The organism is Enterobacter sp. 198, from assembly GCF_009025585.1.
Taxonomy (GTDB): Bacteria; Pseudomonadota; Gammaproteobacteria; order Enterobacterales; family Enterobacteriaceae; genus Enterobacter; species Enterobacter ludwigii.
Map to the genome: position 1 here is coordinate 171,790 of NZ_WCIM01000022.1, position 57,671 is coordinate 229,460.

The following is a 57,671-nucleotide window of genomic DNA, read 5'->3' on the forward strand; positions in this document are numbered from 1 at the left end:
AGGTTCGCCAGCTGCAGCAGAAGACCCGCACGGTCTTTCACCGTTTCGCCCAGTCCCACAATCCCGCCTGAACAGACTTTGATGCCGGCGTCACGCACTTTATCCAGCGTATCGAGACGCTCCTGATAGGTCCGCGTGGTGATGATATTGCCGTAAAATTCAGGGGAGGTGTCGAGGTTGTGGTTGTAGTAATCCAGCCCTGCCGCGGAAAGGCGTTGCGCCTGCTCTTCGTTCAGCGTGCCAAGGGTCATGCAGGCTTCCAGCCCCATCTCTTTCACCCCTTTCACCATCTGCTCCAGATACGGCATGTCGCGATCGTGCGGGTTTTTCCATGCCGCGCCCATACAGAATCGGGTTGAGCCTGCATTTTTCGCCTTACGGGCGGAGTCGAGCACCTGCTCCACTTCCATCAGACGTTCAGATTCAAGCCCGGTTTTATAGCGCGCACTCTGCGGGCAGTATTTGCAATCTTCTGGGCATGCGCCGGTCTTGATCGACAGCAGCGTACTGACCTGCACATGGCGTGGATCGAAGTGCTGACGATGCACCTGTTGGGCTTCAAACATCAGCTCAAGGAAAGGTTTATTGAATAATTCAGTAACTTGCGACATCGTCCAGCGTGCGTGGTGAGCCATGGGGCTTCTCCAAAGGGTTTTGTTAATTTTCAGATCGGTTTATACTCGTAAACCTAAAACTTTTCAAAATGGTTTACAAGTCGATTATGACCCAGGACGATCTCGCCTTCGACAAGCAGCATATCTGGCACCCTTACACTTCCACTACCCGCCCCCTCCCCGTTTACCCGGTCGCCTCGGCTCACGGGTGCGAACTGACCCTGAGCAGCGGTGAGTCGCTTGTGGACGGCATGTCATCCTGGTGGGCGGCTATTCACGGGTATAACCACCCGCGTCTGAATGCGGCGATGAAAGCGCAGATTGACCAGATGTCGCACGTGATGTTTGGCGGTATCACCCATCAGCCTGCGGTTGACCTGTGCCGGCGTCTGGTCGCGATGACCCCGGCCCCGCTGGAGTGCGTTTTCCTTGCAGATTCCGGCTCTGTTGCCGTGGAAGTGGCGATGAAAATGGCGCTGCAGTACTGGCACGCCAGAGGTGAGACCCGCCAGCGGTTCCTCACCTTCCGCAACGGCTATCACGGCGACACGTTCGGCGCGATGTCGGTGTGCGATCCGGATAACTCCATGCACAGCCTGTGGAAGGGCTATCTGCCAGAGAACCTCTTTGCCCCGGCACCGCAAAGCCGTTTTGACGGGGAGTGGGATGAAATGGACATGGTCGGTTTTGCGCGGCTGATGGCTGCCCACCGCCATGAGATTGCCGCCGTTATTCTTGAGCCGGTTGTGCAGGGTGCAGGCGGAATGCGGATGTACCACCCGGCGTGGCTGACACGCATTCGTAAGATGTGCGATCGCGAAGGCATTCTGCTGATTGCCGATGAGATCGCCACCGGCTTTGGCCGCACCGGCAAGCTGTTCGCCTGCGAGCATGCGGGGATCGCACCGGATATTCTGTGTCTGGGTAAAGCGCTGACCGGCGGCACCATGACGTTGTCCGCCACGCTGACAACGCGCCACGTTGCCGACACCATCAGCGACGGCGACGCGGGCTGCTTTATGCACGGCCCAACGTTTATGGGCAACCCGCTGGCCTGCGCGGTGGCGAGCGAAAGTCTGGCCATTCTCGAGAGCGGCGAGTGGCAAACGCAGGTCGCGACGATTGAAGCGCAGCTTCGCCAGGAGCTGAGCGCAGCGTCAGCGGCTGAATTCGTGGCGGATGTGCGCGTGCTGGGTGCCATCGGCGTGATTGAGACCACCCATCCGGTTAACATGGCGGCGCTGCAGCGTTTCTTCGTGGAACGGGGAGTGTGGGTGCGTCCTTTCGGCAAGCTTATCTATCTGATGCCGCCTTATGTTATCTCGCCGGCTCAGCTACGTCAGTTAACGGCTGCGGTAGTTGACGCCGTTAACATTCCCGCACATTTTGCGATTTAACCCTGAGCGTTAACGTCGGTACTCTGTTTATGCATTACACTTTTTGCATAATCGGGTACCGAGGTAAATCGTATGAAAATCATCAGTAAAGATCTGCGCGACGGGGAAAAACTGCCTGAACGCCACGTTTTTAACGGCATGGGTTATCAGGGGGATAATATCTCTCCGCATCTGGCGTGGGACGATGTTCCGGCGGGAACCAAAAGCTTTGTTGTCACCTGCTATGACCCGGATGCCCCTACAGGCTCAGGGTGGTGGCACTGGATAGTGGCGAACCTGCCTGCGGATACGCGCGTTCTGCCGCAAGGTTCCGGCTCTGACCTGGTGGCGCTGCCTGAAGGCGCTATCCAGACCCGAACCGATTTTGGCAAAGCGGGTTACGGTGGCGCCGCGCCGCCAAAAGGGGAAACGCACCGCTATATCTTCACGGTTCACGCGCTGGATGTGGACAAGATTGAGGTGGATGAGGGTGCGAGTGGCGCAATGGTCGGCTTTAACGTCCATTTTCATTCGCTGGGTAGCGCATCGATCACGGCAATGTATTCGTAAAAAAACCGGTGGCCTGAACGTGTCCGGGCCACCGGGCAAATCTTAGAGCACCGAAGGCAGTAAGCCCACCAGGCTTCCCTTCTCCAGCAGCGCGATCGCTTTATCAATATCCGGCGCAAAGAAACGGTCATCATCGTAATGCGCGACCTGTTGACGCAGCAGATGACGCGCCTGTTCCAGCAGCGGGCTGGATGTCAGACCTTCACGCAGATCAACGCCCTGACATGCGGCCAGCCATTCCACCGCCAGCACGCCGCGGGTGTTGGCGGCCATCTCCCACAGACGACGCCCAGCGGCCGGGGCCATAGAAACATGATCTTCCTGGTTCGCTGACGTTGGCAGACTGTCCACGCTGTGCGGATGCGACAGGGCCTTGTTCTCGCTCGCCAGCGCTGCGGCCGTCACCTGGGCAATCATAAAACCGGAGTTAACCCCGCCGTTGCGGACCAGGAACGGCGGCAGCTGGGACATATGTTTATCCATCATCAGCGCGATGCGACGTTCGGATAAGGCCCCCACTTCCGCAATCGCCAGCGCGATATTATCCGCCACCATCGCCACAGGCTCGGCGTGGAAATTCCCCCCGGAGACCACTTCGTTTTCCTGAGCGAACACCAGCGGGTTATCAGACACCGCATTCGCCTCCACCAGCAGCACTTCTGCCGCGTGGCGCAGCTGCGTCAGACAGGCTCCCATCACCTGGGGCTGACAGCGAAGCGAATAGGGATCCTGTACCTTGTCACAGTTATGGTGAGAGTCTGCAATATCGCTGGTCTCGGTCAGCAGGTGACGGTACATCGCCGCGGCGTCAATCTGCCCGCGCTGGCCGCGCACCTCGTGGATACGGGCGTCAAACGGACGACGTGAGCCAAGCACCGCCTCGGTGGTCAGCGCACCGCACACGACCGCGGAGGCGAAAAGATCCTCGGCTTCAAACAGACCACGCAACGCAAACGCCGTCGAGGCCTGGGTTCCGTTAAGCAGCGCCAGCCCCTCTTTCGCCGCCAGCGTTATCGGGGTTAATCCGGCTTTTTTCAGCGCCTCTTTCGCGGGGAGCCACTCGCCCTTCCAGCGAGCCTGACCTTCACCGAGCAGCAGCAGCGACATATGGGCCAGCGGCGCAAGATCGCCGGATGCACCGACGGAACCTTTTGCCGGGATCCACGGATAGACTTCCGCATTCACCAGCGCCATCAGCGCCTCGATCACGCTGAGGCGAATTCCGGAGAACCCACGCGCCAGACTGTTGATTTTGAGCACCATCATCAGGCGGACAATGTCATCATCCAGCGGTTGACCGACACCCGCCGCATGCGAAAGCACCAGCGAGCGCTGTAAATTTTCCAGATCGTGCGTGGCGATACGCGTCTGCGCCAGCAGACCAAATCCGGTGTTGATGCCGTAGGCGGTACGTCCTTCGGCAATAATGGCTTCAACGCAGGCAACGCTGTCGTTAATCGCGGCGTGGGCGCTTTCATCAAGTGAGAGCGTAACCGGTTGACGCCAGATGTTACGCAGCTGTTTGAGCGTCAGTGAACCGGGAGTGAGGGTTAAGGCGTTCATTAATGCTTTCCTTGTGTGGCAGGGATCATCGGCAGGTTCAGGCCCTGCTCTTTGGCACATTCAATCGCAATCTCGTAACCGGCATCCGCGTGGCGCATTACGCCGGTTGCCGGGTCGTTATGCAGCACGCGAGCGATACGCGCTGCCGCTTCATCCGTACCATCACACACGATGACCATTCCCGAGTGCTGGGAGAAGCCCATTCCTACGCCACCGCCGTGATGCAGCGACACCCAGGTCGCCCCGCTGGCGGTATTCAGTAAGGCATTCAGCAGTGGCCAGTCGGACACGGCATCGGAGCCGTCGCGCATGGCTTCGGTTTCACGGTTCGGGCTGGCAACAGAGCCCGAGTCGAGATGGTCGCGTCCGATAACAATCGGCGCGGAGACTTCACCGCTGCGCACCATTTCGTTAAAGGCCAGACCCAGTTTTTGTCGCCACTCCAGCCCGACCCAGCAGATCCGCGCCGGCAAGCCCTGGAAGTTAATGCGCTCGCGAGCCATATCCAGCCAGTGGTGCAGATGTTCGTCGTCGGCGACGATCTCCTTCACTTTGGCGTCGGTTTTGTAGATATCTTCCGGGTCGCCGGACAGGGCCACCCAGCGGAACGGACCAATACCGCGACAGAACAGCGGGCGAATATAGGCAGGCACAAACCCCGGGAAGTCGAAGGCGTTACTCACGCCCATCTCTTTCGCCATCTGGCGAATATTGTTGCCGTAATCAAATGTCGGAATGCCCATCTGGCTAAAGGCCAGCATGGCGTTCACGTGCTCCGCCATGGAACGTTTAGCGGCGAGCACCGTGCCTTCCGGGTCACTTTCGGCGTTTTGCTGATACGCTTCCCACGTCCAGCCCGATGGCAGATAGCCGTGAAGGGGGTCGTGCGCGCTGGTCTGGTCGGTGACGAGATCCGGGCGTACACCACGGGCCACCAGTTCAGGGAGAATGTCAGCCGCGTTGCCGCAGAGCGCAATCGACATCGCTTTGCCTTCTGACGTGTATTTTTTGATGCGTGCCAGCGCGTCATCCAGGTTTTCAGCCTGTTCATCGACGTAACGGGTACGCAGACGGAAATCAATGCGGCTCTGCTGACATTCGATGTTCAGGGAGCAGGCACCGGCAAGGGTCGCGGCCAGCGGCTGTGCGCCCCCCATTCCCCCCAGACCGGCAGTCAGTACCCAGCGACCTTTCAGCGAACCGTTATAGTGCTGACGACCGGCTTCCACGAAGGTTTCGTAGGTGCCCTGCACAATCCCCTGACTGCCGATGTAGATCCAGCTTCCCGCCGTCATCTGGCCATACATCGCCAGCCCTTTGGCGTCCAGCTCGTTAAAGTGTTCCCAGGTCGCCCAGTGCGGGACAAGGTTAGAGTTGGCGATCAGCACGCGCGGTGCATTCTTGTGGGTTTTGAACACGCCGACCGGTTTGCCGGATTGCACCAGCAGGGTTTCGTCATGTTCCAGATGAGTCAGGGATTCAACAATCGCGTCATAGCACTCCCAGTTGCGCGCGGCGCGGCCTATGCCGCCATACACCACCAGCTCGTGTGGGTTCTCCGCGACCTCAGGATCGAGGTTATTCATCAACATGCGCAGCGGGGCTTCGGTGAGCCAGCTTTTGGCGGTAAGTGTGGTGCCGCGCGCGGCGCGGACATCCTGCTGGCGGTATTTACCTGACGACATTGTGTGCTCCTCATACGGGACAGATGATGTATTCAGATATACTTGTATAGACAAGCACACACAAGGTTGGATTTAACAAAAAAGATACAATTTTGTTATATTGCGTTAGCTATCACGCTTTTAAAACGTATGACCCTTACGACATGAAATGGCCCTGCAGCCGGTATCGATTTCCCGGGAACAGCAGTCTGGCATGCGACACAATATGCGACGAAGACCAGGTACGGCGACGAATGAGCAGGCAAGGATCGTGCTCTTTGATCCGCAACAGTTCGCACTCCTGCGGCGTAGCGCGAACCGCTTCCACGATGTGCTCCCCTTCCGTCAGCGGCGCGATGAGCGAAAGATAGGCATGCGGCGTGGTCTGGGTGTAATCCTGATCCAGGTACTCGGGCACCCGACCGGCGTTCACGCAGCGATCTTCAATCTGCACCGGGATGTCGTTTTCATAATGCACCATCACGGAATGAAAGATGCGGCTTCCCTCTTTGACATTCAGCTCCACGGCCTGCTCGGCGCTGGCCTGTGTCTCTTCGAGCACCAGCACTTCACAGTGGTGCTGATGGTTTCGCGAGGCTATCTCATCGGCAATACTTCTGATCTCAAACAGTGCCGATTGCCCTTTCGGCTCCGCGACGAAGGTCCCGACGCCTTGCAGACGCACCAGAAGGCCCTCATCGGTCAGCTCGCGCAGCGCCCGGTTGATGGTCATTCGGCTAAAACCAAACTGTGCGACCAGTTCGGCCTCGGACGGAATGCGATCGTGCGGCCGCCAGACGCCGGTTGCGATTTTTTCGCTGATAGCCTGCTTTACCTTTTCGTAGAAAGGCGCGGGAGGGCTGGACTGCGGCAGCGGTGAGCGTGAAAACATCCTGACTCCTTAAACGTTGTTATGCCCACCAGTGAGCAATTTGCCAGGCCAGACGAGCGGCAAGCTTTGCCCCCTGTCCGTCCCGATCGTACTGCGGGTTAAATTCTACCAGATCGGCAGCCTGCAGTTTTCCACTGCGGCAGATATGTTCAATCACCGGCAGAAGATCCAGTGCGGGTACCCCTAACGCCGCGGGCGCTGAGACGGCTGGCATTTCGCCAGCAGGCAAAACATCGAGGTCAATGGTGAGGTAAACGCGGTCGGCCTGGGCCAGGACCTTGTCCAGAGCCGATAACGCATCTCGCCTGAAATGAAGGTCTTCCACCAGCGTGACGTTTAATCGCTCAGCTTCATCCCACAGCGCCTGCGTATTCGCCGCCCGGCTGACGCCCAGGCAGGCATACTGAAAACCGCGCGCCTGATCCGCACAGTAGTGTGCCAGCTGACGAAACGGCGTGCCGGAGGTCGCGTGGTCCGCCTTGCGCAGGTCAAGGTGTGCATCCAGATTTATCACCACCACGCGCGCGTTCGGGAAAGCATCCAGAACCCCGCGGCCATGCGCCCAGGCGGTCTCGTGTCCCCCGCCAAAAACCAGCGTACGCATGCCGGACTGCTGGCAGGCCTGCACGGCATCGCTTAACCCCCGCTGAGCCGCTTCCAGATTATCGCCCTCGACATACACCGACCCCATATCCACCAGCCGGTCATGTCCATGATGACTTGCCATGTTCGCCAGCGCTTTGCGAAGCACCTCCGGGGCCTGTACGGCGCCGGGCCTGCCCTGATTGCGTTTTACCCCTTCATCACATTCAAACCCTATCAAAGCGATGCCGGATGACTGAGGGGTAAATACCGGCATCTGTCGTAGGGTCTGAAAAATACGTTTTGCATTGCTGGCCTCGGCGCTGTCGTCGCGCCCCTGCCAGACGGTCTCGGCAACCGGCCGCCAAAGTCTCATACGCTCTCCCCACGGAAAATACGTTGATACAACGGATTGCGTCCCGGCTCATAGACCATTTCGACCGGGTGATGTGCATCCCAGACGACAAAGTCAGCCACGAATCCAGACTGCAGCTGCCCGTGCGTGGCCCCGCGTCCCAGCGCCTGGGCAGCATGTCGCGTCACGCCAGCCCAGGCCTCTTCAGGCGTCAGGCCAAACTGCACGCAGGCCATATTCATCGCGAGATGAATACTCGCGAACGGGCTGGTGCCGGGGTTATAGTCGGTGGCGACAGCCATGGGAACGCCCTCTTTCCTGAGCTGTTCAACCGGCGGACGCTGGCGCTCCTGAAGAAAATAGAACGCCCCCGGCAGTAATACCGCAACCGTGCCGTTGTGCGCCATCGCCTGAACACCGGCGTCGTCGAGATATTCAATATGATCGGCGGAAAGCCCCTTAAAGCGGCTGACCAGCGCCGCGCCGCCAAGATTTGAAAGCTGTTCCACGTGTCCTTTGACCGGAATCCCCAGGGCAGTGGCAGCGCGGAAAAGCCGCTCGGTTTGCGCTGGCGTGAAGCCGACGTTTTCGCAAAACACATCCACGGCTTCGAATAAGCCTTTTTGCCACAGCGTGGGCATCATCTGCTCGCACACCCTGGTGAGATACGCGTCCGCGTCGTGGCGGTATTCCGCCGGAACCGCATGCGCAGCCAGAAGCGTTGGGCTGATCTCTACCGGATTGTTCTGGCCCAGCTGGCGGGCGACCTGCAGCATCTTCTCTTCCGCTTCGGCGTTGAGACCATATCCCGACTTGATTTCAACCGTGGTCACCCCTTCATCGATCAGCCGCTGCAGACGCTGTTGCGCCAGCCTGAGCAGGGTCTCGGGCGAACTGCTCCGCGTCGCCGTCACGGTCGCGTTAATCCCGCCGCCCTGCGCGCTGATGGTTTGATAAGAGACGCCGTTCAGACGCTGCTCCCACTCTGCCGCACGATCGCCACCGAACACCAGGTGGGTATGGCAGTCAATCAGCCCGGGGGTGACCAGACGACCGTGCAGATCGACACAGTGACGGTGGCCGGAAGGGATGTCAGATTCGGGAATAACGGCCAGAATCGTCTGGCCGCGCACCACCAGGGCGTGCTGCGCTTTCAGGCCATAAGGCGTGCTGTCGTCCGGGATCATTGTCGCCAGTCGCGCATTGCGCCATATTACATCGTCGGGATGAAGCTGCTGCATGGGCATTCCACTTGTCATGGGTTGTATAGACATTTATTTTCATCTGCCCCCTGCTGTCAACCGCTCTGGCGGAAAATGTTATTTATTTGTGATGACTTTCCCGCCTCCCGCGGGTAAAAAATGCATCTTTTACCCTTTTTATCTTCCCGTTTCGCTCAACTTAGTATAAAAAAGCAGGCTATTTCGTCTATCCCGTTAAGACTTGCATACCCAGGAGCTTTACCTTGAACATTTCCAGGATTTCCCGTCTGGCGTTAGCGCTCGCCTTTGGCGTGACATTATCCGCATGCAGTTCTACCCCACCGGACCAGCAGCCTTCTGAGCAGGTTGCACCGGGTACCGCCTCTCGCCCGATTTTGTCCGCTGATGAAGCGAAGAACTTTGACCGTGCACACTACTTCTCGGCGATGGACCCTAACGCTGCGCCGTGGACACCGTCTTCTATTAACCTGCCGAAACAACCTGACTTCGTTGTCGGTCCGGCAGGTACGCAGGGCGTGACGCACACGACGATTCAGGCTGCGGTTGACGCGGCTATCACCAAACACAGCGCCTCTCGCCAGTACATCGCGATCCTGCCTGGGGAATATGAAGGCACCGTTTACGTTCCGGCAGCACCGGGCAGCATCACCCTTTACGGGACGGGCGAGAAAGCGGTCGACGTGAAAATTGGTCTGGCGATTGATTCTGAAATCGACAGCAACACCTGGCGTCACCTGGTCAACCCGGCGGGTAAATACATGCCAGGTAAACCGGCGTGGTACATGTTTGACAACTGCCAGAGCAAGCGTGCTGCCACCATCGGCGTGATGTGTTCGGCGGTCGTCTGGTCGCAGAATAATGGCCTGCAGCTGCAGAACCTGACCATTCAGAATACCCTGGGCGATAGCGTTGATGCGGGTAACCACCAGGCCGTTGCACTGCGTAGCGATGGCGATAAAGTGCAGATCAACAACGTGAATATTCTCGGCCGTCAGAACACCTTCTTCGTGACGAACAGCGGTGTTCAGAACACGCTGCAGAATAACCGTCTGACCCGTACGCTGGTCACTAACAGCTACGTTGAAGGTGACGTGGATCTGGTCTCCGGTCGCGGCGCGGTGGTGTTTGAGAACACCGATTTCCGCGTGGTGAATTCACGCACTCAGCAGGAAGGTTATGTGTTTGCCCCTGCCACGCAATCTAACCTGTTCTACGGCTTCCTGGCCGTTAACAGCCGCTTTAACGCGTCCGGTGACGGCGTCGCGCAGCTGGGCCGCTCGCTGGATGTGGACTCTGCCACCAACGGTCAGGTTGTTATTCGTGACAGCGTGATCAACGAAGGTTTCAACATTGCTAAGCCATGGGCCGATGCCGCTATCTCCAAACGTCCTTTCTCCGGCAATACCGGTAGCGTGGATGATAAAGGTAACGTGCAGCGCAACCTGAATGACGCTAACTTCAACCGCATGTGGGAATACAACAACCGCGGTCTGGGTAGCAAAGTGGTTGCTGAGCCTAAGCAATAAAAGAATGCGTTGATGTCTTTTGCTGTACTCGCCCGGCGCCCACCGGGCATAAAAAAACCTCGCATTTGCGAGGTTTTTTGTTTTAAGTCTTTTAGTGTGCGTTTACCACCACCCACATTGGCCCCTGGCCGACGGCGTAACGCCCTTTCTCTTCCAGCAGCCCCTGCGCACCTTTGATTTCGTACAGCGCGATGTGGTGGGATTTTTGCCCCGCCGCAATCAGGTATTTACCGCTGTGATCGATATTAAACCCGCGTGGCTGGGTTTCGGTAGGCTGGAAACCTTCAATCGCCAGCACGCTACCGTCTTCAGAAACGCTGAATACCGTAATCAGGCTGGAGGTACGGTCGCAGGCATACAGATGACGCCCATCCGGTGTGATGTGAATATCAGCCGCCCAGCGGGTGTCAGAGAAGTCAGACGGCATCATATCCAGCGTCTGCACGCACTCAATCTTGCCGTTAGGATCTTTCAGTTCCCATACGTCCACAGAACTGTTCAGCTCGTTCACCACATAGGCGTACTGCTGGTTCGGGTGGAACACCAGATGGCGCGGGCCCGCGCCCTCAACGGTGGTCACTTCTGCAGGATTCTGCGCCACCAGGTGACCGTCATCGCTCAGGGTAAACAGGCAGATACGATCCTGTTTCAGCGCAGGGACCCACAGCGTACGGTTATCCGGAGAAATATTCGCCGAGTGGCAACCTTCCAGCCCGTCAACCACCTCCACGGTTTCAACCGGTAGGCCCGCTTCCAGGCGCGTTACGCTGACACAGCCCGCATTGTAAGAGCCGCTGAAGATGAAGTTGCCTTTGCGATCGGTGGAGATATGCGTTGGGCTGCCCGGCAAAGGTGCTTCCGCAGTGTAAGTCAGCGCGCCGTCGTCCGGCGAGATGCGGTAGGCCAGCACGCGAAACTCCGGGCGCACACCCACGTACAAGAAACGTTTATCCGGGCTGATAACCATCGGCTGCACCTGACCTGGCACATCAACAACCTGAACCAGCGTGAGGGTACCCTCGGTATTTAAACGCCAGACGTGGATCTGCTGGCTTTCAGGACTGGCGGTATAAACGGTTTGTTTCATGAATATTCACTCCTCACTGCGCATGAAAGTAGTTAACTTTTGACGGTGAATGCTGAATTGTCATCGGGAATTTTGAAGCCTTTGCCTCTCGGTGTACCATCCCTTCAGAACGTAAATTCAATATTAACCCGGAAAAACAAATGACCTCGCGTGTAATAGCTCTGGATTTAGACGGTACCTTACTTACTCCGCAGAAAACCCTTCTCCCCTCTTCCCTTGAAGCACTCAAACGCGCGCAGGAAGTGGGATATCAACTCCTTATCGTAACGGGTCGACATCACGTTGCCATTCATCCTTTTTATCAGGCACTGGCGTTAGATACACCTGCAATTTGTTGTAATGGCACTTATTTGTATGATTATCAGGCAAAAAAGGTTTTAGAATCCGATCCGCTGCCCGTGCCTCAGGCGCTGCAATTGATTGATCTGCTTGATGAGCATGCCATTCACGGCCTGATGTATGTGGATAACGCAATGGTGTATGAACGTCCGACAGGCCACGTGATCCGCACCAGCAACTGGGCACTGTCTCTGCCTGAAGCGCAGCGTCCGGTCTTTACCCAGGTTTCCTCCCTGCGCCAGGCGGCTCAGGATGTCGATGCTATCTGGAAATTTGCGCTGACGGATGAAGATACCACCAAACTGAATGCCTTCGCGACGCACGTTGAACAAACGCTGGGTCTGGAGTGCGAGTGGTCCTGGCACGACCAGGTCGATATCGCCCGCAAAGGCAACAGCAAAGGCAAGCGTCTGACGCAGTTCGTGAAGTCTCAGGGCGGGTCAATGCAGGATGTGATTGCCTTTGGCGATAACTACAACGACATCAGCATGCTGGAGGCCGCCGGTACAGGCGTGGCAATGGGCAACGCCGACGATGCGGTAAAAGCGCGTGCTAACGTCGTGATTGGTGATAACACCACCGACAGCATCGCGCAGTATATTTATACCCACCTGCTGTAATCAGGTGGTGATGGAGACGCTCTTGATTTGCGCGTAAAGCCACAGGCCAGGCTTGATCCCTAACTCATCTCTGGCCCACGGACTGATGCGCGCCCAGAGCGTCTTGCTGCCCACCTCGAGCTTTACCTCAACCTGTCCGTTATCATCAAAACACTCCGCCACTTTCGCGCGCAGGATATTGCGAATACTGGTCTGCAGCGGCGCTTGCAGCACCAGAGAGACATCTGAAGCCTGAATACGTATACGCAACGCAGACTGCAGCGGTTTGTCGATTTTGTTGACCCACAAATGCTGGTCGCCCAGCGCCAGTGCGGTCATCGCATAATGCGGGTGATGTTCCAGCACGCTCACCTTAAGGATGCTGCTCTGCTGCTCCTTCGGTAACCACGGGTGCATCACGCTGCTGCCCCACACCTCTTCCAGATTACCGAATGCCTTAACGCTGCCCTCTTCCAGTACCAGCACTTTATCGGCCAGATGCAGGATCTCATCCAGCGAATGGCTGACGTAGAGCATCGGGATATTGATTTCACGCGCCAGTCGCTGAAGATAGGGCAGCAGTTCACGTTTTCGCGGAATATCCAGCGAGGCCAGCGGTTCGTCAAGCAACAGCAGTTCTGGCGCGGTGAGCAACGCGCGGCCTATCGCCACGCGCTGTTTTTCACCACCAGAAAGCGATGAAGGGAGACGGTCCAGCAGTGACTCAATGCCCAGCAGCGCCACCAGCTTATCAAATTGCGCGGCCATGCTTTTGGCCATGCCGTAGCGAAGATTACCGCGCACGCTGTAATGCGGAAATAATCGCGCATCCTGAAAAACATAACCAATTCGCCGCTTATCCGGTGCCAGGTAAATTTTGTTCTCAACGTCGTTTAAGACGCGATCGTTGAGCACAATCCGTCCGGACTGCGGCCGCGTCAGTCCGCTGATGGCATTGATCAATGAGGTTTTCCCTGCACCAGATACACCAAAGATGGCGGTAATGCCGCTCGCAGGCAGCGTCTCGTTAAGGGTCAGGGTATGATTTCCCAGCGTCTGGGTGAACTGAAGTTCGAGCATGACTATTTCCCCATCCGCTCGCGACTGAGTCGCGCCAGCCATTCCGAAACCAGCAGCGAGACCAGCGCCAGCACAATTGAGATAATGCACAGCCGCGCCGCGGCACCTTCTCCACCCGGCGTCTGGATCAGGGTATACATTGCTGACGGGATCGTTCGCGTCTCACCGGGGATATTTGACACAAAGGTAATCGTGGCACCAAACTCACCCAGCGAGCGGGCGAACGCCAGTACCGTGCCGACAATAATGCCCGGCAGCGTAAGCGGGAGCGTGATGGTGAAAAAGACGCGCCAGCGCCCGGCACCCAGCGTGCGGGCAGCCTGTTCCAGTTTGATATCAACCCCTTCCAGCGCCAGGCGAATGGCCCTCACCATCAGCGGGAATGACATCACCGCTGCCGCCAGTACCGCCCCTCGCCAGCTAAACGCAAACGTCAGCCCAAACCAGTCATATAACCATTCGCCAATAAAACCGCGCCGCCCCATCGACACCAGCAGCAGGTAGCCAACCACCACCGGTGGCAACACGAGGGGAAGATGAAGAACGCTATCCAGCAGGGCTTTGCCGGGAAACTTACAGCGAACCAGTAACCAGGCAAAGAAGATCCCAAAGGGCAAACTCAGCGCAACCGCCAGGGAAGAGACTTTCAGGCTCAGCAGGACAGCCTGCCATTCAGGATCGGTCAATATCATTAGTGAGTCGTAAATCCGTAACGTTTAAAGATTGCGGACGCTTCGGGTCCCTTCAGGTATTCGCTGAAGGCCGTCACGGTCGCATTTTTATGTCCATCAACAATCGCAACAGGATATTCCACTTTCTTGTGGGAGTCTTCCGGGAACGTACCAACCACTTTCACCCCTTTACTGGCGACGGCGTCCGACCCGTAGACTATCCCCAGCGGCGCTTCATTACGTTCAACCAGCGCCAGAGCACCGCGCACATCTTCAGCCGGAGCCAGTGTGGGCGATAACGTCTCCCAGGCACCCAGTTTTTGCAATGCTTCTTTGGCGTAGATCCCCGCCGGTACATGCTCCGGATCGCCAACGGCCAGGCGTCCTCCGTTCAGCAACCGGGTCCAGGGGGTCTCTTTGTTGATACTGATTTCGCCTTGCTGGCTGGCTTTCGGCGCCACCACGACAAGGCTATTCCCCAGCAATGTTTCGCGGGTTGTCGCATCAATCGATTTCTTTTCAGCCGCGTAATCCATCCACTTCTGGTCTGCAGAGATGAACAGATCGGCCGGCGCTCCCGCTTCAATCTGACGTGCCAGCGTCGATGAAGAAGCAAAAGAGGAGACCACCTCGACGTTCTTCTCTTTTTTATACGCTGTCGCGATATCCTGCATCGCGTTGGTCAACGACGCCGCCGCAAAGACGGTAATTTTACCCTCATCAGCCAGCGCGTGCCCGCTCAGCGAAAGTGTCAGCGTTGCCCCTGCGAAAAGGCGTACCCATGTACGTGCCATTTGTAGCTCCTGTGAGTATCGTTATATACACAGTAATATAACGGTAACTCCGGGGAGATCCCAGCGTTAAATCGTACCGCTCAAGGGGTACAGCAAGCTGATGCTTTAAATCATATCGGCGAGAAAGGGAAATACTTGAGAGCAAAACGCCCGGGCAAGCCGGGCGTTTCGGGGGGAAATTAATGCTGCTTTTTAGCCTGGTCTCTGTGACCAATGTTCGAAAATACGTTGAACACTTCACCCAGGCCGTAGATGGCACCGAGGATAACGGCCATCACTACTGGTACCATGATCACGGCGAATACCAGACTTTTCAACAATTCCAACATGGTTTTCTCCAGATATTGTGAATGGCTTATTCTACCCTGAAAAGTGAGAAAAACATCCCCTTTTGTGCGGTGCCCTTTGCGACCTTCGCCATTTGGGTCACAATGCACTTTTTGCCAGGACAGTGTTATGCAGGCCGAAATTCTCCTCACTCTACGACTACAGCAGAAGCTTTTCGCCGATCCGCGACGTATCGCCCTGCTTAAACAAATAGAACAAACCGGTTCAATAAGCCAGGGGGCTAAGAACGCTGGCATTAGCTATAAAAGCGCCTGGGATGCCATCAACGACATGAACACCCTGAGCGAGCAAACATTGGTTGACCGGGCCACGGGCGGCAAAGGCGGTGGAGGTGCGATCCTGACACGTTACGGCCAGCGCCTGGTTCAGCTGTATGATCTGCTGGCGCAGATCCAGCAAAAAGCGTTTGATGTGCTAAGTGACGACGATAATCTCCCGCTGGACAGCCTGCTGGCTGCCATTTCCCGCTTTTCGCTGCAAACCAGCGCCCGTAACCAGTGGTTTGGTACGGTGATGGCGGGCGATAACGCCCAGGTGCAGCGTCATATTGAGATCCTGCTTGCCGATGGAACAACCCGTCTGAAAGCCGCGATTACCGCACAAAGCGCAGACCGACTGGCGCTGAATGAAGGTAAAGAGGTGCTGGTGTTACTGAAAGCGCCGTGGGTGAATATCACTGCCGATGCCGAAAAAGCAAAAGCCGCTGATAACCAGCTACGCGGTGCCATCCGCCACGTTGAACGCGGTGAAGAGCAGTGTGAAGTTCTGATGACCCTGCCGGACGGGCAAGAACTCTGCGCAACCCTTCCCCTCAGCGACGCCGCAGAATTAGAAGAAGGTGCTGTGGTGACCGCATATTTCAACGCCGACCGGGTGATTATCGCCACATTGTGCTGAGCACATTGACAAGCGTGTCGACAGTGAGTATCCCTGACATCTGTTGCTGCAAAAAATGGGATAAGTCATGTCATCATTGCATATTTCGCAAGGCACGTTTCGTCTTAGCGACACCCGAACGCTGACGATTTCTGATTTAACAATACGCGCCGGGGAAAGCTGGGCGTTTGTCGGTACAAACGGAAGCGGGAAATCAGCGCTGGCCCGTGCGCTGAGCGGAGAGCTCGCGCACCTTAAAGGTGAATACCAATGTAACTTTACGCGCCTGACGCGCCTGTCATTCGAGCAGCTGCAAAAGCTGGTGAGCGATGAATGGCAGCGCAATAACACCGATTTACTCAGCCCGGGCGAAGAGGATACGGGCCGCACGACGGCAGACATTATTCAGGATGAGGTCAACAATCCTGCCCGTTGTGCGTATCTGGCAGAACAGTTTGGCATCACCCCCCTCCTGAACCGGCGCTTTAAATACCTCTCGACCGGTGAGACCCGGAAAACGCTGCTGTGTCAGGCGCTGATGAGCGAGCCGGAACTGTTGATTCTGGATGAACCGTTCGACGGTCTCGACGTGCAGTCCCGCGCACAGCTGGCCACCCTGCTCGGCTCGCTTAACCAGCAGGGCTATACGCTGGTACTGGTGCTTAACCGTTTTGATGAAATTCCTGAGTTTATTCAGAACGCCGGCGTGCTCGCTGACTGCAACCTGACCGAAACCGGTGAAAAATCGGCGTTACTTAAGCAGGCGTTAATTGCCCAACTGGCGCACAGTGAAAACCTGGACGGCATCACGCTGCCGGAACCAGACGCACCTTCTGCCCGCCACGCGTTAGATCCCCACCAGCCGCGCATCGTGCTGCGTGATGGCGTGGTAGCGTATGACGATCGGCCGATCCTTAATCATCTCAGCTGGACGGTCAACCCGGGTGAACACTGGCAAATTGTTGGCCCCAACGGCGCGGGAAAATCAACGCTGCTGAGCCTGATCACCGGCGATCACCCTCAGGGCTACAGTAACGATCTCACCCTGTTTGGCCGCCGCCGCGGAAGCGGTGAAACGATCTGGGATATCAAAAAGCATATCGGCTATGTCAGCAGCAGCCTGCATCTGGATTACCGGGTCAGCACCACGGTGCGCAATGTGATCCTGTCCGGGTATTTTGATTCCATCGGCATTTATCAGGCGGTCTCGGACAAACAGCATAAGCTGGCCCAGCAGTGGCTGGATATTCTGGGGATGGATAACCGGGTCGCTGACGCGCCGTTTCATAGCCTTTCGTGGGGACAGCAGCGTCTGGCGCTGATCGTTCGCGCGCTGGTGAAACACCCGACCCTTCTGATCCTCGACGAACCGCTACAGGGGCTGGACCCATTAAACCGCCAGCTGATCCGCCGTTTTGTGGATGTCCTGATTAGCGAAGGCGAAACGCAGCTGCTGTTCGTTTCCCATCATGCCGAAGATGCCCCGTCCTGCATTACGCACCGCCTCGAGTTTGTGCCCGACGGTGAACGCTATCAGTACCTGCTGAGTAAAATCGATTAACCCCGGAGGGCTCTGCCCCTCCGTTTTTTCGGATAACCTGCACAAAGACTTCCCTATCCCTTTGATCTACAATGTCGCATTGCCGCCCAAAAACGGATTTTAAAAGCAGTGTAAACGATTCCACTATTTTATCCCATGTCACACTTTTCGCGTCTCTGTTATGCTATGGTTATTACATACCATAAGCCCAATGGAGCGAAATATGCGAGTTCTGGTAACAGGTGGTAGCGGTTACATTGGTAGTCATACCTGCGTGCAGCTGCTGCAAAACGGTCATGATGTCATCATCCTCGACAACCTGTGCAATAGTAAGCGCAGCGTGCTGCCTGTGATTGAACGTCTTGGCGGTAAACAACCGACCTTCGTGGAAGGCGACATCCGCAATGAAGCGTTGATGACCGAGATCCTTCACGACCATGCCATTGAGACGGTGATCCATTTCGCCGGTCTGAAAGCGGTGGGTGAATCCGTCGCGAAACCGCTGGAGTATTACGACAACAACGTCAACGGTACCCTGCGTTTGATCTCCGCCATGCGCGCAGCGAACGTCAAAAACTTTATCTTCAGCTCTTCCGCAACCGTCTACGGCGATCAGCCAAAAATCCCTTACGTTGAAAGCTTCCCGACCGGTACGCCGCAAAGCCCGTATGGCAAAAGCAAACTGATGGTGGAGCAGATCCTCACCGATCTGCAAAAAGCACAGCCTGAATGGAGCATCGCCTTGTTGCGCTACTTCAACCCGGTTGGCGCCCATCCGTCAGGCGATATGGGTGAAGATCCACAGGGCATCCCGAATAACCTGATGCCGTACATCGCCCAGGTGGCCGTTGGCCGCCGTGAGTCTCTGGCTATTTTCGGTAATGATTATCCAACCGAAGACGGTACCGGTGTGCGTGATTATATCCACGTCATGGATCTGGCTGACGGCCACGTGGCGGCAATGCAGCAGCTGGCCGATAAGCCAGGCGTGCATATTTATAACCTCGGCGCCGGGATCGGCAGCAGCGTGCTGGACGTCGTGAATGCCTTCAGTAAGGCCTGCGGTAAGCCTGTGAACTATCACTTCGCACCGCGCCGTGAAGGCGACCTCCCGGCTTACTGGGCCGATGCCTCCAAAGCCGATAAAGAGCTTAACTGGCGTGTCACCCGCACGCTTGATGAAATGGCACAGGATACCTGGCACTGGCAGTCTCGCCATCCACAAGGTTATCCGGACTAAGGATCCGTCATGACTTCGTTCAATCCCGTCGATCATCCGCATCGTCGTTTTAACCCGCTAAGCGGGCAATGGATTTTGGTTTCTCCGCATCGCGCCAAGCGCCCCTGGCAGGGGGCGCAAGAGACGCCTGCAAAACAGACGCTTCCGCAGCACGACCCGGACTGCTTCCTGTGTCCGGGCAACACGCGTGTGACGGGCGATAAAAACCCGGACTACAAAGGCACCTTCGTTTTCACCAACGATTTTGCCGCCCTGATGACCGACACGCCCGACGCGCCGGATAGCCAGGACCCGCTGATGCGCTGTGAAAGCGCACGCGGCACCAGCCGTGTTATCTGTTTCTCGCCCGACCACAGCAAAACGCTGCCGGAGCTGAGTGTTGACGCGCTGAAAGAGGTCGTCAGCACCTGGCAGACGCAAACTGCTGAGCTGGGTCAGACCTACCCGTGGGTACAAGTGTTCGAAAACAAGGGCGCGGCAATGGGCTGCTCTAACCCGCACCCGCACGGTCAGATCTGGGCCAACAGTTTCCTGCCAAACGAAGCCGAGCGTGAAGACCGTCTGCAAAAAGCCTATTTCGCGGAAAACGGATCGCCGATGCTGGTGGATTACACCCGTCGTGAACTGGCCGATGGCAGCCGAACGGTGGTGGAAACCGAGCATTGGCTGGCCGTCGTACCTTACTGGGCAGCATGGCCATTTGAGACGCTGCTTCTGCCAAAAGCACAGGTTCTGCGCATCACCGATCTGAGCGACGCACAGCGCGATGACCTCGCCCTGGCACTGAAGAAACTGACCAGCCGTTATGACAACCTGTTCCAGTGCTCCTTCCCCTACTCAATGGGCTGGCATGGCGCTCCGTTTAACGGTGAAGAGAATCAACACTGGCAGTTGCATGCCCATTTCTATCCGCCGCTGCTGCGCTCTGCGACGGTACGTAAATTCATGGTGGGCTATGAAATGCTGGCAGAAACCCAGCGTGACCTGACGGCAGAACAGGCTGCAGAACGCCTGCGTGCTGTGAGTGACGTCCATTATCGCGAATCAGGAGTCTAAAAAATGAGTCTGAAAGATAAAACACAATCCCTGTTTGCTGAGAAATTTGGCTACCCTGCCACCCATGTCATTCAGGCGCCTGGCCGCGTGAACCTGATTGGTGAACATACCGACTATAACGATGGTTTCGTTCTGCCGTGCGCCATTGATTACCAGACGGTCATTAGCTGCGCTAAGCGCGATGATCGCAAAGTCCGCGTTATTGCAGCGGATTACAACAATGAGACGGATGAGTTTTCCCTCGATGCACCCATCGTTACCCACGACAGCCAGCAATGGTCTAACTACGTGCGCGGCGTGGTAAAACACCTGCAGAAACGTAATAAAAACGTGGGCGGCGCTGATCTGGTCATCAGCGGAAACGTGCCTCAGGGTGCCGGGTTAAGCTCGTCCGCGTCGCTGGAAGTCGCCGTGGGTACCGTCTTCCAGCAGCTTTATCATCTGCCGCTGGACGGGGCAAAAATCGCCCTGAATGGTCAGGAAGCGGAAAACCAGTTTGTGGGCTGTAACTGCGGCATCATGGACCAGCTGATCTCTGCGCTGGGTAAAAAAGAGCATGCCTTGCTTATCGACTGCCGCTCTCTGGGCACCAAAGCCGTTCCCTTGCCAAAAGGCGCAGCTGTGGTAATTATTAACAGCAACTTTAAACGCACGCTGGTGGGCAGCGAGTACAACACCCGCCGCGAGCAGTGTGAAACCGGCGCACGTTTCTTCCAGCAACCTGCGCTGCGTGACGTTTCGCTCAACGAATTCAATAAAGTGGCGCACGAACTGGATCCGGTAGTGGCGAAACGTGTTCGTCATGTGCTGACAGAAAATGCCCGTACCGTTGAAGCGGCGTCCGCGCTGGCGAAAGGTGACCTGAAACGTATGGGTGAACTGATGGCAGAATCTCACGCCTCCATGCGCGATGATTTTGAAATCACCGTTCCGCAAATCGATACCCTGGTGGACATCGTCAAAGCCACGATTGGCGATAAAGGCGGCGTGCGTATGACCGGCGGCGGCTTCGGTGGCTGCATTGTTGCCCTGATGCCGGAAGAGCTCGTCCCTGCCGTCCAGCAGGCGGTGGAAAAACAGTACGAAGCGAAAACAGGTATTAAAGAAACTTTCTACGTGTGTAAAGCATCACAAGGAGCAGGACAGTGCTAAACGAAACGCCAACCCTTGCCCCGGATGGCCTGCCGTATCGCCTGTTAACCCTGCGCAACAGCGCAGGAATGGTGGTTACGTTAATGGACTGGGGTGCCACTTTGCTATCCGCTCGCGTACCAATGCCTGATGGCAGCGTACGTGAAACCCTGCTTGGCTGCGCGTCGCCTGAGCAGTATGTCAATCAGTCCGCCTATCTTGGCGCGTCTGTCGGCCGTTATGCTAACCGCATCGCGAAAAGCGCTTTCGAACTTGATGGCGAGCGTTACTCGTTGCTTTCCAGTCAGGGCGAAAACCAGTTACACGGTGGACCTGAAGGATTCGATAAGCGCCGCTGGAAAATCGTTCAGCAAAACGACCGCGAAGTGCTGTTCTCACTGGACTCGCGTGACGGTGACCAGGGATTCCCCGGTAACCTCACCGCGTTCGCGCATTTCACGCTGGCTGACGATAACCGTATCGCCATTGAATATCGCGCGAAAGTTGATAAGCCGTGCCCGGTCAATCTGACCAACCACGCTTATTTCAACCTGGACGGCAACCAGTGCGACGTGCGTAATCACACGCTCCAGATCCTGGCCGATGCCTATCTGCCGGTGGATGAAATGGGGATCCCGTATCAGGGGCTCAAGGCCGTCAGCGGTACCAGCTTTGATTTCCGCAGCGGAAAAACCATCGCACAGGATTTCCTGAGCGATGACGATCAGCGCAAGGTGAAAGGCTATGACCACGCGTTCCTGCTGCAGGCGAAAGGTGATGTGACTCAGCCTGCCGCGCAGGTCTGGTCTGCAGATGAGAAACTGCAGATGACGGTCTACACCACGGCCCCTGCCCTGCAATTCTATTCAGGCAACTACCTTGGCGGTACCACGGCACGCGAACATGAAGAGTACAGCGACTGGCAAGGTCTGGCGCTGGAAAGCGAGTTCCTGCCGGACAGTCCGAACCATCCAGAATGGCCACAGCCGGACTGTGTGCTGCGCCCGGGTGAAGAGTACGTTAGCGTGACAGAATATCATTTCATCCCGCATTCATAATTCCCAGCCCTCCTTGCGGAGGGCTTTTTCTCTCCGTCTTGCTGAAAATAGCGCCGATCGCAGACAAAATCATAACCCTGGATTCACAAGCATCTTACACTCAGAGACTATTTTCGCTATGGTTAGGGTTAAGCGTTGCTGCTGGCACTGTCACGGCAATATAATGAGAATTGTTATCATTCAATAAAGCTTATGAGGAGTACGATATGGCTGTAACTAAGCTGGTCCTGGTGCGTCATGGCGAAAGCCAGTGGAACAACGAAAACCGCTTTACCGGTTGGTACGACGTTGATCTGTCAGAAAAAGGCGTAAGCGAAGCAAAAGCAGCAGGTAAACTGCTGAAGGCTGAAGGCTTCAGCTTTGATTTTGCTTACACCTCTGTGCTGAAACGTGCCATCCATACACTGTGGAACGTTCTGGACGAACTGGATCAGGCCTGGCTGCCGGTTGAGAAATCCTGGAAACTGAACGAGCGTCACTACGGTGCGTTGCAGGGTCTGAACAAAGCGGAAACCGCTGAAAAATACGGTGATGAGCAGGTTAAACAGTGGCGTCGCGGCTTCGCGGTAACCCCACCAGAGCTGACCAAAGATGACGAGCGCTACCCGGGCCACGATCCGCGTTACGCGAAACTGACGGACGCTGAGCTGCCAACGACCGAGAGCCTGGCGCTGACCATCGACCGCGTTGTGCCTTACTGGAACGAAACCATTCTGCCACGCCTGAAAAGCGGCGAGCGCGTGATTATCGCAGCTCACGGTAACTCCCTGCGTGCGCTGGTGAAATACCTGGACAACATGGGTGAAGACGAGATCCTCGAACTGAACATCCCAACTGGCGTTCCGCTGGTGTATGAGTTCGACGAAAACTTCAAACCAATCAAACATTACTATCTGGGCAACGCTGATGAGATCGCTGCAAAAGCCGCGGCTGTAGCGAACCAGGGTAAAGCGAAATAATTTTCGCTGGACATAAAAAAAGCGTGGAGCAATCCACGCTTTTTTATTTGGCTCCTGAAACTCAGCCGCGACGCGCTTTTACCGCATTCGCCAGCTGACGCAGAAGAGCATCCGTATCGTCCCAGCCGATGCAGGCGTCCGTGACGCTCTTACCGTAGACCAGCGGCTCGCTGCCTTCCAGATTCTGGTTACCTTCCACCAGATGGCTTTCGATCATCACGCCAATAATCGCGTTCTCACCGCCGGCAATCTGCTGACAAACATCGGCGCCGACTTCCATCTGCTTTTTAAACTGCTTGCTGGAGTTGGCATGGCTGAAGTCGATCATCACCTGTTGTGGCAGACCCGCTTTTTCCAGCCCGACCTTCACGTCTGCGACATGTTTTGCGCTGTAGTTCGGCTCTTTACCGCCACGCAGAATAATATGACAGTCACCGTTACCGCTGGTATTCACAATGGCGGAGTGACCCCATTTGGTGACGGACAGGAAGCAGTGCGGTGCCCCGGCGGCATTGATGGCGTCAATTGCCACCTTAATGGTGCCATCGGTACCGTTTTTAAAACCAACCGGACACGAGAGACCTGACGCCAGTTCGCGGTGAACCTGAGATTCTGTAGTACGCGCACCGATTGCGCCCCAGCTCATCAGATCCGCCAGATATTGCGGCGTAATCATGTCGAGGAACTCACCGGCAGCCGGCAAACCGCTGTCGTTGATCTCCAGCAGCAGTTTGCGCGCAATACGCAGACCGTCGTTGATCTGGAAACTGTTATCCATATGCGGGTCGTTAATCAGCCCTTTCCAGCCAACGGTCGTACGCGGCTTTTCGAAGTAAACACGCATGACAATTTCCAGCTCGCCTTGCAGTTCTTCGCGAAGCTGGAGCAATCTTGCTGCGTACTCTTTGGCCGCCGCAGGATCGTGAATTGAGCAAGGGCCAATCACCACCAGAAGACGATCGTCATTACCTTTCAGGATCTTATGGATCGCTTTACGAGCATGAGACACCGTGTTTGCGGCATTTTCAGTGGCGGGGAATTTCTCAAGGAGTGCTACAGGAGGTAATAACTCATTGATCTCTTTAATACGTAAATCGTCGTTCTGATAATTCATTTTCTTTCCAGCTCTGCCATATCTTTAGTAATGAAAGCAATCCTTTCAATCTAACTTGCCGACCAGAAAGTGTAAACACGGTTTTACACTTCACGCAGATAATTCCTGGAATTCACCTAAAAATCGCCACAAAATAGCGAAAAACGAGATCTAACCTAAGCTTTTTAACTGTAACAACCACTTTTGTTTGATTAAACGCGATTCCATACTGACGTAAGTCCGTATGACGGAATCTTTCGCCTCTGAAAAAGATGCACTGTTGGAAAATGTTATCCAGCGTAACGACAAGAACAGGAGCACCAAGATGAAAATGACGAAACTGGCAACCCTCTTCCTCACAGCCTCCCTCACCCTGGCAAGCGGCAGCGTCCTTGCCGCTGAGACGGGCTCAACAGATAACAACGGTGATGCAAATGCCGCGGCGGCGGCGGGTCAGGTCGCCCCTGATGCAAAACAGAATATCGCCCCGAATAATGTCGATAACAGCCAGATCAATACCGGGAACACCAATACCGGAGGCACGATGTTGCATCCGGACAGTAGCGGCTCTGGGACCATGAATCATGACACGATGAGTACCGATGAGATGCATAAGAACACCATGTGCAAAGACGGTAAGTGTCCGAATTCGAATGACAAAGTGGGCGACGATGCCAATACCAAAACGGATGGCACAACCCAATAGTCCCTGACGGATGTAAACGTAAAAGGAGAGCTCTGGCTCTCCTTTCTTTTTGGAGTAAGCCATTAAAAACGCTACACTAAAAACAATAACAAAAAGGAAAGCTGATATGGCGCACACGCATTCACACACCCCGTCTCCTGGCGATGACAACGCTAAACGCCTTATGCTGGCCTTCGGCGTCACGGCAACGTTTATGGTTATCGAGGTCATTGGTGGCCTGGTATCCGGCTCCCTGGCGCTTCTGGCGGATGCCGGACATATGCTTACCGATGCCGCCGCCCTGCTCTTTGCCCTGTTGGCCGTGCAGTTTGCCCGTCGTCCGCCTAACGCGCGTCATACCTTTGGCTGGCTGCGACTGACCACTCTGGCGGCGTTTGTTAACGCTATTGCTCTGGTGGTTATCACCCTTCTTATCGTCTGGGAAGCCATACAGCGCTTTCGACACCCTCAGCCGGTCGCCGGAGCGACAATGATGGTTATCGCCGTAGCAGGTCTGCTGGCGAATCTTCTGGCGTTCTGGATTTTGCATCGCGGCAGCGGAGAAAAGAACCTCAACGTGCGCGCTGCGGCTCTGCATGTCATGGGCGATTTACTGGGTTCCGTCGGTGCTATTGTGGCCGCGCTGGTGATCCTTTATACCGGCTGGACGCCCGTCGACCCGATTCTTTCCGTGCTGGTATCGTGTCTGGTATTGCGCAGTGCCTGGCGGCTGCTGAAGGAGAGCGTGAATGAACTGCTTGAAGGGGCGCCGGCATCCGTGGACATTGCCGAGCTTAAACGCAACCTGCGTCGTTCCGTGCCCGAGGTGCGCAATGTGCATCATGTTCACGTCTGGCTGGTGGGTGAGAAACCCGTCATGACATTGCACGTCCAGGTGATCCCTACCCATGACCATGATGGCCTGCTTGAGCGCATCCAGCACTTTCTCGAACATCACTATGAGATTGGCCACGCCACCATCCAGATGGAGTACCAGCCCTGTAACGGCCCGGACTGCCACCTGAACGAGGCGCAGTCCGGCCATTCACATCATCACCATCATTAGTTCGAAAGCGCGCGAGAGCCTCGCTCACGCGCGCTATTAATCCACATCCGGCTCCCGTTCAGGGCAATGAAGGTCAGCAGCAGATACTCCAGCGACATCGCATAGACGCCCTGAAGTGCAAAAATAACCACGCTAATGACGTTAATGACGACCCAGAGCAGCCAGTTCTCAACGTATTTACGTGTCATCAGGATCATCGCCGCAATCGATAGCACCATCATGCAGGAGTCCCAGAACGGGAAAGCATCCGGCTGGAGTGTTGGCATAGCGACATTCAGCCCGAGGCCAGACATGACCGACACCGCGACACGGGTCAGGAATGCAAACACCGGGTTGATATAGACGGTCATTAAACCAATGGCAACAACGCAGGCGACAAACCAGGCGATGGCTTTCGGTAAGGGCAGCCAGCGGATTTGCAGCTCCGCCTCCTGCTGGCTGTTCTGCCGCGACCACGCGTACCAACCGTAAATGTTCGCCGCAAAGAAGAACAACTGCAAAAGCAGGCTGGCGTACAGCTGGATCTGGAAGAAGATAATCGCAAAGAGCGTAACGTTAATTAACCCGAACGCGTAGTTGCTGATCTTCTCCAGGCTTGCCAGCCAGATACACAATAACCCAGCCAGCGTACCCACGGCCTCAATCCATGACAGGTCATAGCCACCTGCACCAATCGGTATATGAACCAGAATGTTCTGTGTGCTAAAAAAATCCATCTTTTCCCCAGGGCGTATTGAATTAAGTACGTAGTGTAGCCGCAAAATCCAGCATGCGGTTAAGCGGAATTAACGCACCTTCACGCAGAGCAGCATCCACATGGATTTCATGCGTTGCTCCGCCTTTCTCCAGCCCCTCAGCGATAGCTTTCAGGCCGTTCATCGCCATCCACGGGCAGTGCGCGCAGCTACGACACGTCGCCCCCTCGCCCGCCGTTGGTGCTTCAAGCAGCTCTTTCTCAGGCACGGCCTGCTGCATCTTATAGAAGATACCGCGGTCAGTTGCCACGATGAGCTGCTTGTGCGGCAGCGTCCTGGCGGCATTGATAAGCTGGCTTGTGGATCCCACGGCATCCGCCATGTCGACAATGGACTGCGGTGATTCCGGGTGAACAAGGATCGCTGCGTGCGGGTAAAGCGCCTTCATGCGCGAGAGCGCCTGCGTCTTAAATTCGTCATGAACAATACAGGCACCCTGCCAGCAAAGCACGTCAGCGCCGGTCTGCTTCTGCACGTAATGACCGAGATGGCGGTCAGGCGCCCAGATGATTTTCTCGCCCAGGCTGTCCAGATGCTCAATCAGTTCAACGGCGATGCTTGATGTCACGACCCAGTCTGCCCGCGCTTTCACTGCGGCAGAGGTATTGGCATAGACCACCACGGTACGGTCCGGATGGGCATCGCAGAAGGCCGAGAACGCATCAATCGGACAGCCGAGGTCGAGTGAACACTCCGCATGTAGCGTTGGCATCAGAATGGTTTTTTCAGGGCTGAGAATCTTTGCGGTTTCACCCATAAAGCGAACGCCTGCGACCAGTAACGTGGAAGCAGGATGTCTGGCACCAAAGCGTGCCATCTCCAGAGAGTCAGAGATGCAGCCCCCGGTCTCTTCCGCCAGTTGCTGGATTTCCGGGTCGGTGTAGTAATGTGCAACCATCACTGCATCTCGCTCTTTAAGAAGACGTTTGATCTTCTCACGGTAAAACTGCTTCTCATCCTGACTCAGCGGGACAGGCTTTGGCGGGAAGGGATAGATTGCGGCTTCTGGATCAAACATCACGCTCATTATGGCTTCTCGTTTTACTGGCTTAACATTATTGCCTTTCTTTTGCATGACATAGCAAAACGGACGGCAAATGTGTTTTGTATACTAAACAAGATAGCGAATTTGCGAGAAAAAGTCACCGGAAATAGGTGTGCGTAGCACGCATCGGATGGCGACTTCGCCGGAGCCGACCTGCAAGGTCAAAATATGCGGAATACAGATAGCAAAAAAGCGCCTTTAGGGCGCTTTTTTACATTGGTGGGTCGTGCAGGATTCGAACCTGCGACCAATTGATTAAAAGTCAACTGCTCTACCAACTGAGCTAACGACCCCTTGCGGGATGTACTGCAACTCTATTCAGGCTGGTGGGTCGTGCAGGATTCGAACCTGCGACCAATTGATTAAAAGTCAACTGCTCTACCAACTGAGCTAACGACCCGCTTGGGTGTTGCCTGAATTTTTACTCATACCAATAACCTGGTGGGTCGTGCAGGATGACTCGGCTTCGCCTCGCCCTACGGGCCGTTGCTGTTGCAACGTTATCCTTCACGTTTAACATCTGAGTAAGACATTAAAATTGGTGGGTCGTGCAGGATTCGAACCTGCGACCAATTGATTAAAAGTCAACTGCTCTACCAACTGAGCTAACGACCCGGAGTGGTGGGTGATGACGGGCTCGAACCGCCGACCCCCTCCGTGTAAAGGAGATGCTCTACCAACTGAGCTAATCACCCACTCTGTACTACCGGAACTGCTTTAAGTGGTGGGTCGTGCAGGATTCGAACCTGCGACCAATTGATTAAAAGTCAACTGCTCTACCAACTGAGCTAACGACCCACTTTTACGCTGTTTTCACGTTGTTTGATATCCCGTGGCAACGGCGGCATATATTACTGATTTAAGAATTCAGCGCAACAAAAATTTCGATGAAGATCACTTAACTGCTTACGAATCATGCTGCACGACCAGAAATAACGCGATTTCTGGTCATGCGATAATCATCCCATCGAATTCAGACGTTTTTGCGCCTGCTTCGCACCTTCGGTGCCAGGGAATTTAGCAACCACCTGCTGATAAACCGCTTTCGCTTTCGCAGTGTCACCTTTGTCCTGCATGATGACGCCGACTTTAAACATCGCATCAGGCGCTTTTGGCGATTTCGGGTAATTTTTCACCACTGAGGCAAAATAAAACGCCGCATCGTCCTTTTTACCCTTGTTGTAATTCAGCTGACCCAGCCAATAATTTGCATTGGGCAGATAAGTGGAATCAGGGTATTTCTTCACAAAGTTCTGAAACGCAGCGATAGCGTCATCCTGACGAGATTGATCCTGTACCAGGGCAATGGCCGCGTTGTAGTCCGTATTCGCGTCACCGCTCTGAACAGGCGCTCCCGTCGAGGCCGAAGCATCTGCCGCAGGAGCAGGGGTTGACGTCGCCGCACCGCTCTGATCGCCTGCTGCTGGCTGCGCAGCTGCGCCACCGCTGCTGAGGCTATCCATCTGCAGCAAGATTTGCTTCTGACGTTCCACAACCTGGTTAAGCTGATACTGGCTTTCCTGAATCTGACCACGGAGAGAGTCAATATCGTTTTGGTTGTCGGAAAGTTGTTGCTGGAGTTGGGTTAAAAGCTGACTGTGAGCGTTAGAAATACGCTCGAGTTGAGTGACCCGGTCTTCTACCGAGCCTGAGCCGACACTACTGATTGGTGCCTGAGCAAAAGCGGCCCAGGGGGCCGCTATTCCAACCAGTAACGACAGACTCAACAGATGATGTCTGAAGTTACTGCTCATGCAATTCTCTTAGTAAACCAGTACGGCACGACGGTTTTTGGAGTAAGCCGCTTCGTCGTGACCCAGTACTGCAGGTTTTTCTTTACCGTAAGAAACGATGGAGATCTGGTCAGCAGAAACGCCTTTACCCTGCAGGTACATTTTAACGGCGTTAGCACGACGCTCACCCAGGGAGATGTTGTACTCTGGAGTACCACGTTCGTCCGCGTGACCTTCTACGGTGACTTTGTAAGACGGGTTGCTACGCAGGAAGTTAGCGTGAGCATCCAGCATCGCAGCGAAGTCAGAACGGATGTCGTATTTATCCAGATCGAAGTAAACGATGTTGTTCTGCTGCAGCTGCTGCATCTGAAGACGCGCTTGCTCTTCAGAAGACATGTTGCCATTGCCATTCGCGTCCATACCGGTACCGGCACCCATCATGCCTTCGCCGCTCTGGTCATTGCTTGCATTCTTGTTAGAAGAACACGCTGCGATTGCCATTACAGGCAGAGCGATCATCAGCCCCTTCAGCACTTTGTTCAGTTGCATTTCTATGATTCCTTTAGTAATCAATTAATTATTATTTACAGATACGGCGACCAGGCAGGTGATTTTACCTGTCCATCAGTTGCCGGAATACGCGCTTTGAAACGCCCATCTGTAGAAACCAGATTCAGCACAGATCCCATCCCCTGAGAAGAGCTGTAGATTACCATAGTGCCGTTAGGTGCCAGACTTGGCGTTTCATCCAGGAACGTTGACGACAGAACTTGAACGCCACCCGCTACCAGATCTTGTTTGGCAATGTGCTGCTGCCCACCGTTGGAGCTGACCATTACCATAAATTTACCGTCGCTGCTCACATCTGCGTTTTGGTTCTGCGAACCTTCCCAGGTAATACGCTGTGGAGCACCGCCGTTGACGTTCACTTTATAGATTTGTGGACGACCTGCCTGGTCAGACGTAAATGCCAGGTTCTGGCTGTCCGGGAACCAGGACGGTTCGGTGTTGTTGCTGCGACCATCGGTCACCTGGCGAATTTGACCAGAGCCAATGTCCATCACGTACAGGTTCAGGCTACCGGTTTTAGAGAGCGCAAACGCCAGTTTGGTACCGTCCGGAGAGAACGAAGGCGCACCGTTGTGACGAGGGAACGACGCAACCTGACGAACAGCACCGTTAGCCAGCGTCTGGATAACCAGCGCTGAACGACCGCTTTCGAAGGTAACATAAGCCAGTTTAGAACCGTCCGGAGACCAGGCTGGAGACATCAGCGGCTGAGAAGAACGTTTCACCAGGAACTGATTGTAACCATCGTAGTCAGATACGCGCAGCTCATACGGGAACTGACCGCCATTGGTCTGTACCACATAAGCAATACGGGTACGGAACGCACCTTTAATGCCGGTCAGTTTTTCAAATACCGCATCGCTGGCAGCGTGTGCCGCGTAGCGCAGGTACTGTTTAGTGACCTTGTAAGAGTTCTGTGCCAGAACGGTACCCGGTGCACCGCCGGTATCAACCAGCTGCCATGCAACGTTGTAAGAGCCGTCCGGGTTAGGTGTAACCTGACCAACAACGACAGCATCAATACCGAGTGCAGACCATGCAGCAGGCTGTACTTCCTGCGCGCTGCCCGGCTGCTGAGGCAGACGAGAACGATCTAATGGGTTGAATTTACCGCTGTTACGCAGGTCAGCCGCAACGATGCCACCGGCATCTTCAGGCGCAGCGCCAGGACCGGCCCACTGGAACGGAACAACACCGATTGGGCGTGCCGAATCCACCCCCTGGGTGATCTCGATACGTACTTCTGCGTGCAGTACTGCTGCCCACAGCATTAAAAAACCAAATGCTACACGTAATGCCTGCTTCATCATATCTCCCTTATCCGGGTAACCTTACCCACGATAATTTAGCAGAATGTTAACAAACCCAAATAGACAAAACTACTAAACCCTGTGACTAACCCTGGTCTATTTTTCCCCGTTTGCACGGGGAAAATGTAACTTAAGGTTTGAAGTCCAGCGGTGCATTTTTAAAGACTTCGTAGACTGCCTGTGACGGCGGCTTAGGCATCTTAGCCTGACGCGCTGCGGCAAGTGCTGCAGTACATAAAGCGGGATCGCCACCTTCGGACTTAATATCAAGGAGCATGCCATCCGGCGCCAGTTTTATACGCAGCGTGCACGTTTTACCGGTGTAGGAAGACGCATCATAGAATCGGCTTTCGATAGCGGATTTAATCTGCGCGGCATAACCGTTGATTTCTGCACCAGAAGCACCGTTACTCTTAGTGTTACCACTTCCTGTTGGTGCTGCATTGTTTCCTTTCGCACCACCGCCCGCTTTCGGCGCATTCTTACCAGAACTCAGGTCGCCCAGGAGATCGTCAACGCCAGCGGCATCCGCGGCTTTCTCAGCGGCGGCCGCTTTTTTGGCGGCGGCTTTCTCTGCAGCAGCTTTCTTATCGGCAGCGGCTTTTTCTGCTGCAGCTTTTTTGTCAGCAGCCGCTTTCTCGGCGGCGGCTTTCTTCTCTGCTGCGGCTTTTTCAGCAGCGGCCGCTTTTTCGGCTGCAGCCTTCTCAGCAGCAGCCGCTTTTTTCGCAGCATCGGCAGCAGCTTTCTTCTCTGCTTCCTGAGCGGCTTTCTTCGCGGCTTCCGCTTCAGCTTTTTTCTGAGCATCAGCAGCAGCTTTTTTTGCCGCTTCCGCTTCAGCTTTCTTCTGAGCATCAGCAGCGGCTTTCTTCGCCGCTTCGGCTTCAGCTTTCTTCTGAGCATCGGCTGCGGCTTTCTTCGCCGCTTCCGCCGCTAATTTTGCCTGGGCATCAGCTTGTGCTTTCGCGTCCGCCGCGGCTTTGGCTGCCGCCTCTTCCGCCTGCTTCTGCTGTTCCTGAGCTTTCTTCGCGGCCTCTTCAGCTTGCTTCTGCTGTTCCGCCTGCTCTTTCGCCGCTTCCTGCGCCTGCAAACGTTCTTTCTCAAGCTGCTTCAGTCGCTCCTGCTCAGCGGCCTGCTTTTCACGCAGTTCTTCCGCTTGCTGTTGCGCCTGTTTTTCACGCTGCTCTTCAGCCCGTTTTGCACTCGCCTTCTGCTGTTGCTCGCGGTTATAGTTCTGCACTACCGCACCGGGATCCACCATGACGGCGTCAATGGAAGAGCCTCCACCGCCGCCCGATGATGCATCAATGTGCTCGTCGAACGAACTCCAGATCAGCACTGCAAAAAGAATAACGTGCAGCACTGCGGAGACGATTATCGCTCGCTTAAGCTTGTCGTTCTGTTCGGTTGCCTTTGACACTATCGGTTCCCAAAAACTACGCAGATGATCAAATAGGCTGAGTCATTAAGCCAACCGACTTAACGCCCGCGCTATGTAGCAAGTTCAGCGCTTTAATAATTTCATCGTATGGTACGTCTTTCGCGCCACCGATTAAGAAGACCGTTTTCGGATTTGACTCCAGGCGTCGCTGCGCTTCAGCAATAACCTGCTCAGGTGGCAGTTGATCCATACGATCTTTTTCTACCACTACGCTGTATTGCCCTACACCGGAAACCTCAATGATGACCGGAGGATCGTCATTGGTGCTTACCGCCTGTGATTCTGTCGCATCCGGCAGATCAACCTCCACGCTCTGGGTAATGATGGGTGCTGTCGCCATGAAGATCAGCAGCAGTACCAACAGAACGTCCAGCAGTGGAACGATATTGATTTCGGACTTGAGCTCGCGACGATTTCGTCCACGCGATCTGGCCATGGTTTACCCCTTGTTACTCTCGGTACTGGTAAACGCCTGACGGTGCAGAATCGCGGTGAACTCTTCCATAAAGTTGTCGTAGTTCAGTTCCAGTTTATTCACGCGCTGGTTCAGACGGTTGTAAGCCATAACCGCCGGGATCGCCGCAAACAGACCGATAGCGGTCGCAATCAGTGCTTCTGCAATACCCGGGGCAACCATCTGCAACGTCGCCTGCTTCACCGCCCCCAGGGCGATAAAGGCGTGCATAATCCCCCAGACCGTACCAAACAGACCAATATACGGGCTGATGGAACCAACGGTCCCCAGGAAAGGAATATGCGTTTCAAGGTTTTCCAGCTCGCGATTCATGGAGATACGCATCGCACGCGAGGCACCTTCCACAACCGCTTCGGGCGCGTGGCTGTTTGCGCGATGCAAACGAGCAAACTCTTTGAATCCGCTATAGAAAATCTGTTCGGAGCCTACGAGGTTATCACGGCGTCCCTGGCTTTCCTGATACAGACGAGAAAGCTCAATACCCGACCAGAACTTATCTTCAAACGCTTCTGCTTCACGGCCAGCCGCATTGAGGATACGCGTTCTCTGGATGATGATGGCCCAGGATGCGATTGAAAAACCAATCAAAATCAACATGATAAGTTTAACCAGAAGGCTTGCCTTCAGGAACAAATCAAGGATATTCATGTCAGTCACTGCTTAAACTCCGCGACAATAGACTTAGGAAGCGCACGAGGCTTCATTATGGTTGGATCAACACAGACGATCAGGACTTCAGCTGAGTTCAGTACCGTATTTTCTGCATTGACTATCCGCTGCGTGAAAACCATTGAGGTTCCGCGCATTGATGTAATTTCAGTTTGGACTTCGAGCATATCGTCGAGTCTGGCAGGCGCAAAATACTCAAGCGTCATCTTGCGAACCACGAAGGCAACTCGCTCAGCCAACAGCTCCTGTTGACTAAAGTGATGATGGCGCAGCATCTCTGTGCGTGCCCGTTCATAAAAAGCAACGTAGCTGGCGTGGTAAACCACACCCCCGGCATCGGTATCTTCGTAATAGACACGAACCGGCCATCGAAACAGCGTTGTATTCACTTTACATCCCAGTAATGCAACAAAAGTTAGAGCTTTTAAACTTCGCTACTATACGCGCGGGAAAGATGGTTTGGAATGGGAGAAAGTAAACGGAGAGTAAATTTTTATGGGCCAGGGTAAGCCCATATCATTAACGGACATTTCTTATTCAGAAGAAGAAGAAAATCAAGCCAGCGAGAAGCACCAGATCGGCGATAAGTGGGCAGAAAATCCCCTGCCAGTGCAGCGCTTTCGGACGAAAGCCTACGCCGTGGATCACACCTGCGCACACCGCCCACATAATGAGGAAGCCGTGCCAGATCTCAAGCTCGCTGGTCTTCGCTGCAAAGCGCGAAGGGTCCCAGAAGATACAACCTGCCAGCAGTAATGCCATCACTAAAGAAAGCGCCCTTAACGGGCGCTTATCCATTACCGCGTAAAGCGTCGCGATAATGTTCATTAGTGTTTGTCTTCACCTGCTTTAGACGCTTCGACGTGCTCAAGCGCCAGGGCAGTAATGACACCAAATGCACAGGCAAGAAGCGTCCCTAAAATCCATGCGAAATACCACATATTCAGCTCCTTACTTAGTACAGAGAATGAGTGTTGCTTTCAATATCTTCTTTCGTGATACGACCGAACATTTTCCAGTAACACCAGGCGGTGTACAGCAGGATAATCGGTACGAACACGCAAGCAACATACGTCATCAGGTTAAGCGTCAGCTGGCTGGACGTTGCATCCCACATGGTCAGGCTTGCATTCATCATCGTGCTGGACGGCATGACGAATGGGAACATCGCGATACCCGCAGTCAGAATAATGCACGCCAGCGTCAGTGAGGAAAATACAAATGCCAGGGCACCTTTTTCCAGACGTGACGTCAGTATCGTCAGCAGCGGCAGCAACACACCCAGAGCCGGAATAGCCCACAGAACAGGCATATTGTTGAAGTTCACCAGCCACGCGCCAGCCTGACGCGCCACTTCTTTCGTCAGCGGGTTAGACGGTGCCGTGTGGTTAATTGCAGACGTAATGACATAACCGTCGATACCGTACATCACCCATACGCCGGCCAGTGCGAAGCACACCAGGGTAATAAGCGCAGCAACCTGCGCCGTTGCACGAGAGCGAAGATGCAGTTCACCTACGGTACGCATCTGCAGATAGGTCGCACCCTGAGTAATGATCATTGCCACACTCACCACGCCTGCCAGCAGACCAAACGGATTCAGCAGCTGGAAGAAGTTACCGGTGTAGTAAAGACGCATGTATTCATCGATGTGGAACGGTACACCTTGCAGCAGGTTACCGAACGCCACGCCAATCACCAGCGGTGGAACGAAGCTACCAATGAAGATGCCCCAGTCCCACATGTTGCGCCAGCGGGTGTCTTCAATCTTGGAACGGTAGTCGAAACCAACCGGACGGAAGAATAAAGAAGCCAGCACCAGAATCATCGCCACATAGAAACCGGAGAACGCAGCCGCGTAGACCATCGGCCAGGCAGCGAACAGCGCGCCGCCTGCGGTGATCAGCCACACCTGGTTACCGTCCCAGTGCGGGGCGATGGAGTTAATCATGATTCGACGCTCGGTGTCATTACGACCGAGGAAACGGGTGAGCATCCCCACCCCCATGTCGAAACCGTCAGTGACTGCGAAACCGATCAGCAGAATACCGACCAGCAGCCACCAGATAAAACGCAATACTTCATAATCGATCATTTGATGACTCCTGTCTTAGCGTGCCGGCTGAGTAGTCGCACCGGACTGCTCGTAGTGATAGCGACCGGTTTTCAGGCTGCTTGGGCCAAGGCGCGCGAACTTGAACATCAGGAACAGTTCAGCCACCAGGAACAGGGTGTACAGACCACAAATCAGCAGCATGGAGAAGATCAGATCGCCTGCAGTCAGAGAGGAGTTCGCTACCGCCGTTGGCAGCACCTCACCGATCGCCCATGGCTGACGGCCATATTCCGCAACAAACCAGCCGGATTCGATAGCAATCCACGGCAGTGGGATACCATACAGCGCGGTACGCAGCAGCCATTTTTTCTCACCGATGCGGTTACGAATCACGGACCAGAAGGACGCCGCAATGATCAGCAGCATGATGATGCCGCAGCCCACCATGATACGGAATGCGAAGTACAGTGGCGCCACGCGTGGAATGGAGTCTTTGGTCGCCATCTGGATCTGCGCTTCCGTCGCGTCGGAGACGTTCGGGGTATAGCGTTTCAGCAGCAGACCGTAACCCAGATCTTTCTTCACATCGTTGAACTGGTCACGCACGGCCTGGTCGGTAGAACCCGCACGCAGCTGCTCCAGCAGCGCGTAGGCTTTCATACCGTTACGGATACGGCCTTCATGCTGCACCATCAGCTCTTTCAGACCCGTCACCTGCTTGTCGACGGAGCGGGTAGCAATGATGCCGAGCGCGTAAGGAATTTGAATGGCGAAGCGGTTTTCCTGTGCATCCTGGTCGGGAACACCGAACAGAGTAAAGGCAGCAGGCGCGGGTTGGGTTTCCCATTCGGCTTCGATAGCGGCCAGTTTGGTTTTCTGCACGTCACCCATTTCGTAACCGGATTCATCACCCAGCACGATAACAGAGAGGATTGCAGCCATACCGAAGCTTGCAGCGATAGCAAAGGAGCGCTTAGCAAACGCGAAGTCACGACCACGCAGCATGTAGTAAGAGCTGATGCCCAGTACAAACATCGCACCGCACACATAGCCAGACGCCACGGTGTGAACGAATTTAACCTGTGCGACCGGGTTCAGCACCAGTTCGGCAAAGCTGACCATCTCCATACGCATAGTTTCGAAGTTGAAATCAGACGCGATAGGGTTCTGCATCCAGCCGTTCGCGACCAGGATCCACAGTGCGGACAGGTTCGAACCGAGTGCCACCAGCCAGGTCACCGCCATATGCTGGACTTTGCCCAGACGGTCCCAACCGAAGAAGAACAGACCTACAAAGGTGGATTCGAGGAAGAAGGCCATCAGACCTTCAATGGCCAGCGGCGCACCGAAGATATCCCCAACGTAGTGAGAATAGTAAGACCAGTTAGTCCCGAACTGGAACTCCATGGTCAAACCGGTAGCCACGCCCAGTGCAAAGTTGATACCAAACAACTTGCCCCAGAACTTGGTCATATCTTTATAAATCTGTTTGCCGGAGAGGACGTAGACCGTTTCCATGATGGCCAGCAGGAACGCCATACCGAGCGTTAGTGGCACAAACAGGAAGTGGTACATCGCGGTCAAGGCAAACTGTAAGCGCGACAGTTCGACTATATCTAACATCATGACTCCTTGCTCATCGCATGAAGACTCCGAGAGTGAACCCCGTTAGAAAAGGATTCACACACATGCCCCAATACAAATTATTCGCATCCATGTCGTCGCGCTTAGCCTGAGAAAGGATAAAAGCAATGACGATAGGTTACAAATACGTTAATAAAAAACTCAAATTGATCCCGCAAATATAATACGCTGCAAAACCCTTACAATAAACAGGTTTTTATTGAATCACATTTACGTTTTTCGACGGCGATCAATTTATAGCAAAATTACCACTTTTCAGCCATTTTGATCGGGGACAATTTACCGCCTTTCGACACCTTTTTCCAAGGATTAAACTTTGATTTAAATCAAAAAGCACCGTTTCTGTTAACCATGTTTAAATGTGGTGTGAATGGTAAAGACCTTGTTAATGCTATGTGTACGACGAGATATTTGGAGTTATCAAAAGCAAGAAAGAATATAAACAGACGTGATTTATTTTAACGCTGAAGAACAACGCATCTTTACATTCGCGTTAACGTATAAAGGTAGTCGTCAGCGCGTTTTTTTTCCATTGTGCGACGACAGCCGCAGATAATTACATTTATTTTACCTGCGACACGCTTAAAATTAACACCTCAATGTGACTATTCAATAAAAAAGGCTGCCCTGCGTGCAGCCTTTTGTTCACTTCAGACGCTACCTTTCCGTTTTCAGGCTAAAAGTCCGCGATTGCCCAGGCCTGAACAGGCCCGTAATGCCCTTTTCTTCTCCCCTGCCTGCCAGCACCTGTTCATTTAAATCCGTCTCGCAACAGCCTTTAAGCGCCTGATTCCACGATAAAGAGGCATCACAGGACACAGATTCCGACGGATTGAACAGACGAAGGATAAGCGCGTCCCGATCCTCCGCCTTTTTTATCGCGCTCATAACACAGCCTGTCGGCGAAAGGGTCAGCAGGCTGTATCTGTCCGGCGTGCTGAACGGCGCACGGTTAAGCTTCATGGCATCCCAGGGGATTTTGTTATAACACTGGACGGGGGTAAGCCACGCTTTCGCCTGCTGAGCAACGCCGGCGTTCTCGGGAGAGCCGCTAAAACTCAGAAGGCTAAAACGGCAATCGAGCCTGCCCCGAAGCTGCGAGTCCGGAACGGCCATTTTTATGCCGGACGGTCGGCCCGGGCGCAACAGCAAATCTTCCTTTCCCAGCACGCCCACACCGCGTAGAAGGGTCAGAGCAAACGCTTTTTCTGCCTCCCCGACCACTTCAAATTCGCGTAACCCTTCTGTGAACAGGGCAAGCCCGTTTCGTTTCTGCTGCAGCACGGCGTAGTTAAGTAAATTCCAGACGGGAACCGGTGCCTCTTTCCAGCCCTCTTCTTGCCAGTTAGCCATCGCGTCATCGCGAACCGGGCGCGTTATGGAGCCAAACTGCGTATCTGACAGTACCTGCTCCGTCATAAACGGCGTCGGGATAAGCACGCGGACCCGGTGATCGTCAGCCTGATTATCCAGACGCGCCACAACATCTACACGCCTGCTGTTATGGCTGAGTGTAACCTCAAATTCCACCGCAAGAGCGCCATTGCGCAGGCGGGCCGACCGCTCGGCCAGGTTTGCCGGAACGGCGATGCGATGCTGGATCACCGCCCTGCTCTGCCAGGCTTCCTGTATCACCTCAACATGATGCTGCCCGTGCGCTGAAGTGAGCCGCCACTCTTCCCGGGAAGGCGAGTAGTCGTACTCATCGCCATCATCCGACCCCTCTTCAATTTCCAGTACGCGGTCATAAATAAGTCCGGATTCTTTATCACGCAGGCGCAGCGTGCCATCGTCATTTATATCAATTTGCCAGAAGGCATTTTCCAGCAAAGCATCCGTTTTTGCCCTCGCGGGAAGCCTCTTTTCAGGAGCCTGGGGCTCGATGTAAAGCGTGCGGTATCCCATCGCGGGCAGGATCTGACAGATTTGGATATCAAACTCCATAAACGGATCGTAATTACCATAGTGCACGATTTGCCGGTCAATCAGCCCCGGGTCTATTTCCCGGGCGCGGCGAATAAAACAGGGGATCTCATTGCCTTTATCATCCCGCAACCGGAACTGGCTCGCGCGCAGACGAAGGGTGGTGTTAATCACCTCTTCACGGGGCCAGGGCATCAGATTGAACATCACCAGCTTATCGGCCTCGCTTTGCGGCATATTGTCGACAATCTTGCGCATCGAGAAGCGCGTGAGGTTATCGGCCATGTCTTCAGCGAGCGCAAACCGGGCCATAATCTCACGATGCACTTTGTCGCTGCAGCAGCAGCCAATACTGTCGTGAGCATGATTCTTGAGGATCTCTTTCCACATTTTCTCCAGCAAACCGTGGTGATACTCGAAGCCCAGCATCCAGGCGAGCGCCGCCAGCGGTTCGAGGATATTCACGATTTTGTTTTCAATGCGGGCGTGGGCAATTTTGATGTCCATCCGTGTGGAGCCGATTGTCCGGTGTACACGCATGTATTTGCCGTCGATAAACTCCCCTTTCAGCGTCGCCAGTTCGTCACGGTGCGCTTCAGTATGTTCAAACACCTCCTCAAACCGGCTCATCACAAATTTCCGCTGCGGGTACATCTTTCGAAGGGTATCCATCACCGCGAAAATGTTCTGCTGGAGGGGCATCTGGTCGTGACCGTTAGGCAGCAGAATCTCTTTCGTCACGGAAGCGTTCTCCAGCAATGTAAGCCAGGTATCGAGCCGTTTACGCAGCCCCGCTTCATCCTCCGGTAAGTACTTACCAATCGCGTAGCCCAGCGGTAGTACCTGCGCCGTAACTTCGCTGCCGTCTGCGCTCTGCCATAAAAATTCTGTTTTATCGGTGCCGTGACGCTCAGAACATCCGCGCCAGAACAGCGTGCGGGTGATACCAAAGCCGTTATAGATATGCGGAAGTTGCCCGGACATGCCAAACGAATCCGGCAGATACCCTATTTTCATCGGCTCACCGAATTCCATGCAGTCGCGCATCCCGTACATCAGGTTGCGAACGATCGATTCGCCGCTGACAATCGTGGTGTCGGTCTGGGTATACCACGGCCCGATAATCAGCTTTCCGCGCTCAACCAGCGCTTTTACCCGGGGCCGGTTGTCCGGCACGACGGCGAAGTAATCCTCCAGTACCGCGGTCTGTCCATCAAGAACGTAGTATTTATACTCTTCGTCCTGCTCCAGACGGGTCAGGATCTCCTCCATGTTATTGACCAAAAGGATCCGCGACGCTTCGGTGGTGAAATACCACTCACGGTCCCAGTGCATATGTGGCGTGATATGAACGCGAGATACAGCTTTCATCTTCGTTTCCTGTAAATGAATTTATGGCGTGACGTCTTCCGTCAGGTATTTGCCTTTTTTTACGCCCTGACGTCGCCAGAACAGTAAGATGAGCGTAGAGAGCATCGTTCCCCCCAGCGCAGCGCCAAACCAGCCTGCCGCCGCGATCGCGCCACCCATCCCCGCGTCATGCAGTAAAAAGAGAGAGAAGATGCCCGCCCCCGGCGTAGACAACCCGATGCCCATTGCACCGATAATCGCCCCTGTTGCCATCGAGCCAACAACAAACGAGCCAATCACTCGCAGCGGATCTTCAATGGCCATCGGAATTGCCCCTTCGGTGATCCCCGCAAGGCCCAGCAGCCACGTCGACTTACCGGTTTCGATTTCAAACGGTTTAAAGAGATGCGGTGCCAGCATGGTTGAAGCCGTGACGGTAAAAGCCGAGACCATTTTGACGGAAGCAAAAATGGCATACGGCCCGTAAACGCCGTTGGCCATCGCCCCCAGACAGAACGCATAGGCCGCTTTGTTGACCGGTCCCCCCAAATCGAACGAGCACATAAAACCGAGCAGAGTGCCCAGTAGCAGCGCATTGGCACCGGAGAGCCCGTTAAGCCATGCCGTGAGGGAGGTGTTGATCCACGCGACCGGCTCGCCGATCACGAACAGCATCAGGCTGCCCGCGCCCAGCACGCCAATCACCGGGTAGAGGTAATAGGTTAAAAAACCGTTATAGCGCTGACTCAGACGGATATGGTTTTTCACCCAGCGCATCAGATAGCCGGCAATCAGGCCACCTGCAATCCCCCCTAAAAAACCTGAACCGATCATATTGGCGGCAAGACCGGCCGCAAAACCCGGCGCCAGAGCAGGTTTATCTGCCAGCGAGTAGGCGGTATACGCTGCCAGCACCGGCACCATTAACGTGCCTAACATCCCCCCGCCGAGTTTGCGATACATCCACAGCCATGAGTTCTCTTGCTCAAACAGATGCTGTAATCCCAACATCTGTGCCAGCAATACCGCGACGGCCAGCACCGTGCCTCCCGCCACAATCAGCGGCACGGCAAAGGAAATACCGCTGAGCAGGGCCTGCTTAAGCTCCGTTTTAAGGCTCTTGCTCACATCATTGCCGGTGTGCACCTGGCGATCCGTTCCCGCGGGGGGTAAGGCCAACGCACGCTTAATAAGCGCTTCGGCATGGCGAAGCGGTTCCGCGACCGGCACGGACAGCGTCGGGATGCCCTGAAAACGCTCGCTCTCTTTGAGAGCCACTTCTGCGGCGATGATACAGGCCTGCGCAGTGCGTAACTGCTGCGCGGTCAACCGCCCTTCGATACCGTTCGCCCCCTGCTTTTCCACCACCACGTTTACGCCAAGCTTACGCCCCGCTTTTTCCAGATACTCAGCTGCCATATAAGTATGCGCAATGCCGGCGGGGCATGCAGTTACACAAACGATGGTTGGCGCATCCACGAACGCGACAACGTCATCTTCCTGTGGCGCATCGTCCAGCGCGGCGAGTAGCGCTGCTGCCGTGGTAGCCGCCATGACGCGCGCCCGAAGAGTTTCATCCGCCAGACGAGAAGTAAGTTCCGTCAGCACCTGGATATGGGTTGAGCCAGCTTCAGCCGGCGGAATGGCAAGCAGGAAAATCAGCTCGACATTTTCCGGGCCATCCACGCCTTCCCAGCTCAGCGGTTCACGCAGGGTGGCTACGGCAAAAGCCGCCTCTTTCACCACCGCTGATTTACCATGCGGGACTGCCAGCCCTTCGCCGAGCGCGGTAGGGCCTAGCGATTCCCGATGAAAGACTTCGGTTAAAAACGCATTGCCGTCGGTAATTTTGCCGAGCGTCACCAGCCGCATCGTGAGCTGGCGTATTGCTTCATCACGACTGGTGTACTGCGCCTGCACGCAGACAGCGTCGGGATGGGTCAGGGTCGTCAGGTTCATCAGGATCCTCACACTCAAGGGTAATTATTCAGGATCGATTGTGACAGACAAACTGATACCTTTATGTGATCATTTTCACTAACACCGACAATTTGTATTTAATTTGTATTATTTACAAATCCTGTGCTGGAGGCATAATTCCGTGAAAAGGTATTAAAAGGCAGACGACATGGGCAATAAACCGATGTACCGGCAGATAGCGGATGCGCTTCGCGAGAAAATTACCGCCGGTGAGTTAAAACCCGGTGATGCGTTACCGACGGAATCCAGCCTGCAGGAGACATTTAGCGTCAGTCGCGTCACGGTGAGGCAGGCACTGAAGCTCCTCACTGAAGAGCAGATTATCGAGAGCATTCAGGGCAGCGGCTCCTATGTGAGAGAGGAGCGCGTCAATTACGACATTTATCAGCTTACCGGCTTTTATGAAAAACTGGCGGACCGAAACGTCGATACCCACAGCGACGTAAAAACATTCGAAGTGATCAAAGCGGATGTGAAACTGGCTGAGACGCTAAACATTCGCCCGGATGACAAAGTGTGGCATGTCAAACGGGTGCGCTTTATTAAGCAAAAACCGGTGAATCTGGAAGAGACGTGGATGCCGCTGGCGATGTTCGCCGACCTCACCTGGGAGGTGATGGAAAATTCCAAATATCACTACATCGAACAGATCAAGAAGATGGTTATCGATCGCAGTGAACAGGAACTGGTTCCGATCATGCCCTCACAGGAGGCGATCGACGCGCTGGCGCTGGATCCGGCAAAACCGATACTGGAAAAGGTGTCACGCGGCTTTCTGAAGGATGGGCGGGTGTTTGAATACAGCCGTAACGTGTTTAACAGCGACGATTACAAATTCACGCTGGTCGCAAAACGCAGGCATTAAAAAAGGCCGCTTTACAGCGGCCAACCATGTCGAAACGGACACTTATTACTTCAACGCTCCCTTTTACAGGGAGCAGAGAGGATTTACTTAATGATGGATTTCAGTGCTTCGCCGATATCCGCCAGGCTGCGAACGGTTTTCACGCCTGCGGCTTCCAGCGCGGCGAATTTCTCATCAGCCGTACCTTTACCGCCTGCGATAATCGCGCCTGCGTGACCCATACGCTTACCTTTCGGCGCTGTCACACCTGCGATATAACCGACAACCGGCTTGGTCACATGTTCTTTGATATACGCAGCCGCTTCTTCTTCTGCGCTACCGCCGATCTCACCGATCATCACGATCGCTTCGGTCTGCGGATCTTCCTGGAACATTTTCAGGATATCAATGAAGTTAGAACCTGGGATGGGGTCACCACCGATGCCCACACAGGTGGACTGGCCGAAACCGTAGTCGGTAGTCTGCTTAACCGCTTCATAGGTCAGCGTACCGGAACGGGAGACGATACCCACTTTACCCGGTTTGTGAATGTGACCCGGCATGATGCCGATTTTGCATTCGCCTGGGGTGATAACGCCCGGGCAGTTCGGGCCGATCATGCGCACGCCAGCTTCATCCAGCTTCACTTTCACGGTCAGCATATCCAGCGTCGGGATACCTTCGGTGATGGTGATGATGAGCTTGATGCCCGCGTCAATCGCTTCCAGAATCGAGTCTTTGCAGAACGGAGCCGGAACGTAGATAACGGTCGCGGTCGCGCCCGTCGCTTCAACCGCTTCGCGCACGGTGTTGAATACCGGCAGGCCCAGGTGCGTGGTGCCGCCTTTACCTGGCGTTACGCCGCCAACCATCTGCGTGCCGTAGGCAATCGCCTGTTCGGAGTGGAAAGTCCCCTGGCTACCGGTGAAGCCCTGGCAGATAACCTTGGTATCTTTATTAATTAAAACTGACATTATTTCCCCTCCACTGCGGCAACAACCTGCTGAGCTGCATCCGTCAGACTTTTCGCTGCAATAATATTCAGGCCGCTGTCAGCCAGTTTTTTCGCGCCGAGTTCAGCGTTGTTACCTTCCAGACGCACCACAACCGGGACGTTAACACCCACTTCTTCTACCGCACCGATGATACCGTCTGCGATCAGGTCGCAACGCACGATACCGCCGAAGATGTTAACCAGCACGGCTTTGACGTTGTCATCAGAGAGGATGATTTTGAACGCTTCGGTTACACGCTCTTTGGTTGCGCCACCGCCCACGTCGAGGAAGTTTGCAGGCTCACCGCCGTGCAGCTTAACGATGTCCATGGTGCCCATCGCCAGGCCTGCGCCGTTAACCATGCAGCCGATGTTGCCATCCAGCGCCACGTAGTTCAGTTCCCACTGTGCAGCCTGCGCTTCACGCGGGTCTTCCTGAGACTGGTCGCGCATTTCACGCAGATCCGGCTGGCGGAACAGTGCGTTGCCGTCAGCGCCCAGTTTGCCGTCGAGGCAGATCAGGTCGCCCTGAGTGGTGATGACCAGCGGGTTGATCTCGATCAGCGCCAGGTCGCGCTCCAGGAAGATGGTGGCCAGACCCATGAAGATCTTGGTGAACTGCTGAACCAGCTTGCCTTCCAGACCCAGTTTGAACGCCAGCTCACGGCCCTGGTAAGGCATTGGGCCTGCCAGCGGATCGATCGCCACTTTGTGGATCAGGTGTGGCGTCTCTTCTGCCACTTTCTCGATTTCCACGCCGCCTTCGGTAGACGCCATGAACACCACACGACGGGAGCTACGGTCAACAACCGCGCCCAGGTACAGTTCTTTCGCGATGTCAGTTGCAGCTTCAACCAGGATCTGGTTGACAGGCTGACCGTTCGCATCTGTCTGGTACGTTACCAGACGCTTGCCGAGCCAATGTTCAGCAAACGCACGAATCTCTTCTTTACTCTTAACAACCTTCACACCGCCCGCTTTACCACGGCCACCAGCGTGAACCTGACACTTAACTACCCAAGGGCCGGAACCGATTTTAGATGCGGCTTCTTCTGCTTCACGCGGGGTAGTACAGGCATAACCCACCGGAGCCGGTAAGCCATACCGGGCAAACAGCTGTTTGGCCTGATATTCATGTAAGTTCATGTGTTCTATCCATCCTTCAGGTAATCGTTAGGTAGTGCTTTTGTAGGCCCGGCAGACAACGCGCCGCCGGGCAAGACTGCTAAAACTAGACGTCCAGCAGCAGACGCGTTGGATCTTCCAGCAGCTCTTTAATGGCAACCAGGAAGCCCACGGACTCGCGGCCGTCGATCAGACGGTGATCGTAAGAGAGTGCCAGATACATCATTGGCAGGATCTCAACTTTGCCGTCTACCGCCATTGGACGATCTTTAATGGCATGCATACCCAGGATCGCGCTCTGCGGCGGGTTGATGATCGGGGTAGACATCAGTGAACCGAAAACGCCGCCGTTGGTAATGGTGAAGTTACCGCCGGTCAGATCGTCTACGGTCAGCTTGCCGTCGCGACCTTTTACAGCCAGCTCTTTAATCTTTTTCTCGATGTCAGCCATACCCAGAGTATCGACATCACGCAGAACCGGGGTAACCAGACCGCGTGGCGTAGAGACTGCCATGCTGACGTCGAAGTAGTTGTGGTAAACCACGTCATCGCCATCGATAGAGGCGTTAACTTCCGGGTAGCGTTTCAGCGCTTCAACAACCGCTTTCACGTAGAAGGACATAAAGCCCAGACGGATACCGTGACGTTTTTCAAACGCGTCACCGTACTGCTTACGCAGGTCCATGATTGGCTTCATATTCACTTCGTTGAAGGTGGTCAGCATCGCGGTGGAGTTTTTCGCTTCCAGCAGACGCTCAGCCACACGCTTACGCAGGCGAGTCATCGGCACGCGTTTTTCGCTACGGGCACCCAGCGCAGGCTGTGCTGCCGGCGCCGCTGCTGGCGCTTTAGCTTCTGCCTGAGCAGGGGCTTTCGCCAGGTGCTTCTCGATATCTTCACGGGTCAGACGACCACCAACACCGGTGCCTTTAATGGCAGCCGCATCCAGGTTGTGCTCGGCCAGCAGGCGACGGATCGCCGGGCTGAGCGCGTCGTTAGTCTGCTCTTCCAGAGAGGCCTGCTGACGCTGGGCTGGGGTAGACGCTTTTTCGTCAGACTTCGCGCTGGACTCTTTGCCCGCGCTGTTGCCTTCACGCAGGCGACCCAGGATCTGACGGGAGGTTACGGTTGTCCCTTCGTCTTCCAGGACTGCATCCAGAATGCCATCCGCTGAAGCCGGTACTTCCAGTACCACTTTGTCAGTTTCGATTTCTACCAGCACTTCATCGCGCTTAACGCTATCGCCCGGTTTTTTGTGCCAGGTGGCGACGGTCGCATCTGCTACGGACTCAGGCAGGTCGGGAACAAGAATATCTACGCTACTCATTATGTATCCTTTAATTAATCGACGTTCAGCGCGTCATTGACCAGATCTTGTTGCTGCTTCTGGTGAACGGACATATACCCTACCGCCGGAGAGGCGGAGGCCGGGCGACCTGCATAACGCAGGGCAGACCCAAATGGAATGACTTCACGGAAATGATGCTGACTGCAGTACCAGGCGCCCTGGTTGAGCGGCTCTTCCTGGCACCAGACAAAATCATGCACGTGAGCATACGGTTTCAACGCTTCCTGCACCGCCTGGTGCGGGAATGGATAAAGCTGTTCGATACGCACGATGGCAACATCTTTCTGGTCGTTCTTACGGCGCTGTTCCAGCAGGTCGTAATAAACCTTACCAGAACACATCACAACACGCTTAACGGCCTGCGGATCCAGTTCGTCAACCTCACCGATGGCAGGCAGGAAGGTGCCGTTAGCCAGTTCGTCCAGGCTGGACACCGCCAGCGGGTGGCGCAGCAGGGATTTTGGCGACATGACCACCAGCGGACGGCGCATACCGCGCAGCGCCTGACGACGCAGCATGTGGTAGACCTGAGCCGGGGTGGACGGCACGCACACCTGCATGTTCTGCTCAGCACAGAGCTGCAGATAACGTTCCAGACGGGCGGAGGAGTGCTCCGGACCCTGACCTTCGTAACCGTGTGGCAGCAGCATCACCAGGCCACACATACGGCCCCATTTCTGCTCGCCGGACGAGATGAACTGGTCGATAACGACCTGGGCACCGTTGGCGAAGTCACCGAACTGCGCTTCCCAGATAGTCAGGGTGCGCGGTTCCGCAGTGGCGTAGCCGTATTCGAATGCCAGTACCGCTTCTTCAGACAGGACGGAGTCCCATACCTTGAACTGACCCTGACCATTATGGACATGCTGCAGCGGAGTATAGGTTGAACCGTTAGTCTGGTTGTGAACAACCGCGTGACGGTGGAAGAAGGTGCCACGGCCCGCATCTTCACCGGACAGACGAACAGGAATGCCTTCATCAACCAGCGTTGCGTAAGCCAGTGTTTCCGCCCCGCCCCAGTCGAACAGCTTCTCGCCCGCCGCCATTGATTGACGGTCAGCATAAATTTTCGCTACGCGAGACTGCATCTCGATAGCGTCTGGTACGGTGCTGATACGTTTAGCCAGCTCCTGCAGGCGCTTCATCTCTACCTTATTCGGGTAGCTCTCATCCCACTCGTGGTTGAGGTACGGCGACCAGGTAAAGGAGTGCATGTTCATCGGGCGCAGCTCTTTCACTACGCATTCACCCGCATCCAGCGCATCGCGGTAGAGGTTGACCATTTCGGTCGCATCTTCCAGCGTCGTCACGTTGTCGCCTTCCAGCTTGTCAGCATAGATTTTGCGTGGCGTCGGGTGTTTTTTGATTTTCTGATACATCAGCGGCTGCGTTGCACTTGGCTCGTCAGCTTCGTTGTGGCCATGACGGCGGTAGCAGAACAGGTCGATGAACACATCGCGTTTGAAGGTGTTACGGTAGTCCAGCGCCAGACGGGTAACGAACGCCACGGCTTCCGGGTCATCCGCGTTAACGTGGAAGATCGGTGCCTGAACCATCTTACCGATGTCGGTGCAGTACGGGGTAGAACGCGCATCCAGTGGGTTAGAGGTCGTGAAGCCCACCTGGTTGTTGATAACAATGCGAACGGTACCGCCCACTTCGTAACCACGCGCCTTGGACATGTTCAGCGTTTCCTGAACCACGCCCTGCCCTGTGACCGCCGCGTCACCGTGAATGGTGATTGGCAGGACTTTGTTGCTGCTCGGCTCGTCCAGACGATCCAGACGCGCGCGTACAGAACCGATAACCACCGGGCTCACAATTTCCAGGTGTGACGGGTTAAACGCCAGCGCCAGGTGAACCAGACCGCCTTCGGTTTCGATATCAGACGAGAAGCCCATGTGGTACTTCACGTCACCGGTGCCGAGGTGTTCTTTATGTTTGCCCGCGAATTCGTCGAACAGGTCCTGCGGTTTTTTACCCAGCACGTTGACCAGTACGTTCAGACGACCGCGGTGCGCCATACCCAGCACCACTTCACGGGTACCACTTTTGCCCGCGTGGCGAATCAGCTCTTTCAGCATAGGTACCAGCGCGTCGCCGCCTTCCAGCGAGAAGCGTTTCGCACCCGGGAATTTCGCGCCCAGATAGCGTTCAAGGCCTTCTGCTGCGGTCAGTTCGCTGAGGAAGCGTTTTTTCTCTTCAGCAGAGAAATTCGCGTGGCCCGCCACAGATTCGATGCGCTGCTGGATCCAGCGTTTCTCTTCTGTAGAGGTGATGTGCATATATTCCGCGCCGATGGAGCCGCAGTAGGTTTGCTTGAGCGCGTCAATCAGCTCGCCCAACTTCATCGTGTCTTTGCCGATGGCAAAGGAACCTACGTTAAAGCTTTCCTGGAAATCGGCCTCGGTCAGATCGTGATACGCCGGATCGAGATCCGCCACACGATCTTGTTTCCACAGTCCCAGCGGATCGAGATTCGCATGCTGGTGACCACGGAAGCGATAAGCGTTGATAAGCTGCAGGACTTTAACCTGCTTCGCATTGGTGTCAGGGTCGGAAATCGCAGAAGAGTAACGTGAGGCATCCTTCGCCAGACGACGGAAATAATCACGTGTTTTGGAATGGAATTGATCCGGTTTGACTCCAGTGCCAGGTAACTGCTGGAACATGGAACGCCAGTTTGCGTCCACTGAGTCAGGATCGGTTAAGAAGTCTTCATAGAGCTGTTCTATCCAGCTCTGGTTTGAACCAGAGAGGTAAGAAGAGTCCAGCCAGGCTTTCATTGCGCCGTTCTGCATCGTGATCCCTTAAGCATTTTTATGCTTACTTTCGCCGTAGAAACTACCACGTACAACACGTACGTGCCGGGGTTCACCTGCGAGCTCTTATGTTGTCTTGGGCTCGCGAAGGAACCTTTAAAAACTGTCTGCACCTCGGGGCAGTTTTTAGAGGTTTCCTACATTTTATCCCCTCTCCTGTCAGGAGAGGGTCAGGGCGAGGGGAACAACGCTCCCCTCCTGTTACTTATGCACTGCGCTGCAGCAGCATCGACTTAATATGGCCGATGGCGCGCGTCGGGTTCAGCCCCTTAGGACATACACTGACGCAGTTCATGATGCTATGGCAGCGGAATACGCTGAAAGCATCACTCAGTCCTTCCAGACGACTGTCGGTTTCGGTGTCGCGGCTATCGATCAGGAAGCGATAGGCAGCCAGCAGACCGGCCGGGCCGATAAACTTGTCCGGGTTCCACCAGAACGACGGGCAAGAGGTCGAGCAACATGCACAGAGAATACACTCGTACAAACCATCGAGTTTTTCACGCTGCTCAGGAGACTGTAAGTGCTCACGAGCCGGTGGATTTTGCCCATTATTCAATAAGTAAGGCTTAATCTTCTCATATTGTGCATAGAATTGCCCCATGTCTACCACCAAATCACGAACGACTGGCAGACCTGGCAAAGGACGGATAACAATTTTCTGACCCGCGCGCTGCAACGCTGAAATTGGCGTGATGCAGGCCAGACCATTTTTACCGTTCATGTTCACACCGTCAGAGCCACAAACGCCTTCACGGCATGAGCGACGGAACGACAGTGTCGGATCTTTTTCTTTCAGCTGGATTAAGGCATCCAGCAGCATCATGTCACGGCCTTCTTCCGCTTCCAGGGTGTAATCCTGCATACGCGGAGCATCATCTACATCCGGGTTATAACGATAAACTGAGAATTCGAGTTTCATTATCCTGTCTCCGCATTAGTAAGTACGAATCTTCGGCGGGAACGCCGGACGCAGTTTCGGTTCCATATTGACGCTACGACGCGTCATGGATTCCGACTCTGGCAGATACAGGGAATGGCACAGCCAGTTTTCATCGTCACGATCCGGGAAGTCGAAGCGGCTATGCGCGCCACGGCTCTCGGTACGGAAGTTTGCCGACATCGCGGTAGCGAACGCCGTTTCCATCAGGTTATCCAGCTCCAGACACTCAACGCGCTGGGTATTGAACTCGCTGGACGTGTCGTCCAGACGGGCATTTTTCAGACGCTCGCGGATCGCTTTCAGTTGCTCAAGACCTTTGGCCATCGCATCCCCTTCACGGAATACCGAGAAGTTGTGCTGCATACATTCCTGCAGCGCTTTGCGGATTTCCACCGGATCTTCACCATTACGGTTGCCGTTCCAGCGGTTCAGACGCTCAAGCGACGCATCAATTTCATCGTCGGTGGCATCACGCAGCGCACCCTGCTCGGCAATAGACTCTTGCAGATGCAGACCTACCGCACGACCAAATACCACCAGGTCAAGCAGGGAGTTCCCGCCCAGACGGTTTGCACCGTGTACGGATACGCAGGCAATTTCACCGACGGCAAACAGGCCCGGGATAACAACGTCTTCACCCTGCTCGTTCACGGTCAGCGCCTGGCCGGTCACTTTGGTCGGAATACCGCCCATCATGTAGTGACAGGTTGGGATTACCGGGATAGGCTCTTTCACTGGATCGACGTGCGCGAAGGTACGAGACAGCTCCAGAATGCCTGGCAGACGTGATTCCAGAACCTCTTTACCCAGATGGTCGAGTTTCAGCTTCGCGTGTGGACCCCATGGGCCGTCACAGCCGCGGCCTTCACGGATTTCGATCATGATGGAACGCGCCACCACGTCACGACCCGCCAGGTCTTTCGCATTCGGGGCATAACGCTCCATGAAGCGCTCGCCGTGTTTGTTCAGCAGGTAACCCCCTTCACCACGGCAGCCTTCTGTTACCAGCACGCCGGCACCGGCGATGCCGGTTGGGTGGAACTGCCACATTTCCATATCCTGCACCGGTACGCCGGCGCGGATAGCCATACCTACGCCGTCACCGGTGTTGATGTGGGCGTTGGTGGTAGATTGATAAATACGGCCTGCACCGCCGGTCGCCAGCACGGTAGCACGCGCTTTGAAGTAGACCACTTCACCGGTTTCAATACACAGCGCGGTACAACCTACAACGGCGCCATCGGCGTTTTTCACCAGATCCAGCGCATACCACTCGGAGAAAATAGTCGTGTGGTTTTTCAGGTTCTGTTGATACAGCGTGTGCAGCAGTGCGTGACCAGTACGGTCAGCCGCAGCTGCAGTACGTGCCGCCTGCTCGCCGCCGAAGTTTTTCGACTGGCCGCCAAACGGACGCTGATAAATGGTGCCATTTTCCAGACGGGAGAACGGCAGCCCCATGTGGTCCAGCTCCAGAATCGCTTCCGGGCCAGTCTTACACATATATTCGATAGCATCCTGGTCGCCGATGTAGTCGGAACCTTTGACCGTGTCATACATGTGCCATTCCCAGTTATCTTCATGGGAATTGCCCAGCGCAACGGTAATACCGCCCTGCGCGGAGACAGTGTGGGAACGGGTCGGGAAGACTTTAGAGAGCAGCGCACAGGTCTGGCCGCTCTGGGAAATTTGCAGTGCTGCACGCATACCTGCGCCACCAGCACCAATCACAACAGCATCAAATTCTCTGACTGGCAGTTTCATTACACACCCCACACCACAACGAATCCATAAATAACGTAAACCACCAGTGCAACGACAATGACCAGCTGCAGAGGAAGGCGAATCGCCAGCGGTTTAACGTAATCGGTCAACACCTGCCACATACCAATCCAGGCATGAATAAGGATGGAGAACAGAGCCAGCAGGGTGAACACTTTGGTGAAGGCAGATCCGAAGAACCCACTCCAGATTTCCCACGTCAGCGTGCCGCTGGTCGCGAAGAAACCAATCATATAGATGATATAAAGGGTGAGAACGATGGCGGTAGCACGGACCAGAATGAAGTCATGTACGCCGTTGCGTCCTAATGCGGAGGCGTTGCTTACCATACGAGAACTCCTGCGAGAAGTGAAAGCACGACAGTCAATACAAATGAAATATTAGCGGAGCGTTTACCGGCTTCGAAAGTCTCTTCCAGGTAGCCAAAGTCCATCAGCATATGGCGAATGCCCACGACAACGTGGTACGCCAGCGCAGTCAGAATGCCCCACATGATAAATTTCACGAAGAAGCTGTTCATGATGGCAGAGGCCTGGAGGAATCCTTCAGGAGAAGAGAGGCTGGTACCCAGTAACCACAGCAGAATGCCGACCGCCACAAACGTAATCACACCAGAAACGCGGTGCAGAATGGACGCTATTGCTGTTACAGGGAACCGGATCGTTTTGAGATCCAGATTGACAGGTCTTTGTTTTTTCACATTTCTTATCATGAATAACGCCCACATGCTGTTCTTATTGTTTCCTTCCTCCGGACTGCGATGCGGGTCAGACAGCGTTCCTTTTCTATAACTGCGCGTCATGCAAAACATTGCTTCCAAATGCTAAAACGACACGTTACAACGCTGGGTGGCTCGGGATTGCAGGGTGTTCCGGAGACCTGGCGGCAGTATAGGCCGTTCACAAAATCATTACAATTAACCTACATACAGTTTGTCGGGTTTTCTCTGGAACAGTGATCAGGGTCACGATAACAACATCTTTTTAATTTTTAATCATCTGATTTGACAAATGTTAAACAATATTGTTACAAACGTCATCAGAAAAGGCATATAATGCGCAAAAGTTATGAGGTCTCACTTTCACCTGACAAATAGTTATGTAACAGTGTGATGGTATTGACCGAAGTTATCAGGACAGTTATTAGTGATATACAGGTTTGAATAATTCGGACTGCGAAGACACTGATTTGCTGTTGTTTCACTGATTTTTCATGTTTTTACCTGCAAGGCGCCATAGCTCTGTACCCTGGTTTCTCCTCGTGAGCTGAGCGGTAAGCCAAATAACAAACTGGTAACGGTGAGAAATCAGCAGAATGCAAATCCGGTAATTGGCAGTCTTAAGCAATAAGGCGCTAAGGAGACCGTAAATGGCTGATACAAAGGCAACGCTCACCCTAAATGGTGACACTGCTGTTGAACTGGATGTGCTAAAAGGCACGCTCGGTCAGGATGTTATTGATATCCGTACGCTGGGTTCTAAAGGTGTATTCACCTTCGACCCTGGATTTACCTCTACCGCATCTTGCGAATCCAAAATCACCTTCATTGATGGTGACGAAGGTATCCTGCTCCATCGCGGCTTCCCCATCGATCAGTTAGCCACCGAATCCAACTATCTGGAAGTGTGCTACATCCTGCTGAACGGCGAAAAACCGACGCAGGCACAATACGATGAATTCAAAACCACCGTGACCCGTCACACCATGATTCATGAGCAGATTACCCGTCTGTTCCATGCTTTCCGTCGTGATTCTCACCCAATGGCGGTGATGTGCGGTATTACCGGTGCGCTGGCAGCGTTCTACCACGACTCGCTGGACGTGAATAATCCACGTCACCGTGATATCGCGGCGTTCCGCCTGCTGTCCAAAATGCCGACAATGGCAGCGATGTGTTACAAATACTCCATCGGCCAGCCGTTTGTTTATCCACGTAACGACCTCTCCTACGCCGGTAACTTCCTGCGCATGATGTTCTCCACGCCGTGTGAAGAGTACGAAGTGAACCCGGTACTGGAACGTGCGATGGACCGTATTCTGATCCTGCACGCCGACCACGAACAGAACGCCTCCACCTCCACCGTCCGTACCGCAGGCTCTTCAGGCGCGAACCCGTTCGCCTGTATCGCTGCGGGTATCGCCTCCCTGTGGGGACCGGCGCACGGCGGCGCGAACGAAGCGGCACTGAAGATGCTGGAAGAGATCAGCTCCGTTGAGCACATTCCTGAATTCGTGCGTCGCGCGAAAGACAAGAATGACTCCTTCCGTCTGATGGGCTTCGGTCACCGTGTGTACAAAAACTACGACCCACGCGCTACCGTTATGCGTGAAACATGCCACGAAGTGCTGAAAGAGCTGGGTACAAAAGACGACCTGCTGGAAGTGGCGATGGAGCTTGAGCACATTGCGCTGAACGACCCGTACTTCATCGAGAAGAAACTCTACCCGAACGTCGATTTCTACTCTGGCATTATTCTGAAAGCGATGGGCATTCCGTCTTCCATGTTCACCGTGATCTTCGCCATGGCACGTACCGTTGGCTGGATTGCGCACTGGAACGAAATGCACAGCGAAGGCATGAAAATCGCCCGTCCTCGTCAGCTGTATACTGGCTACGAGCAGCGTGATTTTAAGTCTGACATCAAACGCTGATGTTAACGGGGTGTGGCCTGATGACCTCACCCCATCCCTCTCTTACTCCGAGAGAGTAAAGACATTAAAAACGGTAACCCCTTGGGTTACCGTTTTCATTTTACTTCTGGCAGTGCGGACACCAGTAAAACGGTCTCGATGACAGCGTGGTTTTCGCAATTAACCCGCCGCACCGCTCACACGCCTTCCCTTCACGATGAAACACCTTAAAGCGGAACAATGCCCCATGGTGCTTGTTGTCATCCACCACGCCACGCGTGTTGTAGGACAGGCGCGGGATATCCAGCAGTGCGTGGGATAACGCCTCCAGCTGTTCATCACTGAGTTGCGATGCCTTATGCTGCGCCGCCAGGCCCACTTCCCAGAGGATTTCCACCCGCAGGTAATTTCCTAATCCAGCCAGAAACGCCTGATCGAGCAACAATCCGGAAAACTGTCGGTTACGAAACCGAGGTGACACCAGACGGGCTTTCACCTCGCCCGGGGTCAGGCTCATATCCAGCACATCCGGCCCGACGCGCTGCAGGAACGGATGAGTGAGCAGCTGCTCTGGCGTTAACATTTCGATATCGGATGCGCTGTAGAGCAGAACCGCGTTGTCTGCCGTCTGGAGCCTGACGCGCAGCACGCGGGTTGTTTGCGGCTGCTCGTTTGCCTTCACCACGCGCCAAACGCCGTACAGCTGATTATGGCTATATAACGTCAGGTTATGGGAGAAATGCGTGAGCAGCGCTTTGCCGCGCGTTTCAATGTGCGTCACCGTCTGCCCCACCAGCTGGGCTTCAAACGGTTTCAGTTGAGGAAAAGCAAACCAGACATCCGTCAGCGGTTTGCCCTTTATCGCCGCCTCGAGGCTATCCGCTGCACGGCGGATCTCCGGGCCTTCAGGCATTTTTCTGTCCTTATCGTTATGTCATGCACTCACGAGAATACCCTGCTCCGCAAAGGCCGTCCGTAAGCGGCGTGCAAACTGCAGCGCATGCTCACCATCGCCGTGTAAACACACCGTATCCGCCTGGACTCTGGCCGTTGAACCATCAATTGCCTTTACCGAGCCCTCACATACCATCGCCAGCGTTTGCGCCAGCGCCTGTGATTCATCGGTAATAAGCGCACCGGGCAGTGAACGGGGAACCAGGCTGCCGTCCGGCTGATACCCTCTGTCAGCAAAAACTTCCTGACGGGTGGTTAACCCCAGCCGCTGTCCCGCGCGAATAAGCTCGCTCCCCGCCAGCCCCACCAGGATGAGCTGCGGGTTGCAGTCCCGCACCGCGCGGGCAATGGCATCCGCGAGAGCCGGATCTTTGGCCGCCTGATTGTAGAGCATGCCGTGGGGTTTCACATGGCGCAGCACGCCCTGCTGGGAACGCACAATCGCCTCCAGCGCGCCCGTTTGATAAAGCGTCTGGGCATACACCGTCTCAGGAGGGAGATCCATTGCCGTGCGGCCAAAATTATCCCTGTCAGGAAAACTGGGATGTGCCCCTATCGCCACGCCGTGCTTAATCGCATTACGCACGCTGTCCAGCATGGTTTGCGCGTCACCCGCGTGAAACCCGCAGGCAATATTGACCGAAGAGACCAGCGTCATCAGTTCAGCATCGGCACTTCCGCCCTCACCCAGATCGGCGTTTAAATCAATCTTTGCCATCGAGCCTCCATGCCAGTTGTTCCAGATAACGCTGCTGATCCTGGCGTGCCTTCAGCGCCTCCTCCAGCGAACATTGCACAAAATGAATCGGCTGTCCGAGAGGAATTTGCGCCAGATGGTAGCGATCTGCTTCAATGATGCAGGCAATACGCGGGTATCCCCCCGTTGTTTGCGCATCGTTCATCAGCACGATCGGCTGACCGTTACCCGGTACCTGAATGACACCAGGTAATAAACCGTGTGAGAGCAATTCCCGATCTGTCGTACGGGTCAATGGCTGCCCCTGCAGGCGGTATCCCATACGGTTACTTTGGGGGCTGATCTTCCACGGCGAACGCCAGAACGTCTCCTGAGCGACTTCATTGAACTCCTGATATTCCGGCCCCGGTAAGGCACGGATCTGGTTGGTCCATAACAGCTGTTTTACCCCCTGGGCCGTCGAGAAGTGGCGCGTTGAGGGTTTAATCGCCAGACGATCGCCGTCACGCAGCAGGCGCCCTTCATGACCGCCAATGCCGGCTTTCTGATCGGTACTGGATGAACCCAGAACCTCTGGCACATCAATCCCTCCTGCG

53 protein-coding genes and 5 tRNA genes (2 of these 58 only partly in view) are annotated in these 57,671 nt (G+C 54.8%); 15 read left to right on the forward strand and 43 right to left on the reverse strand.

The window, feature by feature from the left end; genetic code table 11:
- On the reverse strand, positions 1 to 635 hold the 5' portion of the coding sequence (bioB, locus tag F8561_RS13660; RefSeq protein WP_014169215.1) for a biotin synthase BioB. The gene continues 406 nt to the left of window position 1, outside the view; the window shows 635 of its 1,041 coding nt (coding positions 1-635); the start codon lies at positions 633 to 635; the stop codon falls past the left edge of the window.
- A gap of 86 nt (positions 636 to 721) precedes the next feature.
- On the opposite strand from bioB, the gene bioA reads away from it, so the two are divergent.
- Both bioA and F8561_RS13670 read left to right on the forward strand, forming a co-directional pair.
- Positions 722 to 2,011, forward strand: coding sequence for an adenosylmethionine--8-amino-7-oxononanoate transaminase (bioA, locus tag F8561_RS13665; protein ID WP_032677717.1), 1,290 nt, complete (start codon positions 722 to 724; stop codon positions 2,009 to 2,011).
- 72 nt (positions 2,012 to 2,083) lie between these two features.
- On the forward strand, positions 2,084 to 2,560 hold the full coding sequence (locus F8561_RS13670; protein ID WP_014169213.1) for a kinase inhibitor: 477 nt from the start codon (positions 2,084 to 2,086) through the stop codon (positions 2,558 to 2,560).
- 42 nt (positions 2,561 to 2,602) lie between these two features.
- Here F8561_RS13670 and hutH read toward each other — a convergent pair whose 3' ends face one another.
- The 5 genes from hutH to hutI all read right to left on the reverse strand — a co-directional run bounded on the left by hutH (position 2,603) and on the right by hutI (position 8,857).
- A complete protein-coding gene (gene hutH, locus F8561_RS13675) occupies positions 2,603 to 4,123 on the reverse strand; it encodes a histidine ammonia-lyase (protein WP_025204638.1) in 1,521 nt (506 codons plus the stop codon).
- Complete coding sequence (gene hutU / locus F8561_RS13680; RefSeq protein ID WP_032677715.1) at positions 4,123 to 5,808, reverse strand: urocanate hydratase; 1,686 nt, start codon at positions 5,806 to 5,808, stop codon at positions 4,123 to 4,125. The genes hutH and hutU overlap by 1 nt, the downstream gene beginning before the upstream one ends.
- A 136-nt stretch (positions 5,809 to 5,944) precedes the next feature.
- Positions 5,945 to 6,679, reverse strand: coding sequence for a histidine utilization repressor (locus F8561_RS13685; protein ID WP_050737372.1), 735 nt, complete (start codon positions 6,677 to 6,679; stop codon positions 5,945 to 5,947).
- Between the two features lie 19 nt (positions 6,680 to 6,698).
- Positions 6,699 to 7,637 (reverse strand): formimidoylglutamase, encoded by a 939-nt coding sequence (gene hutG, locus F8561_RS13690; RefSeq protein ID WP_151887589.1) that lies wholly within the window; start codon positions 7,635 to 7,637, stop codon positions 6,699 to 6,701.
- On the reverse strand, positions 7,634 to 8,857 hold the full coding sequence (hutI, locus tag F8561_RS13695; RefSeq protein WP_151887628.1) for an imidazolonepropionase: 1,224 nt from the start codon (positions 8,855 to 8,857) through the stop codon (positions 7,634 to 7,636). Before hutI ends, hutG begins: the two co-directional genes overlap by 4 nt.
- A 224-nt stretch (positions 8,858 to 9,081) precedes the next feature.
- Here hutI and F8561_RS13700 point away from each other — a divergent pair, with 224 nt between their 5' ends.
- Positions 9,082 to 10,365 (forward strand): putative acyl-CoA thioester hydrolase, encoded by a 1,284-nt coding sequence (locus F8561_RS13700; RefSeq protein WP_151887590.1) that lies wholly within the window; start codon positions 9,082 to 9,084, stop codon positions 10,363 to 10,365.
- Positions 10,366 to 10,456: 91 nt separating this feature from the next.
- Here F8561_RS13700 and pgl read toward each other — a convergent pair whose 3' ends face one another.
- Positions 10,457 to 11,452 (reverse strand): 6-phosphogluconolactonase, encoded by a 996-nt coding sequence (pgl, locus tag F8561_RS13705; protein WP_014169206.1) that lies wholly within the window; start codon positions 11,450 to 11,452, stop codon positions 10,457 to 10,459.
- Between the two features lie 140 nt (positions 11,453 to 11,592).
- Here pgl and F8561_RS13710 point away from each other — a divergent pair, with 140 nt between their 5' ends.
- On the forward strand, positions 11,593 to 12,411 hold the full coding sequence (locus F8561_RS13710; RefSeq protein WP_151887591.1) for a pyridoxal phosphatase: 819 nt from the start codon (positions 11,593 to 11,595) through the stop codon (positions 12,409 to 12,411).
- Here F8561_RS13710 and modC read toward each other — a convergent pair whose 3' ends face one another.
- From modC to F8561_RS13730, 4 genes are all read right to left on the reverse strand, one after another.
- On the reverse strand, positions 12,412 to 13,470 hold the full coding sequence (gene modC, locus F8561_RS13715; RefSeq protein ID WP_020884945.1) for a molybdenum ABC transporter ATP-binding protein ModC: 1,059 nt from the start codon (positions 13,468 to 13,470) through the stop codon (positions 12,412 to 12,414).
- Positions 13,471 to 13,472: 2 nt separating this feature from the next.
- A complete protein-coding gene (gene modB, locus F8561_RS13720; protein WP_014169203.1) occupies positions 13,473 to 14,162 on the reverse strand; it encodes a molybdate ABC transporter permease subunit in 690 nt (229 codons plus the stop codon).
- Positions 14,162 to 14,935, reverse strand: a complete 774-nt coding sequence (modA, locus tag F8561_RS13725) for a molybdate ABC transporter substrate-binding protein (protein ID WP_151887592.1) — start codon at positions 14,933 to 14,935, stop codon at positions 14,162 to 14,164. Before modA ends, modB begins: the two co-directional genes overlap by 1 nt.
- Positions 14,936 to 15,114: 179 nt before the next feature.
- Entirely contained in the window at positions 15,115 to 15,264 is a 150-nt protein-coding gene (locus F8561_RS13730) for an AcrZ family multidrug efflux pump-associated protein (RefSeq protein ID WP_020884948.1), read from the reverse strand.
- 127 nt (positions 15,265 to 15,391) lie between these two features.
- Between F8561_RS13730 and modE the strand changes: the two genes are divergently transcribed.
- The 7 genes from modE to gpmA all read left to right on the forward strand — a co-directional run bounded on the left by modE (position 15,392) and on the right by gpmA (position 23,143).
- The gene (gene modE, locus F8561_RS13735) at positions 15,392 to 16,180 is read left to right on the forward strand and encodes a molybdenum-dependent transcriptional regulator (protein ID WP_025204643.1); all 789 of its coding nucleotides are present in this window, start codon (positions 15,392 to 15,394) and stop codon (positions 16,178 to 16,180) included.
- A 67-nt stretch (positions 16,181 to 16,247) separates the two neighbouring features.
- Positions 16,248 to 17,720: a molybdate ABC transporter ATP-binding protein ModF gene (modF, locus tag F8561_RS13740; protein WP_151887593.1), complete on the forward strand. Its 1,473-nt coding sequence runs from the start codon at positions 16,248 to 16,250 to the stop codon at positions 17,718 to 17,720.
- 202 nt (positions 17,721 to 17,922) lie between these two features.
- Entirely contained in the window at positions 17,923 to 18,939 is a 1,017-nt protein-coding gene (gene galE / locus F8561_RS13745; RefSeq protein WP_020884951.1) for a UDP-glucose 4-epimerase GalE, read from the forward strand.
- 9 nt (positions 18,940 to 18,948) lie between these two features.
- On the forward strand, positions 18,949 to 19,995 hold the full coding sequence (gene galT, locus F8561_RS13750; protein ID WP_014169198.1) for a galactose-1-phosphate uridylyltransferase: 1,047 nt from the start codon (positions 18,949 to 18,951) through the stop codon (positions 19,993 to 19,995).
- A 3-nt stretch (positions 19,996 to 19,998) separates the two neighbouring features.
- Complete coding sequence (galK, locus tag F8561_RS13755; RefSeq protein ID WP_151887594.1) at positions 19,999 to 21,147, forward strand: galactokinase; 1,149 nt, start codon at positions 19,999 to 20,001, stop codon at positions 21,145 to 21,147.
- Positions 21,141 to 22,184: a galactose-1-epimerase gene (gene galM / locus F8561_RS13760; protein ID WP_032677707.1), complete on the forward strand. Its 1,044-nt coding sequence runs from the start codon at positions 21,141 to 21,143 to the stop codon at positions 22,182 to 22,184. The genes galK and galM overlap by 7 nt, the downstream gene beginning before the upstream one ends.
- Positions 22,185 to 22,390: 206 nt before the next feature.
- Positions 22,391 to 23,143, forward strand: coding sequence for a 2,3-diphosphoglycerate-dependent phosphoglycerate mutase (gpmA, locus tag F8561_RS13765; protein WP_020884954.1), 753 nt, complete (start codon positions 22,391 to 22,393; stop codon positions 23,141 to 23,143).
- A gap of 61 nt (positions 23,144 to 23,204) precedes the next feature.
- On the opposite strand, the gene aroG is transcribed toward gpmA, so the two are convergent.
- Positions 23,205 to 24,257 (reverse strand): 3-deoxy-7-phosphoheptulonate synthase AroG, encoded by a 1,053-nt coding sequence (gene aroG / locus F8561_RS13770; protein ID WP_014169194.1) that lies wholly within the window; start codon positions 24,255 to 24,257, stop codon positions 23,205 to 23,207.
- 304 nt (positions 24,258 to 24,561) lie between these two features.
- Here aroG and F8561_RS13775 point away from each other — a divergent pair, with 304 nt between their 5' ends.
- Together F8561_RS13775 and zitB are read left to right on the forward strand one after the other, a co-directional pair.
- Positions 24,562 to 24,942, forward strand: coding sequence for a YbgS-like family protein (locus tag F8561_RS13775; protein ID WP_025204646.1), 381 nt, complete (start codon positions 24,562 to 24,564; stop codon positions 24,940 to 24,942).
- Positions 24,943 to 25,048: 106 nt separating this feature from the next.
- Positions 25,049 to 25,987, forward strand: coding sequence for a CDF family zinc transporter ZitB (zitB, locus tag F8561_RS13780; protein WP_020884956.1), 939 nt, complete (start codon positions 25,049 to 25,051; stop codon positions 25,985 to 25,987).
- Here the strand turns inward: zitB and pnuC are convergent.
- The 20 genes from pnuC to mngA all read right to left on the reverse strand — a co-directional run bounded on the left by pnuC (position 25,984) and on the right by mngA (position 42,917).
- A complete protein-coding gene (gene pnuC / locus F8561_RS13785; protein WP_151887595.1) occupies positions 25,984 to 26,703 on the reverse strand; it encodes a nicotinamide riboside transporter PnuC in 720 nt (239 codons plus the stop codon). The genes zitB and pnuC overlap by 4 nt on opposite strands.
- 22 nt (positions 26,704 to 26,725) lie before the next feature.
- Positions 26,726 to 27,769, reverse strand: a complete 1,044-nt coding sequence (gene nadA, locus F8561_RS13790) for a quinolinate synthase NadA (protein WP_050737376.1) — start codon at positions 27,767 to 27,769, stop codon at positions 26,726 to 26,728.
- A 235-nt stretch (positions 27,770 to 28,004) separates the two neighbouring features.
- A tRNA-Lys gene (locus F8561_RS13795) sits at positions 28,005 to 28,080 on the reverse strand.
- A gap of 31 nt (positions 28,081 to 28,111) precedes the next feature.
- Positions 28,112 to 28,187, reverse strand: a tRNA-Lys gene (locus F8561_RS13800).
- Between the two features lie 139 nt (positions 28,188 to 28,326).
- Positions 28,327 to 28,402 (reverse strand) — tRNA-Lys (locus F8561_RS13805).
- 4 nt (positions 28,403 to 28,406) lie between these two features.
- Positions 28,407 to 28,482 (reverse strand) — tRNA-Val (locus F8561_RS13810).
- Positions 28,483 to 28,509: 27 nt separating this feature from the next.
- Positions 28,510 to 28,585, reverse strand: a tRNA-Lys gene (locus tag F8561_RS13815).
- A gap of 161 nt (positions 28,586 to 28,746) precedes the next feature.
- The gene (cpoB, locus tag F8561_RS13820) at positions 28,747 to 29,541 is read right to left on the reverse strand and encodes a cell division protein CpoB (protein WP_040016950.1); all 795 of its coding nucleotides are present in this window, start codon (positions 29,539 to 29,541) and stop codon (positions 28,747 to 28,749) included.
- A 9-nt stretch (positions 29,542 to 29,550) separates the two neighbouring features.
- Positions 29,551 to 30,072, reverse strand: coding sequence for a peptidoglycan-associated lipoprotein Pal (gene pal / locus F8561_RS13825; RefSeq protein WP_003858578.1), 522 nt, complete (start codon positions 30,070 to 30,072; stop codon positions 29,551 to 29,553).
- A 35-nt stretch (positions 30,073 to 30,107) separates the two neighbouring features.
- Positions 30,108 to 31,400 carry a Tol-Pal system beta propeller repeat protein TolB gene (gene tolB, locus F8561_RS13830; protein ID WP_025204648.1) on the reverse strand — a complete coding sequence of 431 codons (1,293 nt, stop codon included), beginning with the start codon at positions 31,398 to 31,400 and terminating at the stop codon, positions 30,108 to 30,110.
- Positions 31,401 to 31,533: 133 nt separating this feature from the next.
- A complete protein-coding gene (tolA, locus tag F8561_RS13835; RefSeq protein ID WP_025204649.1) occupies positions 31,534 to 32,820 on the reverse strand; it encodes a cell envelope integrity protein TolA in 1,287 nt (428 codons plus the stop codon).
- A gap of 28 nt (positions 32,821 to 32,848) precedes the next feature.
- Positions 32,849 to 33,277: a colicin uptake protein TolR gene (tolR, locus tag F8561_RS13840; RefSeq protein WP_014169185.1), complete on the reverse strand. Its 429-nt coding sequence runs from the start codon at positions 33,275 to 33,277 to the stop codon at positions 32,849 to 32,851.
- A gap of 3 nt (positions 33,278 to 33,280) precedes the next feature.
- Entirely contained in the window at positions 33,281 to 33,973 is a 693-nt protein-coding gene (gene tolQ, locus F8561_RS13845) for a Tol-Pal system protein TolQ (RefSeq protein ID WP_014169184.1), read from the reverse strand.
- Positions 33,970 to 34,374, reverse strand: a complete 405-nt coding sequence (ybgC, locus tag F8561_RS13850) for a tol-pal system-associated acyl-CoA thioesterase (RefSeq protein WP_014169183.1) — start codon at positions 34,372 to 34,374, stop codon at positions 33,970 to 33,972. The genes tolQ and ybgC overlap by 4 nt, the downstream gene beginning before the upstream one ends.
- A gap of 148 nt (positions 34,375 to 34,522) precedes the next feature.
- Positions 34,523 to 34,813, reverse strand: coding sequence for a cyd operon protein YbgE (ybgE, locus tag F8561_RS13855; protein WP_020884961.1), 291 nt, complete (start codon positions 34,811 to 34,813; stop codon positions 34,523 to 34,525).
- The gene (gene cydX, locus F8561_RS13860) at positions 34,813 to 34,926 is read right to left on the reverse strand and encodes a cytochrome bd-I oxidase subunit CydX (protein ID WP_014169181.1); all 114 of its coding nucleotides are present in this window, start codon (positions 34,924 to 34,926) and stop codon (positions 34,813 to 34,815) included. The genes ybgE and cydX overlap by 1 nt, the downstream gene beginning before the upstream one ends.
- 14 nt (positions 34,927 to 34,940) lie before the next feature.
- Positions 34,941 to 36,080, reverse strand: a complete 1,140-nt coding sequence (gene cydB, locus F8561_RS13865; RefSeq protein WP_014169180.1) for a cytochrome d ubiquinol oxidase subunit II — start codon at positions 36,078 to 36,080, stop codon at positions 34,941 to 34,943.
- Between the two features lie 15 nt (positions 36,081 to 36,095).
- The gene (gene cydA / locus F8561_RS13870) at positions 36,096 to 37,664 is read right to left on the reverse strand and encodes a cytochrome ubiquinol oxidase subunit I (RefSeq protein WP_020884962.1); all 1,569 of its coding nucleotides are present in this window, start codon (positions 37,662 to 37,664) and stop codon (positions 36,096 to 36,098) included.
- A gap of 678 nt (positions 37,665 to 38,342) precedes the next feature.
- Positions 38,343 to 40,979: a mannosylglycerate hydrolase gene (gene mngB, locus F8561_RS13875; protein ID WP_151887596.1), complete on the reverse strand. Its 2,637-nt coding sequence runs from the start codon at positions 40,977 to 40,979 to the stop codon at positions 38,343 to 38,345.
- Between the two features lie 21 nt (positions 40,980 to 41,000).
- On the reverse strand, positions 41,001 to 42,917 hold the full coding sequence (gene mngA, locus F8561_RS13880) for a PTS 2-O-a-mannosyl-D-glycerate transporter subunit IIABC (RefSeq protein WP_151887597.1): 1,917 nt from the start codon (positions 42,915 to 42,917) through the stop codon (positions 41,001 to 41,003).
- 169 nt (positions 42,918 to 43,086) lie between these two features.
- Between mngA and F8561_RS13885 the strand changes: the two genes are divergently transcribed.
- Positions 43,087 to 43,803 (forward strand): GntR family transcriptional regulator, encoded by a 717-nt coding sequence (locus F8561_RS13885; RefSeq protein WP_032681408.1) that lies wholly within the window; start codon positions 43,087 to 43,089, stop codon positions 43,801 to 43,803.
- A gap of 83 nt (positions 43,804 to 43,886) precedes the next feature.
- Here F8561_RS13885 and sucD read toward each other — a convergent pair whose 3' ends face one another.
- The 8 genes from sucD to sdhC all read right to left on the reverse strand — a co-directional run bounded on the left by sucD (position 43,887) and on the right by sdhC (position 53,520).
- The gene (gene sucD, locus F8561_RS13890; protein ID WP_014169173.1) at positions 43,887 to 44,756 is read right to left on the reverse strand and encodes a succinate--CoA ligase subunit alpha; all 870 of its coding nucleotides are present in this window, start codon (positions 44,754 to 44,756) and stop codon (positions 43,887 to 43,889) included.
- Entirely contained in the window at positions 44,756 to 45,922 is a 1,167-nt protein-coding gene (gene sucC / locus F8561_RS13895; RefSeq protein ID WP_006809579.1) for an ADP-forming succinate--CoA ligase subunit beta, read from the reverse strand. Before sucC ends, sucD begins: the two co-directional genes overlap by 1 nt.
- Before the next feature lie 85 nt (positions 45,923 to 46,007).
- Positions 46,008 to 47,228 carry a 2-oxoglutarate dehydrogenase complex dihydrolipoyllysine-residue succinyltransferase gene (gene odhB, locus F8561_RS13900; protein WP_068795099.1) on the reverse strand — a complete coding sequence of 407 codons (1,221 nt, stop codon included), beginning with the start codon at positions 47,226 to 47,228 and terminating at the stop codon, positions 46,008 to 46,010.
- Between the two features lie 14 nt (positions 47,229 to 47,242).
- Complete coding sequence (gene sucA, locus F8561_RS13905; RefSeq protein ID WP_014169171.1) at positions 47,243 to 50,050, reverse strand: 2-oxoglutarate dehydrogenase E1 component; 2,808 nt, start codon at positions 50,048 to 50,050, stop codon at positions 47,243 to 47,245.
- Between the two features lie 226 nt (positions 50,051 to 50,276).
- Complete coding sequence (gene sdhB, locus F8561_RS13910; RefSeq protein ID WP_014169170.1) at positions 50,277 to 50,993, reverse strand: succinate dehydrogenase iron-sulfur subunit SdhB; 717 nt, start codon at positions 50,991 to 50,993, stop codon at positions 50,277 to 50,279.
- A gap of 15 nt (positions 50,994 to 51,008) precedes the next feature.
- Positions 51,009 to 52,775 carry a succinate dehydrogenase flavoprotein subunit gene (gene sdhA / locus F8561_RS13915; protein ID WP_014883036.1) on the reverse strand — a complete coding sequence of 589 codons (1,767 nt, stop codon included), beginning with the start codon at positions 52,773 to 52,775 and terminating at the stop codon, positions 51,009 to 51,011.
- A complete protein-coding gene (gene sdhD, locus F8561_RS13920) occupies positions 52,775 to 53,122 on the reverse strand; it encodes a succinate dehydrogenase membrane anchor subunit (protein WP_010428702.1) in 348 nt (115 codons plus the stop codon). Before sdhD ends, sdhA begins: the two co-directional genes overlap by 1 nt.
- Complete coding sequence (gene sdhC, locus F8561_RS13925; protein WP_025204654.1) at positions 53,116 to 53,520, reverse strand: succinate dehydrogenase cytochrome b556 subunit; 405 nt, start codon at positions 53,518 to 53,520, stop codon at positions 53,116 to 53,118. Before sdhC ends, sdhD begins: the two co-directional genes overlap by 7 nt.
- A 641-nt stretch (positions 53,521 to 54,161) precedes the next feature.
- Between sdhC and F8561_RS13930 the strand changes: the two genes are divergently transcribed.
- Positions 54,162 to 55,445, forward strand: a complete 1,284-nt coding sequence (locus F8561_RS13930) for a citrate synthase (RefSeq protein ID WP_014169167.1) — start codon at positions 54,162 to 54,164, stop codon at positions 55,443 to 55,445.
- Positions 55,446 to 55,545: 100 nt separating this feature from the next.
- Here F8561_RS13930 and nei read toward each other — a convergent pair whose 3' ends face one another.
- The 3 genes in view from nei to pxpC are tightly spaced (at most 21 nt apart) and all read right to left on the reverse strand, a layout consistent with a single transcriptional unit that may run on beyond the window.
- Positions 55,546 to 56,337, reverse strand: a complete 792-nt coding sequence (gene nei / locus F8561_RS13935; protein WP_014169166.1) for an endonuclease VIII — start codon at positions 56,335 to 56,337, stop codon at positions 55,546 to 55,548.
- A 21-nt stretch (positions 56,338 to 56,358) separates the two neighbouring features.
- On the reverse strand, positions 56,359 to 57,096 hold the full coding sequence (pxpA, locus tag F8561_RS13940) for a 5-oxoprolinase subunit PxpA (RefSeq protein ID WP_014169165.1): 738 nt from the start codon (positions 57,094 to 57,096) through the stop codon (positions 56,359 to 56,361).
- Positions 57,083 to 57,671, reverse strand: partial view of a 5-oxoprolinase subunit PxpC gene (gene pxpC, locus F8561_RS13945; protein WP_025204656.1) — the 3' portion only. Its footprint extends 344 nt past the window's final position; 589 of the gene's 933 nt are visible here — the last part of the coding sequence; its start codon lies off the right edge, out of view; the stop codon is at positions 57,083 to 57,085. The genes pxpA and pxpC overlap by 14 nt, the downstream gene beginning before the upstream one ends.

Excerpts from the sequence above, each read along its gene's own strand:
- ybgE (WP_020884961.1), bottom strand. The coding sequence starts at position 34,813 with ATGAACATTATCGCGACGCTTTACGCGGTAATGGATAAGCGCCCGTTA.
- F8561_RS13710 (WP_151887591.1), top strand. The coding sequence starts at position 11,593 with ATGACCTCGCGTGTAATAGCTCTGGATTTAGACGGTACCTTACTTACT.
- F8561_RS13930 (WP_014169167.1), top strand. The coding sequence starts at position 54,162 with ATGGCTGATACAAAGGCAACGCTCACCCTAAATGGTGACACTGCTGTT.
- F8561_RS13775 (WP_025204646.1), top strand. The coding sequence starts at position 24,562 with ATGAAAATGACGAAACTGGCAACCCTCTTCCTCACAGCCTCCCTCACC.
- modB (WP_014169203.1), bottom strand. The coding sequence starts at position 14,162 with ATGATATTGACCGATCCTGAATGGCAGGCTGTCCTGCTGAGCCTGAAA.
- pgl (WP_014169206.1), bottom strand. The coding sequence starts at position 11,452 with ATGAAACAAACCGTTTATACCGCCAGTCCTGAAAGCCAGCAGATCCAC.
- pal (WP_003858578.1), bottom strand. The coding sequence starts at position 30,072 with ATGCAACTGAACAAAGTGCTGAAGGGGCTGATGATCGCTCTGCCTGTA.
- zitB (WP_020884956.1), top strand. The coding sequence starts at position 25,049 with ATGGCGCACACGCATTCACACACCCCGTCTCCTGGCGATGACAACGCT.
- F8561_RS13670 (WP_014169213.1), top strand. The coding sequence starts at position 2,084 with ATGAAAATCATCAGTAAAGATCTGCGCGACGGGGAAAAACTGCCTGAA.
- hutH (WP_025204638.1), bottom strand. The coding sequence starts at position 4,123 with ATGAACGCCTTAACCCTCACTCCCGGTTCACTGACGCTCAAACAGCTG.
- F8561_RS13730 (WP_020884948.1), bottom strand. The coding sequence starts at position 15,264 with ATGTTGGAATTGTTGAAAAGTCTGGTATTCGCCGTGATCATGGTACCA.
- modF (WP_151887593.1), top strand. The coding sequence starts at position 16,248 with ATGTCATCATTGCATATTTCGCAAGGCACGTTTCGTCTTAGCGACACC.
- cpoB (WP_040016950.1), bottom strand. The coding sequence starts at position 29,541 with ATGAGCAGTAACTTCAGACATCATCTGTTGAGTCTGTCGTTACTGGTT.
- hutG (WP_151887589.1), bottom strand. The coding sequence starts at position 7,637 with ATGAGACTTTGGCGGCCGGTTGCCGAGACCGTCTGGCAGGGGCGCGAC.
- cydA (WP_020884962.1), bottom strand. The coding sequence starts at position 37,664 with ATGTTAGATATAGTCGAACTGTCGCGCTTACAGTTTGCCTTGACCGCG.
- modA (WP_151887592.1), bottom strand. The coding sequence starts at position 14,935 with ATGGCACGTACATGGGTACGCCTTTTCGCAGGGGCAACGCTGACACTT.
- tolR (WP_014169185.1), bottom strand. The coding sequence starts at position 33,277 with ATGGCCAGATCGCGTGGACGAAATCGTCGCGAGCTCAAGTCCGAAATC.
- galE (WP_020884951.1), top strand. The coding sequence starts at position 17,923 with ATGCGAGTTCTGGTAACAGGTGGTAGCGGTTACATTGGTAGTCATACC.
- nei (WP_014169166.1), bottom strand. The coding sequence starts at position 56,337 with ATGCCTGAAGGCCCGGAGATCCGCCGTGCAGCGGATAGCCTCGAGGCG.
- bioA (WP_032677717.1), top strand. The coding sequence starts at position 722 with ATGACCCAGGACGATCTCGCCTTCGACAAGCAGCATATCTGGCACCCT.
- galK (WP_151887594.1), top strand. The coding sequence starts at position 19,999 with ATGAGTCTGAAAGATAAAACACAATCCCTGTTTGCTGAGAAATTTGGC.
- sdhC (WP_025204654.1), bottom strand. The coding sequence starts at position 53,520 with ATGTGGGCGTTATTCATGATAAGAAATGTGAAAAAACAAAGACCTGTC.
- F8561_RS13685 (WP_050737372.1), bottom strand. The coding sequence starts at position 6,679 with ATGTTTTCACGCTCACCGCTGCCGCAGTCCAGCCCTCCCGCGCCTTTC.
- modC (WP_020884945.1), bottom strand. The coding sequence starts at position 13,470 with ATGCTCGAACTTCAGTTCACCCAGACGCTGGGAAATCATACCCTGACC.
- sdhA (WP_014883036.1), bottom strand. The coding sequence starts at position 52,775 with ATGAAACTGCCAGTCAGAGAATTTGATGCTGTTGTGATTGGTGCTGGT.
- nadA (WP_050737376.1), bottom strand. The coding sequence starts at position 27,769 with ATGAGCGTGATGTTTGATCCAGAAGCCGCAATCTATCCCTTCCCGCCA.
- sucA (WP_014169171.1), bottom strand. The coding sequence starts at position 50,050 with ATGCAGAACGGCGCAATGAAAGCCTGGCTGGACTCTTCTTACCTCTCT.
- F8561_RS13885 (WP_032681408.1), top strand. The coding sequence starts at position 43,087 with ATGGGCAATAAACCGATGTACCGGCAGATAGCGGATGCGCTTCGCGAG.
- mngA (WP_151887597.1), bottom strand. The coding sequence starts at position 42,917 with ATGAACCTGACGACCCTGACCCATCCCGACGCTGTCTGCGTGCAGGCG.
- sucD (WP_014169173.1), bottom strand. The coding sequence starts at position 44,756 with ATGTCAGTTTTAATTAATAAAGATACCAAGGTTATCTGCCAGGGCTTC.
- mngB (WP_151887596.1), bottom strand. The coding sequence starts at position 40,979 with ATGAAAGCTGTATCTCGCGTTCATATCACGCCACATATGCACTGGGAC.
- gpmA (WP_020884954.1), top strand. The coding sequence starts at position 22,391 with ATGGCTGTAACTAAGCTGGTCCTGGTGCGTCATGGCGAAAGCCAGTGG.
- cydB (WP_014169180.1), bottom strand. The coding sequence starts at position 36,080 with ATGATCGATTATGAAGTATTGCGTTTTATCTGGTGGCTGCTGGTCGGT.
- hutU (WP_032677715.1), bottom strand. The coding sequence starts at position 5,808 with ATGTCGTCAGGTAAATACCGCCAGCAGGATGTCCGCGCCGCGCGCGGC.
- aroG (WP_014169194.1), bottom strand. The coding sequence starts at position 24,257 with ATGAATTATCAGAACGACGATTTACGTATTAAAGAGATCAATGAGTTA.
- tolB (WP_025204648.1), bottom strand. The coding sequence starts at position 31,400 with ATGAAGCAGGCATTACGTGTAGCATTTGGTTTTTTAATGCTGTGGGCA.
- cydX (WP_014169181.1), bottom strand. The coding sequence starts at position 34,926 with ATGTGGTATTTCGCATGGATTTTAGGGACGCTTCTTGCCTGTGCATTT.
- sdhD (WP_010428702.1), bottom strand. The coding sequence starts at position 53,122 with ATGGTAAGCAACGCCTCCGCATTAGGACGCAACGGCGTACATGACTTC.
- odhB (WP_068795099.1), bottom strand. The coding sequence starts at position 47,228 with ATGAGTAGCGTAGATATTCTTGTTCCCGACCTGCCTGAGTCCGTAGCA.
- sucC (WP_006809579.1), bottom strand. The coding sequence starts at position 45,922 with ATGAACTTACATGAATATCAGGCCAAACAGCTGTTTGCCCGGTATGGC.
- pxpA (WP_014169165.1), bottom strand. The coding sequence starts at position 57,096 with ATGGCAAAGATTGATTTAAACGCCGATCTGGGTGAGGGCGGAAGTGCC.
- galT (WP_014169198.1), top strand. The coding sequence starts at position 18,949 with ATGACTTCGTTCAATCCCGTCGATCATCCGCATCGTCGTTTTAACCCG.
- sdhB (WP_014169170.1), bottom strand. The coding sequence starts at position 50,993 with ATGAAACTCGAATTCTCAGTTTATCGTTATAACCCGGATGTAGATGAT.
- pnuC (WP_151887595.1), bottom strand. The coding sequence starts at position 26,703 with ATGGATTTTTTTAGCACACAGAACATTCTGGTTCATATACCGATTGGT.
- modE (WP_025204643.1), top strand. The coding sequence starts at position 15,392 with ATGCAGGCCGAAATTCTCCTCACTCTACGACTACAGCAGAAGCTTTTC.
- hutI (WP_151887628.1), bottom strand. The coding sequence starts at position 8,857 with ATGCAGCAGCTTCATCCCGACGATGTAATATGGCGCAATGCGCGACTG.